Source organism: Bradyrhizobium prioriisuperbiae (assembly GCF_032397745.1).
Taxonomy (GTDB): domain Bacteria; phylum Pseudomonadota; class Alphaproteobacteria; order Rhizobiales; family Xanthobacteraceae; genus Bradyrhizobium_A; species Bradyrhizobium_A prioriisuperbiae.
Map to the genome: position 1 here is coordinate 1,948,831 of NZ_CP135921.1, position 57,671 is coordinate 2,006,501.

The window sequence follows — 57,671 nt, forward strand, 5'->3', positions numbered from 1 at the left end:
CGGCGCATCGGGGGATATCGGCAATGGCTGACGACGAACTCTGCTTCATCCCGGCGACGCGCCTCGCCGGGATGATCTCGCTCCGCGAGGTCTCACCGGTCGAGGTCACGACCGCGGTGCTGGCGCGCGCCGAGCGCCTGCAGCCGGTCCTCAACATTTTTGCCATGCTGCTGGCAGATGAAGCCCTCGACCTCGCGCGGGCCTCCGAGGCCGCCGTGATGCGCGGCGATGCGCTGGGACCGCTGCACGGCGTGCCGATCACCATCAAGGACAATGTGGCGATCGGCGGCCTGCCGATGCGCAACGGCTCGCTGGCCTCTGTCGATCTTGTGCCCGACCATGACGCCACCGTCACGGCGCGGGTGAAGGCGGCCGGCGCGATCCTGATCGGAACGACGACGCTGCCGGAATTCGCCCACAAGGTGCTGACCGACAGCCCGCTCTACGGTATCACCCGCAACCCTTACGATCTCACCCGGACACCCGGCGGCTCCAGCGGCGGCGCCAGCGCTGCGCTGGCGACCGGGGTCGCGCCGCTCGCCATCGGCAGCGACGGCGGCGGCTCGATCCGCTGTCCGGCGTCCTGCACCGGTGTCGCCGGACTGAAGGCAACACTGGGGCGGATTCCGAACGAGCAGGTCCCCGACAGTTTCGCCAACTACGCGGCCGTGGGGCCGATGACACGGGTGGTGGAGGATCTGCCGCTGCTGCTCTCGGTGATGTCCGGCCCCCAGATCGACGATCCCTATTCCTACGCCCTCGAAAAATTCGTGCCGAAGCCCGCGAAGGACCCTGTGCGCGGCCTGCGCGTCGCCTGGATCACGCAGTTCGGCAATGTCCGTCCAGAACCGGACGTCGGCGCGCTGACACAAGATGCCGTCGAACTGCTCGCCGCGGCAGGCGCCCATGTGGACGCGGTTTCGACTCCGATCTTCGACAATGTTTTCGACACCTACGTCGTGATCGCCACCACCGCGCATGCTGCGCGGCTGGAGGCGATGGCGGCAAAATGGGGCAATGCGATCACCCCGTCGCTGCGCCAGAGCATCGTGCGGGGATTGGGCTATTCTGCCGCGGAATGGCAGCGTGCAAGCGATCGCCGCAGTGTTCTGTTCCGCGCGGTGCAGCGCCTGTTCGAGCGCTACGATGTGATCGTCACGCCAACGATGAACGCAGCCCCGGTCGGCCTCGACGCCGGTGGCTCGATCGAGAGCGAGATGTATGCGCAATGGGCAGGCTATCTGTATCCGTTCAACCTGACCGGCAATCCCGCGCTGTCGGTCCCCTGCGGCTTCACGGCGGACGGCCTGCCTGTCGGCCTGCAGCTGGTCGGCGCCTATCACGACGAGCAGCGGCTGATCGACGTCGCTGCAACCATCGAGCGCGCCGGAGGCTGGTCGGCACGACGCCCGGCGTGCTGATGCACGTCCGGCCTTCGATTGCCAGCGCAGCCGCCTCGCGGAGGCCATGTCACCCGAGACCGACGCTCCGACATGGTGTATTCGGCGCCTGACGATGGACTTGCCGCCGCCGGCGGTAAAAGTCCATGATCGCGCGGCAAGCCGAGGTTGCCCCATGATGACACTCCGCCAGGTTGAAGTCGTACGCGCCGTGATGGTGACGGGCACGATCGGCGGTGCGGCAAAGCTGCTCAACGTCTCGGCGCCGGGCATCAGCCGGCTGGTGAAATACACCGAGAAATCGCTCGGCATCCGCTTTTTCCAGCGCCAGAACGGCCGCTATTTTCCGACCCCCGAAGCTCAAAGCATTTTCGAGCAGATCAACGGCGTCTACAAAAAGGTCGACGATCTCTCCGGCATGATCTCGGCGATGGGCCGCGGCGGCCTCTCCGAACTGCGGATCGGCTCGGTGCCGAGCATCTCGCAGGTGATGGTGCCGCGCGCCATCGAGCGGGTGCGGCGGCGTTATCCTGATTTGCACATGGACATCAACATCCTCAAGATCGAGGAGGCGATCGACTATCTGCTGCTCGGCAAAGGCGAGTGCGTGGCGATGAGCTATCGCCTGCCGCACTCCGGGCTCGACTTCCTGCCGCTGGCGTCGGGTGAACTGTTTTGCATCGTGCCGGAGGGACACGAGCTCGCTGGCCGCAAGGAGATCACGGCGGCGGAGATGATCCGTTATCCGCTGATCGGCATCGATCCCAACGATCCCTACGGCCGCATCATGGCGGAGATGTTTGCCCGCAACAAACTCAGCTACGACATCACCATCCGCGCGCGATTCGGCACCACGGTGTGCGCGCTGGTGAAGGCGGGGCTCGGCATTGCCGTGATCGACCAGTTCACCGTGGCGCATGGCGGCGTGCCGGGCATCGAGCTGCTGCGGATTACCGAACCGACCCGGTTCGACACTTACATCGCGGTGAAGCGCGGCGTGCCGCTGTCGCTGCATGCGGAGGCCTTCATCGAATTCCTGCGCGCCGAGATGCGCGCGGTCGAGCCGGCGCGGCAAAGCCCGCCGCCGGAGCGGGCTCGCCCCAGATCGGCGGGCCGCAAAAAGTAACATGATGTTATGTTTGGTGGATAAATGGGTAATTGTGTTATTTCAGGGATTGACTATCGTCGATCTGCCGCAAGCCCGCGGGACATTATAAGACGCGTGCTGCTGCCGATCATTTCCAACCGCGGACGTCCTCGTGCCGAACGATTATCACCTTGCGGACCAGTGTTTCCTGACCGGGCTGATCGGCGCGCCGATCGCCCATTCCGCATCGCCCGCGATGCATGAACGGGCGGCGCAGGCGCTGGGCGCGCGGTGCCATTATCACCTGATCGAGGTGGCCGGCGCCGACCGGGACAAGCTGCGCGCCCTGCTCGACAGCGTCCGGCTGCTCGGCTTCGCCGGCGTGAACATCACCTTCCCCTACAAGGAAGCCGTGGTGGAGCTGCTCGACGAACTCTCTCCCAGTGCGGCTGCGATGCAGGCCGTCAATACGGTGGTGGTCCGCGATGGCCGCCTGATCGGCCACAACACCGACACCACCGGCTTTGCGCGTGCGGCGGGCGATCTCGTCGAGGCGTCGAAACGCGGCCCGGTGGCGCTGGTCGGCGCCGGCGGGGTCGGCAAGGCGATCGCGTTTGCGCTGGCGCATCTCGGCGTCGCAACAATCCGGGTGTTCGACACCGATGTGGCCAAGACCCGCGCGATTGCGGCCGCGCTCGGATCGCGCGCAACCATCGTGGCCGCTGATGACGTCGAAGCCGCGCTGCGCGGCGCCGTCGGCCTCGTCAACGCGACGCCGATCGGCATGCTGCCGAACCGCGGCACGCCGGTGTCCGAACACTTGCTGCACGACGGCCTGTGGGTGGCGGATGCCGTCTATTCGCCGCTGTGGACGCCGCTGCTCACTGCGGCCAAAGCGCGCGGCGCACGGGTGATGACCGGGCGCGAGCTTGCGATCTATCAGGCCGCGGATGCTTTCGAACTGTTTACCGGATTGACGCCGTCGACTGACGTGATGGGAAAAGCCTTTGATGCCGTGATGGCAAAACGATATGCAGCGACGAACGCTGCATGAAGGTTGGTTCATAAGAACCGCCAGAGGGACTGAAACGTAAAGGGAGATGACCGTGAAACCGATTATTCTTGCGGGCGCAATGCTCGCTGCGCTCTGCGCGACCGCGCAGGCGCAAACCATCAAGCTCGCCAATGTCGCCGAATTATCCGGCGGCGGCGCGACGGTGGGAACCAACTGGAAGAACGGCATCGATCTCGCGATCGAAGAGGTCAATGCCAAGGGTGGCATTCTCGGCCGCAAGATCGAAGTCACCCACGCGGATTCTCAATCCAACCCGGGCGTCGCCCGCGCCCAGGTGCAGAAAGCGCTCGACGGCGAGCCTTATGTGCTGCTCGGGCCCGGCTATTCCGGATCGGTGAAGGTCACCGCGCCGCTGGCGGCGGAAGCCGGCATCGCCCAGATCATGGGCGGCGAAGCGGCCGAGCTGACCCAGGCCGGCAACAAGTTTCTATTCCGCACCTCGTTCGGCCAGCAGTCCTCGATGCCCAAGGTCGCCAAATACATGGCCGAGGAGTTGAAGGCGAAATCGGTTGCGGTCGTTTGGGTCAACAATGACTTCGGCAAGGGTGGTCGCGACGTCATCCTGAAGGAATTCGCCAAGCGCAATGTCAAGGTGGTGGCGGATCTCTCGACCGAAGCCGGCCAGGCCGACTTCGCCGCCGACGTCTCCAAGGTCAAGGCCGCGGCGCCCGACGCCGTCTTTGTCTATGTCAACGAGGAAGAGAGCGCGCGCATCCTGAAAGAGCTGAAGCGCCAGGGTGTCACCGTGCCGCTGATGGGCGAAACCACGCTGATCGGCCAGAAGGTGGTCGAACTCGCCGGCGATGCCGCCAACGGTGCGCGCGGCCATGTCGGCCTGACCACCGATGCGCCGGTCGATCTGGTGAAGGCGTTCCGGGAAAGGTTCGTCAAGAAGTACAACTATGTGCCCGACCACAACGGCCTGAAGGGCTACCTCTCGATCTACATGATCAAGGCCGCGACGGAGAAGATGGGCAAGGTCGATTCCAAGGGCGTCGCCGACGCGCTGCATGGCCTCACCATCTCGGCCGCCAAGGAGCCGGGCATCCTGATGGACGTCACCTTCGACCAGAATGGCGACATCGATCGCCAGGGCTTCCTAGTGGAGATCGTCAACGGCAAGCAGGTGGTGAAGGAAGTGCTGCCGAAGCTGAACTAATCGCGGCGTTGTAGCCCGGGTGAGCGCAAGCGACACCCGGGATTCCACACACCGCCGTTCCCGGATGTCGCTTCGCTCATCCGGGCTACGAAGATGAAGATCGTTGAGGCAAAGTCAGGTTAGCCGTCATCCTGAGGTGCGAGCCTTGCGGCGCACTTGGCCGCTGGGCGAGCCTCGAAGGATGCACGGCCAAGATACTTGAGGAATTGGCTGTCGCCCTTCGAGGGCCGCGCTACGCACGGCCACCTCAGGGTGACGGGCTGATTCACAACGTCGAGAGGGACGATGTCCAATCTGCTTGACCTTCTGATTGCGGGACTGGCGACCGGCGCGATTTATGCGCTGGTGGCGGTCGGCTTTACCTTGCTGTGGCAGACGTCGCAGACCATTAATTTCGCCCAGGGCGAATTCGTGATGCTGCCGGCGTTCCTGATGCTGGCCGCCATGCACGTCGGCGCGCCGTTCTGGCTCGCGATCCTGCTCGGCATCCTGCTGTCGCTGATCCTGCTGGGCCTTGGCTTCAAATTGTTGCTGGTGGATCCGATGCTGCGCCACGGCGTGCTGCCGCTGGCGATCGCCACCATGGCGCTGGCGATCGGGCTGAAAGAAGCCGTGAAGCAATTCTTCAGCGCCGAGGCCTCGCCGTTTCCCTCGATCATTCCCGCCGGTGATATCTCCATCCTCGGCCGCACGGTGTCGCTGCAGAGCATCGGCGTGCTGGTGCTGGCAATCGCGGTGGTGGTGGCGCTGACCACCCTGCTCAACCGCAGTTCGATCGGCCACCAGATGCAGGCAGCGGCGCAGAACCCGACCGTGGCGCGCATCATCGGCGTCCCTGTGGAGCGGATGATCCTGCTGACCTTCCTGATCAACGCGTTTCTTGTCGCCATCGCGTCGCTGCTGATCACGCCGATTTACCTGGCGAAATTCTCCAGCGGCGAAGTGCTGGGCCAGGCCGCCTTCATCGCCGCCATTGTCGGCGGCTTCAACCAGGTGCGCGGCGCCATCGCCGGCGGCCTCCTGATCGGCGTGGTCGACAATCTGGCGGCCGCCTATGTCTCCACCCAGTACCGCGCGGCGGTGCCGATGATCCTGCTGATCGCCATCATCCTGTTCCGGCCGCAGGGCCTGATGGGACGCGCCGAGGAGCGCACCGTATGACCCGCTCCAGGATTCTTTCGCTCGCGCTGGGCATCGCCGTTGTCATCGCGCTGATTGTCATTCCCCAAGGCTTCAATCGCTACGGCCTGTTTATCCTGAGCCAGTGGGCGGTGATGAGCATCGCCGCGATGGGGCTCAACCTGACGCTGGGTTATGCCGGACAGGTGTCGCTGGCGCAGGGCGCTTTTGTCGGCATCGGCGCCTACGCCGCCGCGATCATGACCACCCAAGGGTATCCGCTGATCGGCGCCCTGCCGGTGGCGATCATCCTGTGCTTCGCGGTCGGCTGGATCCTGGGTTATCCGGCGCTGCGGGTGCAGCATCATTACCTCGCCTTCGTGACACTCGCGTTTTCGACCCTGGCCTTCCTGGTGTTCCGCAACGAGGACTGGCTGACCAAAGGCATCTACGGCATCAGCAACATCCCCCGGCCTCATGTCTTCGGCTTCGCCACCAACCGCCCGCTGCCGTTCTATTATGTCTGCCTGGGATCACTGGGCATCGTCACCTTCATGGTGTGGTGGCTGATCCGTTCGCCCTGGGGCCGCGCCTTCGTGGCGCTGCGTGAAAATCCGGTGCGGGCGCTGTCCCTGGGCATCGACACCCGTCGTTACACCCTGATGGCATTCGCGATCGGTTCCGCACTCGGCGGTATCGCCGGCACGCTGTATGCACCGCTGACGCAATATGTCGACCCTGTGCCGTTCAATCTGTCGCTGTCGCTCGACCTCCTGATGATGGTGATTGTCGGCGGCTCCGGCTTCTTTTTCGGCCCGTTCCTTGGCGCGATGATTGCAGTGCTGCTGCCGGAATGGATGCGTGACTTCACCGGAGGCTATTACCTGATGTTCTATGCGGCCGCGGTGATCCTGTTGCTGATCTACTCGCCCAGCGGCATCCTTGGCATCCTCGATCGTTTCCTCACCGAACGCCGCACCAAGACCGCATCCGCGATGCGCGCAGTAGCCAAAGCCAAACTGGAGACCGCGCCATGAGTCCGGTTTTGCAGGTCAGCAATATCAAGAAGAATTTCGGCGGCATCACCGCGGTCGACGGTGTGTCCTTCGAGGTCAATGAGGGCGAGATTCTCGGCCTGATCGGCCCCAATGGCTGCGGCAAGTCGACCCTGTTCAATTGCATCCTCGGCCAGTTGCTGCCGAGCGCCGGCGAAGTGAAAATCGATGGCCGCACCACCACCGGCATGCGGCCGTCGGAGCTCAACCGGCTCGGTGTCAGCCGCACCTTCCAGCTGCTGCAGGTGTTTCCAAAACTGTCGGTGCGCGAGAACCTGATCCTCGCCGGCCAGGAGCACCAGGGCAACATGGCCTCGCGGCTGTTCGGGCCGTCCGACGCCGGCCTCGGCGCCGCCGCCGACCAGATGATTTCCTTCTTCAAGCTGGAGCATCTCGCCACCGAACCCGCGGGCGGACTCTCCTATGGGCAGCAGAAGCTGCTCGACGCCGCCATGGCCTTCATGGGCGGCCCGCGGCTGGTGTTGCTGGATGAGCCGGCCGGCGGCGTCAATCTCTCGATGCTCGCTGACCTGAAAGAACGCCTCAGCGCCATCAATCGCGAGAAACGCGCCACCTTCGTGGTGATCGAGCACAACATGGAGTTCGTGATGTCGCTGTGCTCGCGCGTGGTGGTGATGGCGGAAGGCAAGGTGCTGGCGCAGGGCAAGCCCGCCGAGGTGCGGTCCAACCAGGCCGTCATCGATGCCTATCTGGGACATTAGGAGTTTCCCATGAGCGATATCATCCTGGACGTGCAGGGCCTGGTCGGCGGCTACGGCAAGATGACGATTCTCAATGGCACCAGTTTCACCGTGCCGAAGGGCTCGATCACCACCGTGATCGGCCCCAACGGCGCCGGCAAGTCGACGGTGTTCAAGGCGATTTTCGGCCTGCTCAAGCTGCGCGAAGGACGCGTCGTTTTCAAAGGCCGCGATGTCACCCGTTTCACCCAGCGCCAGTTGCTGGAAACCGGCATCTGCTATGTGCCGCAGGGTCGCAACATTTTCCCCGAGCTGTCGGTGCGGCACAATATCGAGCTCGGCGCCGTGGCCGCGGGGCGCTCCATCACCGACATGCCCCAGCGGATCGAGCGGGCACTGGATCGCTTTCCGAACCTGCGCAAGAAAGCCACCCAGCAGGCCTCCACGCTGTCCGGCGGCGAACAGAAGCAGCTCGAGATCGTTCGCGGCCTGCTGCTTGATCCGCAACTGGTGCTGATCGACGAACCGTCGATCGGGCTCTCGCCGCTGATGGTGCAGGAGACCTTCGGCATCCTCAGGGAGTTGCGCGACAAGGGTGTCTCCATCCTGATGATCGAGCAGAATGCACGCTCGGCGCTGGAGATCTCCGATTTCGGCATCGTGCTTGAGCTGGGACAGACCCGCATCGTCGATACCGCGCAAAAGATCCTGCACGATCCGCGGATCGGGCAATTGTTCCTTGGCGGCGCGCTGGAGCCAGCCGCGGCATGAGCAAGCGCATCGGCATCGCCGGCGCCGGGCTGATCGGCAAGAAACACATCGAGCTGGTGCAGGCCAGTGCCGACTGCCGGCTTGCCGGCATTGCCGATCCCTCGCCGCAAGCGAAGGAAGTCGCCGAGGCCAACAACGTGACTTGGTATGCCGATCATCGTGCCCTGCTCGACACCGAAAAGCCCGACGGCCTGATCATCGCCTCGCCCAATGCACTGCATGTCGCCATGGCCATGGACTGCATCGATCGCGGCGTGCCGGCGCTGATCGAAAAACCGGTGGCGGATCAGGTCGACGCTGGACGCCGGCTGCTGGCGGCGGTCGAGCGCACGGGAATTCCCATGCTGGTGGGTCATCACCGCCGGCACAATCCGCGCATCAAGGCGGTGCGTGATGCCGTGGCCGAGGGACGTCTGGGCACGCTCACCGCCGTGGTCGGGCTGTGGCTGCTGAAAAAGCCTGACGGCTATTTCGACGTCGGCTGGCGCAAGGAGGCCGGCGGGGGCCCGATCCTGATCAACTTGGTGCACGACATCGACAACCTCAGATTTATCTGCGGCGAGATTGTCGAGGTGCAGGCCCAGACGTCCAACGCGGTGCGCGGCTTCGCGGTGGAAGACACCGCCGCGCTGCTGCTGCGGTTCGCGAACGGCGCGCTCGGCACCGTCACATTGTCCGACGCGACGCCAGCGCCCTGGAGCTGGGAGTTGAGCTCCGGAGAAAATCCCACCTATCCCAAAAACGATCAGCCCTGCTACCTGCTGGCCGGCACCAGGGGATCGCTGGCGGTGCCGGATCTCGATGTCTGGTCTTATCCCGGCAAGGACGGATGGTATGAACGGCTGCAAGCTGCTCCCCTGCCCACCCCGGACACCGATCCGCTGGTCGAACAGCTGCGCCATTTCCTTGCCGTGATCGACCGCCGCGAGACACCGCTGGTGTCGGTGGCGGACGCACTGGGCACCCTCGCCGTGGTCGAAGCAGTCAAGGAAGCGGCCCGCAGCGGCGGACGCGTTTCACCTCAATTCAACCTGGAGCCTGCGGCATGACCAAACGCTCGATCGCAACTGTTTCGCTCAGCGGCGCCCTTGACGAAAAGCTGCGCGCCATTGCCGCCGCCGGCTTCGACATGGTCGAGATCTTCGAAAACGATTTCCTGTCGTTCAACGGCGGCCCGCGCGATGTCGGGGCGATGTGCCGCGACCTCGGCCTTGCGATCTGCGCCTTCCAGCCGCTGCGTGATTTCGAAGGCATGCCGGAGCCGCAGCGCTCGCGCAACTTCACCCGGGTGGAGCGCAAGTTCGACCTGATGCAGGAGCTCGGCACGGACCTTTTGATGATCTGCAGCAACGTGTCGCCGGCGTCGCTCGGCGGCATCGATCGCGCCGCAGACGATTTCCGCGAACTCGGCGAGCATGCCGCCAAACGCGGCCTGCGTGTCGGGTTCGAGGCGCTGGCGTGGGGACGCCATATCAACGACTACCGCGATGCCTGGGAGGTGGTGCGCCGCGCCGATCACGCCTCGATTGGGCTCGTGCTCGACAGCTTCCATGCGCTGGCGCCGGGGCTGCCGGTCGGCGCGATCCGCTCGATCCCCAAGGACAAGATCTTCCTGGTGCAGCTGGCGGATGCCCCCAAGCTCGACCTCGATGTGCTGTCCTGGAGCCGGCATTTCCGCTGCTTCCCGGGGCAGGGCGACCTGCCGTTCACGAGCTTCATGGATGCGGTCAAGACCACCGGCTACGGCGGGCCGCTGTCGCTGGAGATCTTCAACGACCAATTCCGCGCCGGCTCCGCGGCGCGGGTGGCCGTCGATGGCCTGCGCTCGCTGATCCTGCTGGACGACCAGACCGCTGCGATATCAAAGCCGCCGGTCGCATCCAAACTTCCGCCAAGGGACAAGAGCCGCGGCGCAGGCTTTATCGAATTCGCGGTCAGCGAGGAGAAATCCGACGACCTCACCGCACTGTTTCACCAGCTTGGTTTCCAGCAGACCGGCCAGCATCGCAGCAAGGCGGTGCAGCGCTGGTCGCAGGGCACGATCGAGCTGGTGGTAAACTGCGAAGCGCACGGCTTTGCGCACTCGCATTATGTCACTCATGGCGCAGGGGTCTGTGCCATCGCCATCGAGGTCGACGACGTCGCCGCCACCATGGCGCGGGCGGAGGCACTGCACACCAGGACCTTCTACCAGCCGGTCGGGCCGGGCGAACTGGAGATCCCGGCGATCCATGGCGTCGGCGGCAGCCTGTTGTATTTCCTCAAGCCCGACGACCACAACTGGGATCGCGATTTCACGCCCGTCGCCACCGAGCGCAGCAGCGATCACCTCAGCAACATCGATCACATCTCGCAATCGATGCCGTATGAAGACATGCTGTCGTGGCTGCTGTTCTACACCGGCATGCTCGACCTGCAGCGCGCGCCGCAGGTGGACGTGGCCGATCCCGGCGGCCTGGTGCAGAGCCAGGCGATCAGCAATGCGGACGGCAGCCTGCGGCTGATCATCAACGGCGCCGCCGCCAACCGGACGCTGTCGGCGCGCTTCCTGTCGGAATTCTTCGGCTCCGGCGTGCAGCATATCGCGTTCGCCTGCGACGACATCTTCAAGACAGTCGCCGACATGCGCGCCCGTGGCGCAAGTTTCCTCGACATCCCCGACAATTATTACGACGACATCGAAAGCAAGTACGATCTCGACGCCGGCACCATGGCGGAGCTGCGCGCCAACGAAATCCTCTACGATCGCGACGGCGACGGTGAGTTCTTCCAGATCTACACCCACGCCTTCGACAATCGCTTTTTCTTCGAGATCGTCGAGCGGCGAAACTACCAGGGCTTCGGCGCCGCCAACGCCGCCATCCGCCTCGCGGCGCAGGCGCGCGAGGCGCCGCCGATCGGGATGCCGCGGATTTAAGTTTGGCCCGTCATTCCGGGACGTCGCGGAGCGGCGGACCCGGAAATTTGTCTAGGCGCGCTTCGGCGCCGCGTCTTTCTTCGGCTGCAGCAGCGCGATCAGAAACTTGCGGCCCGGCATTTCGACGTGGCGATAGCACAGCCACGACAGCAGCCATATCGTCGCCAGTGCAACGGCGACACAGGTGGCATAAGCCAGCGGCGTGGCGCCGAAATGTCGTGCGGTGCGTACCGCGAAACTCACGAACAGCTGGTGCATCAAATAGATCGAGTAGGAGATCGCGCCGAGGTGATAGACCAGCGGATTGCCGTACAAGAGCTGCGCCAGCCGGCCGTCGCGGGACAGCAGCGCGACAAAGGGAATGAACAGCAGATAGATCGGCAGATCATGATGAAACAGGACGCCAACCACCACGATTGCAATCGTCAGGCCCGCGACCAGCAGATCTTGCGCCATCATCGATAGACCGTCGAGAAGGTGTGAGAAGCGAAAGATCGCCAGCCCCAGCGCAAAGCCGGCAACCGCCCGCAGCAGCGGCAGAAACGAATTGCCGCTGGTGACATCAAGGGGACCTGCGGAGCCCAGCCCGCTCATGGCGATGACAACAACGGCACCGAGCGCCGCGGCCGTTGCGAGCAAACTGACGACCAGACCGCGCTGAAACATCACAACCAGCAACACCGGCAGCACAAGATAGGATCCGAGCTCGGAGCTCGCGGCCCAGGACACGCCGATCAGCGGATAAACATGCAGGCCCCATCCGGTCAGCATCAGCACATTTCCGACCGCATCATAGGCATCGAAGCTCGACAGCATGTCACGATCGAGCCCCAGCGCCAGCTTGAGCAGATAGAGTGCCGCGATGACCCAATAGGCCGGGTAGAGCCGGGCGACCCGCTTGACCATGAAGTCGTAGAAATTGCGCAACCCGTCACTGCGAAAGGCGTCGCGGTAGATGTACGCCATCACGAAGCCGCTGAGCATGAAGAACAGGTCCACGGCGAGATAGCCGTGCGGCACGCGATAATACGGCGCCGTACCCGGCCCCAGCAGCGGCACATTGCCGAAATGATAGAGCACGATAAGGACCGCCGCGATGCCGCGGACACCGGTCAGTGATCTGATATCTGCGGGCATGTCGAACTCCACCCCGATGACGCATTCGCCAATCCTGCGGGTCGCGGCATGACGTCATCGTCACATAGACAAAACGGCGCATTCCGTCGACACCGGCAACGGCGACATAACGCATCCGTGTGACATGGGAAATCGGCTGAGTTGCCCAACGGGCGGGCCGCGGCTTGGGGCCTGGGCCTAACCCTTGCCCTTGATGCGGAAGATCACCGGGACGGTGAAGCTCAGGCCCTCGTCGGCGATCAGTGGCGGCGGCGGCGGCAGCGGATCCGACCGCTTCAGCATCGACAGGGCGGCAGCATCGAACGCCGGATCGCCCGAACTCTCGACAATGCTCGACGACAGCAGATGGCCGGTGCGATCGATGGAGAACGACAGCACGATTTTGGCGGCCTTCTGCGGGCGATCGGTCGGATAACGCTTGTGCCGATCGAGATGCGCGGAGAGATCCTTCTGCCATGAGGTGCGTACGCGGATCGCCTTGTCCGACACCGGGAGATTGTCGGAGGTCGGCATGGCGGTCGCTTCCGAGGCGATCGACTCGGTCGACGCCGTCTGCTGGACCGTCGGCTTGTCCGGGATCTCTTCCTGCGGCTTGTTGGTGGCGTCCGGCGCGACCACCCGGTCGGGATCGTCGGTTTCGGTCGGCGTATCCTTCGGAAGTTCGGTCTGCTTCAGCTCGGCCTTCTGCTCGACCTGGGCCGGCGAGGCGGCGGAGGCCTCGGAGTCCGGCCCGGGCGGCAACTCGCTCTGCTCCCCGCGGGGCGCCGTCGGTTCAAGCCCGATTTCGATTCCCTGCACGCTGTCCGGATCATCAGCATCGTCGGCCTGCATGCTCGCAACAGCAAAGGCGACGCCTCCGACGTGAAGCGCCAGCGCAACGATCGCCGCGAACGCCCAAAGGCTGCGGGATGGTCTGGAGGTTGCGTCCGGATCGGTCATCGCGGCCTTCGCCGGTTCAAGGCTTCGGTGCGGCGGGCGCAGCAGCTGCCGGTTGCGGCACGCCGTCGGGCACGCCTTCGAGCGCAACCAGCGCCACCTTCAGATAGCCACCGGTGCGCAAGATTTCGAGCACGTCCATCATGTCGCCGTAAGGCACTGCGCGATCGGCGCGCAGGAAGATGCGGCGGTCCTTGCTGGCATCGGGCACGGCATCAAGGGTGCGCACCAGATCGACACGCCTCACCGGGTTCTCGCCGATCGCCACCGCGAGGTCGGACTTGATGGTGACATAGGTCGGCTTGTCCGGCTTCTTCTGCGGCTGGGCCGTGGATGACGGCAAATCGATCGGCAGGTCGACAGTGGACAGCGGCGCCGCCACCATGAAGATGATGAGCAGGACCAGGATGACGTCGATGAACGGCGTGACGTTGATCTCGTGGGTTTCCCCGAAATCGTCGCCGTCGTCGACGTCGTTGAAGGTAACGCCCATCGCCGCTCTCCGTTACTCGGCCGCGCGGGCCGACGCGCCGCCATGGGCGCGGTCGAGATCGCGCGACAGCAGGCGGCCAGCGGCACCCGAGGCGCGGCTGACCAGTTCGAGATAGCCTTTGGTGACGCGGGCGAAGTGATTGTAGATGATCACCGCGGGGATGGCGGCGACCAGGCCGATGGCGGTGGCGAGCAGCGCTTCGGCGATGCCGGGCGCGACCACCGCGAGATTGGTGGTCTGCGACTTCGAGATGCCGATAAAGCTGTTCATGATGCCCCAGACGGTGCCGAACAGTCCAACGAACGGCGAGGTCGCGCCGATGGTGGCGAGCAGGCCCATGCCGAGCCGCATGCGGCGGGCCTCGGCGCGGGTGATTTCGCCGAAGCTGGACGCGGCGCGTTCCTTGATGCCGCTGTCGCTGGAGATGCCGGCCGACAGCCGCGCCTCGCGCAGTGCCGTGGCAAGGAAGGTGGACAGGATGCCGGTCTTCGATCCCAGCGCCACACGCGCCTCGGCGATCGAGCGGGCTTCGGAGATCGCGTCCAGCGCGCCCAGCAGGCGGCGTTGCGCGATGAAGAGTTCGACGAACTTGCCGATGAAGATGGTCCAGGTGATCAGCGAGGCGAACGCGAGGCCGATCATCACCGCCTTGACGATGATATCCGCCGACATGAACATCGACCACGGCGACAGCTCATGCGGCACCTGCAGCGCCGTTGATTTCAGCGGGCGGCTATCGGTGGTGCCGATCGCCGTCTCGGACGGCGCCTGCGGAGCGGGTGTTGCGATCGGCGGTACGATCTGGGTCGGGGCTGCAGTGACGGGTGAGGCAGTGGTTTGTGGCGGTGGCGACGTCTGCTGAGCGTGGATCAGGGTGACCGGGGTTGCGCTGAGCGCAAAAGCGATGGCGAAAGTGGCCCAGGTTCGGAAGGAGTTGCTGCTCATACGTCGGCCCAATAGCGGATCAGATTGTGGTAGATGCCGGTCAGTTTGACCGTTTCGGGATCGTCGCGCCCGAGTCGTTCGACCAGAGCCTGGATCGCGGTATCGAGGTCAAAGATCAGGCTGCGGGCGTGGGCATCGCGTACCATGCTCTGCACCCAGAAGAAAGACGCGGTCCGGGTGCCGCGGATGACCGGCGTCACCATATGTAGACTTGAAGCCGGGTAAAGTACCAGATGTCCGGCCGGAAGCTTGATTTCGTGGGAACCGTAGAAGTCTTCTATTGTGAGTTCACCGCCGTCATAGTCCTCCGGCTCCGATAAAAACAACGTGACCGACAGGTCCGTGCGGATGCGCAGGCCGGTGAGGCGGTCGCCGCGCACGGCATTGTCGACATGGATGCCGAAGTGATGCCCGTCCGCCGACGCATAACGGTTGAACAGCGGCGGGAAGATGTGCAGCGGGATCGCCGCCGCAATGAACAGCGGGTTGGCGGTCAGCGCGCTCAAGACCCGTTGCCCGAGCCTGCGCGCCACCTCGCTGTCGGGCGGCAATTGCTGGTTCTTCTTGACCAGCGCCGACTGCGCACCGGCGGTGGAACGGCCGTCTTCCCACTCGGCGGCATCCATGATGCGACGGAAGTCGGCGACCTCGGCCTTGCTCAGCACCTCGGGGACACAAACCAACATTCGCGATTCCAATGCTTACGCCCGGCCCCGGCACAACGCCGGAACCGGGCTCGGAATTAAGCTCACATCACGCGCGGAACGACATTGCCGCGCGAGGCTTTAGAACTTCGCGTTCAACACCAGTCCGGCCACGCGGCCCGGCGCCACGAACACGAACGGCGTCGCGCTCTGATAGAAGCCGTCGTAGTAGAGCTTGTTGAAGATGTTGTTGACGAAGATCTTCGCCGTCAGGTTGGCCGTGACCTTCTTCTCGATGAAGGTATCGAACCGCCAGTAGCTCGGCAGTGCCGTGCCCTGGTTCGCCGCCAGCAGCGTGCCGCCATAGATCTTGGAGCGGTAGGTCGCCTGGCCGCCCAGTTCCCAACCATCGTCGAACTTGTACTTGGTCAGCACGTTGAAGGACTCATGGGCGATGTTGGCAAGCTGCAAACCGACATTGCTGGCAAAGGGCGAGCCGGCCGGCGTTCCCACGTGCGACGCCGTAACCTTCGACCTCATCAGCACGAGCCCGCCGTAGATGCTCCATCGATCGGTGATCTTGCCGGCTGCTTCGAGGTCGATGCCCTGGATGCGATAGGCCGCTCCCGCGGTGATCGGCACAACGCCGTTAACCGCGGCACCTGCTTCGCGGGCATTGGTCTTTTCGGTCTGGAACAATGCACCGGTCAACAGCAGGCGGCGGTCGAACAGCTCCCACTTGGTGCCGACCTCGGCAGCCTTGTTGCGTTCGGGGCCCAAAACCTGGGTCGCGAGCTGATTCGGATTGAGACTGACGCCGCCATAGTTGGTGGATGTTCCATCCAGCTCCGCGCCGAACGGATTGGCCGAGGTCGCGTAAGCTGCATAAACACTGGCGATGGGCAGAGGCTTGATCACGATGCCGGCGTTGTAGTTCACCAGGCCAAAGTCGACAGGGCCGATACCTGCCGTATTGTTGTGCGCGCTGATGTCGTAGTCGTCATAGCGAACGCCACCGTTGAGAATGACAAAGTCCCGATAGTTGGCGGTCTCGATCGCATAGACACTCTTGGTGTTGACGTTGATGATCGACGGGTTACCCAACACCGATGGCGAATTCCCGAACGCTTGAAAATTGTAGGACGGATTGAGGATGGACTGGCCGGGAAGGCTGCCATTCCCGGCAAATGGGGTCCCGTCCGTCGCGACTGTCTCCGAATTAAGCCCGGTGTAGGTATCGATCGACACTCGCTCCCTCGAAAACTCCACACCAGTCACCGCGGTGTGTTTCCACGGGCCGGTATCGAATTTGAAGGTCGCATCGCTCTGATTGGCCAGAACATTGGCCACCTGATAGCGGCTCTGTGGATTGGCCTGGAACGTCCACTGCGGCAGCGAGAGCAGGGTGTTCTTCGGGCTTTCCGGAATCGTCCCGATATAGTTGAGAACTGCCCGCTCGGCGCGGAACGCATTGTGCAGCGTAACATTCTCGTTCATCTTGATTTCACCGGCGACCGTCCCGATGTCCTGGGTGGTCTTCTGGAAATCGCGATTGACGAAACCATAATAGGTGTTACGCGGCACGCCGAATTCGGTCACGGGTCCGTTGCCAAGCGCATCGTGCCGATACGGCACGCCGAAATCCGGCAGCGCGCTAAGATCCGTGTGGACGTAGCTTCCGGTGACCTTGACGTTGTCGGTGGGTGTCCACTTCACGGCGCCAAACGTGCCCCAGCGATCATCGGTGGTCAGCGAACGACCGGCAACGCCGGCATCCTGGAACAGGCCGCCGAGACGCACCGCCAGGGTCGGGTTGATCGCCTGGTTGACATCGAGGGTCAGCCGCTTGCCCGAGTCCGTCGTGAATGAACTCTCAGCGTTATAGAAGTTGCGATCGCTGGCCTGTTTTGTGACGATATTGACCGCGCCGCCCGCGGTGCCGCGGCCGGCATAAGACGACGCCGGGCCGCGCAGGATTTCGACCTGCTCGGTGAAGAAATTTTCGCGGATGCTGACTGCAGGATCGCGAATTCCATCGACAAAAATGTCGTTTCGCGCATCGAAGCCGCGGATGAAGAAGCGGTCGCCGAACGCATTGCCGCCCTCGCCGGTACCGAGCGTGACGCCTGCTGTGGAGCGGGCAATTTCCTTAAAGCTGGTCGCGTTCTTGTCCTCGAGCAATTCCTTGGTGAGAACCGTGATGGTCCGCGGCGTGTTGACGATCGGCTCGCTGAATTTGCTGGAAGCCACACGATTCGCCTTGTAGGGCGATGCCGCATCCGCATACGGATTTGCATCGGGCGGCGTCAGACCACCGGCATTGGGAAACGGCACCGGCGCCTGGGCGGTCTGCTGCCGGCGCGCAGCGCGGCGCAATGCGGTGCGGGCGCGTTGCTGATCCGGCGACGGCTTGATGGACGGCCGCAGCCGCGCGACCGGGGCATCGACGGTGACCGGCGGCAGCGGAGCCTGCTGGGCTTCGGCGCCGCTGATCGACGCCACCGCAATCAATCCGGCGACGGCCGAGATTTTCCCCGCCGGATTGGCGTCGGAGCCTTCGCAAGGTCCCCTGACAATGACTGCCGATCGCAATGACCGCGGCGCCTTGATCCCGTTCATGACAATTGCCCCCAACACCCTAACGCGATCGCCCCTCGGGGTGCGACCAAATGGCTCAGAGGTGTCAGTAGCAGTGCGGCGTCCTGTCGCAACCTGAATTGGCCGAAATTGCGGCCTTGAAATATTTGAATCGCTCTAGATCAAAATGGTTCTAAACTAGACTTATTCTAAATTGAAAAAATCCCGCACACTGAGATAGTTATCCGAGACGTCAGGCTTCTCGAAAATTGCAAACGATGGCCTGCCCCTCAATCCGGCTGCGCGGCGCTCGGCGGCTTCATCAGCGAGAAAAGTTCGTCGACGGTCTGCTGCGCCACCTGGCGCACCCGGTCGGTGTTCTCCATGCCCGCGATGTTGATCCCGTGCACCACGGCGCGGATCTCATCGCGGAAGCCGGTGAGAAAGCGCAGGGGATCCGGCGAGTCGTTGGCGACCCGCGCGATCAGGCCGGTGATCAGGATCTGGCAGGCGATCATGCGGCCGTTGAGTTCTTCCATGGCGGGCTCCGGAGTTCGGGCTGAGACGTCCCGCTGGTTAGCGCCGTTGCGCAGGCCGTGACAAGGCCGACACGCCCACCATACCGACCGCCGCGCGTCACGCCTGGTCCTGGCCGTCGTCCTGCGCCATCAGCGCGGCGTTGCCACCGGCCGCAGCGGTGTTGATGGTGACGGTCTGCTCGATGGCGAAGCGCGGCAGGTAATGCGGACCGCCCGCCTTCGGCCCGGTGCCGGACAAACCATGGCCGCCGAACGGCTGCACCCCCACCACGGCCCCGATCATGTTGCGATTGACATAGACATTGCCGACCGCGAGCCGCTCCACCACCGTCGCCACGGTCTCGTCGATGCGCGAATGGATACCGAGCGTCAGTCCATATCCGCTGCGGGCCACCGCTTCGATCACCCGGCCGAGATCGGCGGCGCGATAACGCACCACATGCAGGATCGGTCCGAACACTTCGTCCTGCAGCTGCCCGACATCGGCCAGTTCGAACACATGGGGCGCGACGAACAGGCCGCCCTTCGGCGCGGTGCCGGCATAATGCACCCGCGCCTGGGTTTTCATCCGTGCCACATGGGCTTCGAGGCGTTGTTTGGCCTCGGCATCGATCACCGGGCCGATGTGAATGGAGGGATCGCGCGGATCCCCGATTGCAAGCTCCCGCGCGGCGCCGACGATCATGTCGATCATCCGGTCGGCGACATCCTCCTGCAGCAGCAGCAATCGCAACGCCGAGCAGCGCTGGCCGGCGGAGCGGAACGCGGACGTGATGACATCGTCGGCGACCTGCTCGGGCAGCGCGGTGGCATCGACAATCATCGTATTGATGCCGCCGGTCTCGGCGATCAGCGGCACGATCGGGCCGTCCTTCGCCGCCAGCGCCCGGTTGATGGCACGCGCCACCTCGGTCGAGCCGGTGAACACCACACCCGCGACATCGCGGTGCGCCACCAGCGCCGCGCCGATGGCGCCGTCTCCGATCACGAGATGCAAGGCCGCGGCCGGCACGCCGGCCGCATGCAGCAGCCGTACGGCTTCCGCTGAAATCAGCGGCGTCTGCTCGGCCGGCTTGGCCACCACCGCGTTGCCCGCCATCAAGGCGGCCGCAACCTGTCCCAGAAAAATCGCAAGCGGGAAATTCCAGGGCGAGATGGCGACGATGACGCCGCGGCCACGCAGCCGCAGCACATTGCTTTCACCGGTGGGCCCTGGCAGCGGCTGGACACCGGCGAACAGCCGGGCACCTTCGACGGCATAATAACGACAGAAATCGACCGCTTCGCGGACCTCCGACAGCGCGTCATCGAGGGTCTTGCCGCCCTCCCGCTGCAACAGCGCCATCAGATGATCGCGGCGCTGCTCCAGCAGATCCGCCGCACCCATCAGAGCGGCCGCACGCACCGAAGCCGGCGTGGCGCTCCATTTTGTGAATCCAGAACGCGCGGCGGCCATCGCCCGATCGGCGACGTCGGACGTGGCCTCGACGACATATCCAACCACAGTGGCCCCATCGATCGGGCTCATGGTTGCACGGGTCGTGCCCGCAACTGTCTTGCCGTCGATCAGCGACGATGCCGTCACCGGCGCAAGATCGCCGGCCATTCCGGCCACCATCGCATCGAGCACCTTGCGATCGCCGAACTCCAGGCCCTGTGAATTGATCCGCTGCGGCTGGAACAGATCGCGCGGCAGCGGCAGTTTCGGATGGCGGGCATGGTCGGGAGCAGCGACGATGTCCGCCGGCCGTCGCAGCAGTGTCGTCACCGGCACGGACGCATCGGCCGCGACCGCGACGAACGATGTGTTGGCGCCGTTTTCCAAAAGCCGCCGCACCAGATAGGCCAGCAGTTCGCGATGGCTGCCGACCGGCGCATAGGTCCGGCACGCCAGTTCCGGACGATCCGACAACAGGCGCGCATAAAGCGCGTCACCCATGCCGTGCAGGCGCTGGAATTCGTACCCCTCGGCGCCATCGGCCAGCTCGAGCACCGTCGCCACCGTCAACGCGTTGTGGGTGGCGAACTGCGGAAACAGCCGGGGACGCAGCGCCAGCAGCTTGCGCGCGCAGGCGATGTAATTGAGGTCGGTCATCGCCTTGCGGGTGAACACCGGATAATCGTCCAGCCCGCGCTCCTGCGCGCGCTTCACCTCGGTGTCCCAATAGGCGCCCTTGACCAGACGCACCATCAGACGGCGATTGAGGGTGCGCGCCAGCGCATCGACATGATCGATCACCGCCTCCGCACGCTTCTGATAGGCCTGGATGGCAAGACCAAATCCATCCCAGCCTGCGAGCGAGGGCTCAGCAAGAGTCGCTGCAATGACATCCAGCGACAGCTCAAGCCGGTCGGCTTCTTCAGCGTCGATGGTGAGATTGAGATCGAACGACTTCGCCTGCCGCGCCAGTGTGATCACCAGCGGCACCAGTTCGCGCATCACCCGCGGCCGGCTGATCGCCTCATAACGCGGATGCAAAGCCGACAATTTGACTGAAATGCCCGGGCGATCGGGCAAGACATTGCGGCCCGCGGCCCGGCCGATGGCGTCGACGGCTCCGGCATAGGCTTCAAAATAACGTGACGCATCCGCCGCGGTGCGTGCGCCCTCGCCCAGCATGTCGAAGGAATAACGCGCGGCGTGGCCGTGCTGCGGGCCGGCGTGGGCCAGCGCGGCCTCGATGGTTTCGCCCAGCACGAAGTGATTGCCCATCAGCCGCATCGCCTGGCGCGTGGCGATCCGCACCGCCGGAAGCCCGATGCGTTTGGCAAGCTTGCCGATGGTGCCCAGCGGTGTTTCGCTGGGCGCGATCAGCTTCGACGACAGCCCCAGCGCCCAGGCCGAGGCATTGACCAGCAACGCCTGCGACTTGACGTCGTGGCGCGCGAAATCGCCCTGGCCCAGCTTGTCCTCGATGAATCTGTCTGATGTCGCGCTATCCGGCACCCGCAGCAGCGCCTCCGCCAGCACCATCAGCGCCACGCCCTCCTTGGTGGAAAGGGCGAACTCCCGCAACATCTCCTCGACGCCGCCAAAGCCGCTGGCCTCGGCCCGGATCGCGGCGACCAGCCGCGCGGCCGTGGCGTCGATGGCCGCTTCACGCTCCGGCGCAAGGCGGGCGTCCTTCAGCAGCCGCGCCGCGATGTCGCGGTCGTCCGGCATGTCAGCAAATCCGGTCCAGCGAGGAGCATCCTGCATCATGGCGGTTTCCGCGACTCACCCAGCACGTAGTCTGGCGCAGCTGGTTTTTCGATGGAACAGGCGATATTTTTTTGATACCGCCCGCATAGTGCCGGCCATCCCCGCGTGCTAGACGGCTCTGCCGGAGCCTAGAACAACAAGATCAACGCACTGATGGACGACACCCCTTCCGCCCCGGTTACCGCAGCCATGTCGCGGCAATCGACCCAGGTTGCCCTGCTGGTCGCCAGCGCCTTCTTCATGGAGATGCTTGACGGCACCGTGATCGTGACGGCGCTGCCGGAAATGGCGCGTTCGTTCGGCGTCAATCCGGTCGACCTGACGCTTGGCATGACCGCCTACATGCTGACACTGGCGGTGTTCATTCCGCTCAGCGGCTGGTTCGCGGACCGGTTCGGCACCCGCAAGGTGTTCGTGGCGGCACTGCTGATCTTCACCGCAGCATCGGTGCTGTGCGGCCTCGCGGAAGGGGTCTGGACCTTCACCCTGGCCCGCATCGCGCAGGGTTTTGGCGGCTCGATGATGGTGCCGGTCGGACGGCTGGCGGTGCTGCGCACCACGCCAAAACAGCACCTGATCCGCGCCATCGCCTTCATCACCTGGCCCGGCCTGATCGCCCCGATCATCGGCCCGGCGGTGGGCGGATTCCTCACCACCTATGCGAGCTGGCGCTGGATTTTCTTCCTCAATATCCCGCTCGGGATGGCCGCGATGGCACTGGCGTGGCGCCTGATCCCCGACGGTGACGAACGGCACGAGCGTCCGCTCGATCACACCGGCTTCGTGATCAGCGCGATCGCCTGCCTCACCTTCGCCTATGGCCTCAATCTGTTCGGCAATGTGGAGGTGCCGACGGTCCTGGCCACCGGGCTTGTGGTGGTTGGCATCGGCTTCGGTGTCGCCACGTACATCCATTCCAGCCGCCATCCGACACCACTGCTCGATCTCTCCGCGCTGAAAATCCAGACCTACGCGTTGAGCGTGGCCGGCGGCTCGCTGTCGCGCGCCGTGATCAGCACGGCGCCGTTCCTGCTGCCGCTGATGTTCCAGATCGGCTTTGGACTGGACGCTTTTGAAGCCGGGCTATTGGTGCTCGCCGTGTTTGTCGGCAATCTCGGCATCAAGCCGCTGACCACGCCGATCATCCGCCGCTTCGGCTTCAAGCCGGTGCTGCTGGGCAACGGCGTTTTATTCGCGGCCACCCTGGTGGGCTGTGCCTTCCTGACGCCGGGGACACCACGCCCGGTGCTGCTGCTGTTGCTGGTGATCAGCGGCGCCAGCCGTTCCATGCAGTTCACCTCGATCGCCACCATCGCCTTTGCCGACGTGCCGCAGGACAAGATGAGCGGCGCCAACACCTTCTTCAGCCTGATGTTCCAGCTCAGCCTGGGCATGAGCGTGGCGATCGGCGCGGTCTGCCTCAAGCTCGCGTCACTGATCCTGGGCCATCCGTCCGGTTCGCTGACCCTGGCCGATTTCAAGGTGGCGTTTCTGCTCACCGCCGCATTGGTGATCATCAGCCTTTATGACAGCGTGCGGCTGCCGGCCAACGCCGGCGCTTCGGTGAGCCGGAAGACTTAGCCGAGTTCAGCATCGTAGCCCGCATGAGCGCAGCGACATACGGGACGGTCTCCCGGGTATCGCTTCGCTCACCCGGGCTAAGGCGACAAAAAATCCGCCGGAGATCGCTCTCCGGCGGTTTGTTCTCATCACCTCAACCGCGGCTTACGCCTTCATCGCGCCCTTCACGGCGTCCGCCGTGATCGGCAGCGAGCGCACCCGCGCGCCGACCGCGTTGAAGATCGCGTTCGCCAGTGCCGGCGCGACCACGGTCACCGCGGGTTCGCCGACGCCGGTGGCCTTCTCGCCATTGGCGATGACGCTGACGGCAACCTCCGGCAGCTGGCTCATCCGCAACGGCGTGTAGCTGTCGAAGTTGGTCTGCTCGATCGCACCGTCCTTCAACGTCGCCTTCTCGTACATCGCCAGCGACAGGCCCCACAATGCCGCGCCCTCGACCTGGGCGCGGATGTTGTCGGGATGCACTTGCGTGCCGACATCGGTGGCCACGGTGAGTTTCCTCACCTTGACCTCGCCCGACGGCGCCACCGCCACGTGGGCGACGCAAGCGGTCCAGCTCGCGGTTGCCCGTTCCTGCGACGACACGCAGGCGACACCCATGCCTTCGCCCTTGGGCAACTGCTTGGTGCCATAGCCGGCGAGCCCCATGGCCGCGAGCAGGGTGTTGCGCAGACGCTGCGCGCCACCGTCGTTCTTGCCCTTGCCGTCCAGCAGCGCAATGCGGAACTGTGCCGGATCCTTGCCGGCCGCGTGCGCAAGTTCGTCGATCATGCTTTCGACCGCCCAGAACGTCCAGCCGGGAGCCACCGACCGCAACTGGCCGGAGGGCGTGGCGTTCTGCGCCATCTCGTTGAGAATGGCGCGGACGTTGTGGTTGGGCACGGAGTAGAAGAAGTCCGCCCCGTTCACGGTGAACGCATCGAGCGCCCCCTTCTTGTCGACCGAGGGCGACAGGAAATCCGGGATGCCCCAGCGCTTGGTCGGCCAGGCGCTGACCACGTCGTGGTTCAGCGCCACCAGCTTGCCATCATTGTCGAGGCCGGCCTTGATTTTCTGGTAGGTCAGCGGTCGCGAGAAATCCATCGTCATGTCGTCTTCGCGCGAATAGATGACCTTGACCGGCTTGCCGACGGCCTTGGCCGCCTGCACCGCCGGCACCATCATGTCGGCATCGAGCCGCCGGCCGAAGCCGCCGCCCAGCCACATCTGATGCAGCACCACGAATTTGGGATCCACCCCGGCGGCCCCCGCCGCGATGGCGCCGGAGCGCGTCGCGAACTGGTTGCCGGAATAGATGTGCCAGATGTCGCCCTTCTGTTCGGCGGTGGCGTTCATCGGCTCCATCGGCGCATGAATGTTGATGTTGGTGGTGTATTCCGCCTCCATCACCTTCGCCGCCGAACCGAGCGCCGCCGCGGTGTCGCCGTCCTTGACGAAAAACAGCCCGGTCTCGTCCATGCGTTGCAACCGCTGGGCTTCCTCCAGCAGCGCCGCGCTTGAGATCATCCTGTTTGGGCCGTTGTCATACGTCACCTTCAGCGCTTCCGCCGCCTTGCGGGCGTTGGCGTAGGTGCTGGCCACCGCCACCACCCAGCCGGAGGTGGTTCCGGTCTTGTCGTCGAGGGTGACGGCCTTGATGAAGCCCGGCACTTTTTTCGCCGCGCTGTCGTCCACCGATTTCACCGTGGCGCCGAAGCGCACCGGCGGCATCACGATCTTGCCGTACACCATGCCGGGCAGGAAGGTATCGATGCCGTACTTCGCTGTGCCGTTGGTCTTCGACGGAATGTCGAGCTGCGGCACCGACACCCCGATCATTGTGTATTGATCGGGCGTCTTCAGCGTGATGGCCTTGAGCTGATCCGGCGTGAAGGTTTTCGTCACCTTCCCGCTCTTTACGACTTCGGCGAAGGTCATCGCCTTTTTCGACTTGCCGTGGGCGATGACGGAATCGCGCACCGTCACTTCCTCGACCGGCACCTTCATCAGCCCGGCCGCGGCTTCCGCCAGTGCCATCCGCCCGGCTGCGCCGGCCCGGCTCATGGCGTCGAAGTTCATCATGGTGCTCCAGCTGCCGCCGGTGATCTGGGCGCCGAGCACGGGATCGTTGAACTTCGGATCGTTGGAGGCGAGTTGGACCCGCATGTCCTTCCAGTTGGCACCGAGTTCCTCGGCCACGATCTGCGCCATGGTGGAGGCGATGTGCTGGCCCATGTCGGCCTTGCCGCAGGTCACGGTGACCAGACCATCGGGCGCGATGGCGTACCAGACACTCGGCTCGAAATTGGCGGAAGCGGCAAACGCCGCGCTGTCGCCGACAATGCCGGGAACGCCGGCATACCCGAGCACAAGACCGGCGGTGCCGGCACCGACCAGGAACGAACGACGGCTGAGATCGACCGATGTCTGCGCGGAAACTTTCTTGATGTGCGTATTCATGTGTTCCTCCGATCGTTGCCCGCGTTCGACGCGGTGCGCATGTCGGATGCGGCACGCATGATGGCTTTCTGAATCCGGGAATAGGTCATGCAGCGGCAGAGATTGCCGTCCATGTGGGCGATGACCTCATCCTTGGTCGGGTTGGTGTTCTTCGACAGCAGCGAGGCCGCCTGCATGATCTGCCCGGACTGGCAGTAACCGCATTGCGGCACCTGCTCGGCGATCCAGGCCTTCTGCAGCGGATGATCGCCCTTGGCGCTCAGTCCTTCGATGGTGGTGATCTTCTTGCCGACGGCTTCGCTGAGCGCGGTCTGGCAAGAGCGAACGGCTTCACCGTTCACATGCACCGTGCATGCGCCGCAAAGTCCCGCGCCGCAGCCGAACTTCGTGCCGGTCATCTGCAATTGCTCGCGGATGATCCAGAGCAGCGGCGTATCGTTGGCCGCCTCGACGGACATATTCCGTCCATTGATGTTGAGAGTGGGCATTTATCTTCCCCTTCCGGTGCATGACGTCGCTTACGGCGACACTTCATTCTGAATTCTGAAAACCCGCGGCACCCACCGGGAGGTGCCGGACGGCTGAGCATGATCCGGTTCGGTTGCGCTGGCAACGCAAATTAGAATCGTTAAAAACGAAAACAGAAACGCGACACCCGGTTGCCGGACGTGTTTGTGCGGCGCGAAAAACATCGGCGTATGGCTGCGGTTTCCCCGAAGAAACCGCAGCCGCCATCTTTCAGGCCTCAACTCTTGCTGCGCAGGATGCTGATCCGCGTCTCGTCGACAAAATTCTTCTCATCCTGATCGGAGCGGCGAAACAGGTTGCGCTCGACCACCAGCGCACGACCGCTGATGGTCTTGGTGCAACGCTCCTTGAGGTAGACGCCACCGACCGACTGCTCGCCGCCTTGCGGCTGACTTTCGACGCAGGACCAGCCATCGTCGCCATAACGCGACTTGGCCTGCAGCCCGAGCAGAAACGCCTTCTTGCGGATATAGAGCCGCGCCTTGGGATCGGTCTCGATCCTGAGGCCCGCGACTTGGCCGGCCTCGTCGACCAGCAGCGTCAGGACCGCTGGATGTCCCGCCACCATGGTGCCTTCGCGGCTGGTGAGGGGATCGTAACCGAAACGAATGGCGCGCAGGGCCGCAGCGTCCGCCGGGCAGTCCTTCCAACTCGCCCAGCCATCCAGCGCAAGCTTGGGATCATCGGCGCAAGCGAAGTCGACATAGCCTTCCTTTGGAAGGTCGGCCGCGCGCATGCCGATGCGGATATCGCGCAGATCGTTGCCACGGAATTCGTCGGCACGCGCGGCCGGTGTCGCCGGCGTCACCGCCTGCGACAGCAGCAGCGCGACCGCCATCACGCCCGCAAATCGGGACAATCGAGATGATATCGTCATTGGCTTTTCTCCGGGCCGGCCGGCGCGGCCGCCTTCTGCATCTCAGACCTGTAGACGTCGCACACCCGCGAGGTGTTGCCGAAGAAGCTCGTGCACTCGGCAAAGGTCGGCTCGCCGGCCCCCTTCACGTGAGCGATCACATAATCGGCGACCGCCTCGATATCGTTGGGCCGCAGGAACGTGCCGCCTTCCGGCGGCATCTGGGCTCCGGCGTCCTGGCGGGTCATGTCGAAGCATTTCACGGTGTCATAGGCGCCGCGGACGAAAAACGGCATGCCGGTGCCGGGGCGGCCACAGCTCACCGTCTCGACGATCTGCTCCTTGGTCAGTTCGGTCTTGCGCAGCGACAGCGCATCGCCGCCATACCCGCCGCCGCCATTGCCATGCCATTTGTGGCAGCCCATGCAGTTGGCGCGCTTGAACACCGCTTTGCCGGCGTCGGTGGGATCGGCAGCAACAGCCGATTGCGCACGGGCAGCGCCTACCATCGAAATTTGCATCGACATTGGCATCGAAAAAGCCAAAACGGCACAGGCGAGCAGCGCACCGGCCACAGAGGAAACCCTGGAGATCATCATCACGTCTCGTGTTGTTGGAAAACCAGAGGGCCCGGTCGTTGCCGGGCCCTCTTTGCTGACTGGTTCTAGAGCGCGAACACGTAGAGCATCGATCCCGGCTGAATGCGCTTCAGCTCAGGTGTGGAATCGATGAACCACTTGTCCCAGGCACCGCCCAGGCCGACCAGGATCGCGACATACTGCTTGCCATCCACCATGAAGGTCATCGGAGGTGCATTGACGCCGCCGCCGGTGTTGAACTCCCACAGTTTCTGCAGCGACTTGGCGTCGAGCGCCATCACTTCGCCGGACGGCTCGCCGCTGAAGACGAGGTCCGGCGTCGCCAGGATGCCGCCAAGCATCGGGAATGGCGTCTCCAGCTTGCCGGCCACCTTGCCCGTGGTGACGTCGATGGCGGTGACGCTGCCGGTGATCTTGAATGGCTGGCTCGGGCCGCCGCCGGTCCAGAATTCACGCGGCTTCAGCTTATCCTTCTCAGCCACCTCGACCTTGATCCGGTTGCAGCTCTCGATCACCGGGATGTACCAGAGCTTCAGATCCGGATTGTAGGCGGTGGGCGGCCAGTTCTTGCCGCCCATGTTGCCCGGACAGATGTCGGTTTCCAGGTTGCTGCGACTTGGCGTGACGGCTGTATTATAAGTCTGCACCGGCTTTTTCGGATCGTATTCGACCGGCTTGCCGGTTTCCGCATCGAGCCCCTTGGTCCAGGTCACCTTCTTCACGAACGGAAGTCCCCAGACGAACTTGCCGGAGTTGCGATCGACCGCATAAGCGAAGCCGTTGCGATTGGCATGCAACGCCAGCTTCTGCGAGCCGTTGGCCACGGGCACGTCGACCAGCACGTTCTCCGACACGCTGTCATAGTCGTAGGGATCGTTTGGCGTGTGCTGGTAGTGCCATTTGATCTTGCCGGTCGCGGCGTCGAGACCGAGCGAACTGTCGGTGTAGAGATTGTCGCCGGGACGGTATTCATTATCCCAGTCCGGCCCCGGATTGCCGACGCCCCAGACGATGGTGTCGGTGGCGGGATCGTAGCTGCCGGTCACCCAGGTGGAACCGCCGCCGCTGGCCTGGGCGTTCTTGTCGTCCTTCCAGGTTTCGCTGCCCGGCTCGCCCTTGGCGGGAATGGTGTGGGTACGCCAGACTTCCTTCTGGCTCGACAGATCGGTGGCGGCAATCCAGCCGCGGATGCCGTATTCGGCGCCGGCCACGCCGGTGATCGCCATGTTCTTGACGATCAGCGGCGCCCCGGTGATGACCTCGCCCTTGTCCGGATCGGCGACCTGACGCTGCCAGGCAACCTGCCCGGTCTCCTTGTTGGTTGCGATCAGCCGGCCATCGAGGGTGTGCGAGATGACGAGATTGCCCCATAGCGCAACGCCGCGATTGTCGACACCGCAGCAGGCCACGGCACCGGCCCAGTCGTGATCGGTCTTGGGATCCATCTTCCAGAGCAGCACGCCTTTGCCGCCATGGGTATCGATCTTGTAGACCGAACCCCAGCCGTCGGTGACATAGAGAAAACCGTTCTCCGCGATCGGCGTGCCTTCGAGACCGCCATGGGTCCAGATGCCACCGCCTTCGACACCGCCCAGATGCATGGTCCAGGCGACCTTCAGATTCTTGACGTTGTCGCGGTTGATGTCCTTGAGGGTGGAGAACCGCCGGGCCGCGAAGTCCTTGTGATGGTGCAGCCAGTTGCCGGGCTCTTTCTCGACATTGAGCAGCCGCTCCGGTGTGACCTCGTCGGCGGCACGGGCGGGCAGGGTTACAAGCACACCGGCGGCGGCGAACGTGGCCGCAAGCAGATGCACCCGGGCAATGGTGGCGTAGCCTGATAAGCGTTTCATCGGGGAGTGACCTCCTGTTGGCGTCTTCATGTTTGTTTCGCGCGCCGGCATATCCGGACGCACGGGTGAGAAGCCTTGTTCAGCGAGTTCAGCAGTCAGCGGGCCTACCCGCCCGCCGCCCTCGTCAGGGCGATCGCGTGACGTGAACCTCCGTTTCCTTGGTTCCTGCCTTTTGAAACACGACGGAACAGGTGAACGTCACGCCGTCGGCGAGCTTCTGCCGCGTCTGCAGCAGCATGATGTGATGGCCGTCGCGCTTGAGTTCGGTGGTCTGGCCGGCCGGAATCGGGATCGACTTGACCGCGCGCATCGCGGGCGCGCCCTCGCCGCGGTCGACGGTGTGCTTTTCGCTGAAGTTGGCGATCGGGCAACGCACCCGCAGGATCGCATCGGCTTCCGCCGTTTCGTTCCTGATGGTCATCAGAAACGGCAGATCGACGCCGACTTGGTCCGACACCGGCACCCGGGCGTTGCTGACCTGCAGATCCTCGGCCGCAGCGACAGCCGGGACCAATCCCAGGCCGAGGGCGAACAAGCTGGACTTGATGAAAATTCCGGCGAGCGAGCGACGCCGCAACATCGTCCGAGGCTTGCGAACGATACGTATCGTCCGGCCCATCGACGTCTACCTCCTGCATCGAATTTTTTTGATTTCGATCTTTGCAAGTGAAAGCATTGCAATGGCAAAACTGCAGTGTGTCAAGCAATGCAAACGCGCAACTGCATCGATGAAGCGAGATCACCGTTCATCGCGCGCAAATTCATCGTTCATCGAGCGGCGCTGCAACGCGGTAATTCTCTCTCAAGAAATTACGCAGCATCCGTTGCTGGCATACCATGCGCGCGTTGAGACAATAATGTTCTCATCGCTGCCGACGTCGTTCATCGGCGTGCTAATGTCACACGCGATCAGAACAAGGATAATCAAATGCCGACGATCACCCGCGATGGCGTCAAGCTGTATTACGAAGTACACGGCGATGGCCCGCCGCTGCTGCTGACGCATGGTTATTCGGCAACGTCGGCGATGTGGCGCGGACAGATCGCAGCGCTTGCGCGCCATCACACGCTGATTCTGTGGGACATGCGCGGCCACGGACAATCGGATTATCCGGACGATCAGGCAGCCTACGGCGAAGCGGAGACGGTCGCTGACATGGCGGCGCTGCTCGATGAACTCGGCGTCGCGAAGGCCGTGATCGGCGGACTGTCGCTCGGCGGCTACATGTCGCTTGGTTTTTATCACGCGCACCCGGATCGCGTCCGCGCGCTGCTGATCATCGACACTGGCCCCGGCTTCAAGAAGGACGACGCGCGCGAGGCCTGGAACGCGCGGGCGCGCGACACCGGTGCGCGGTTTGAGCGCGAGGGACTGGACGTGCTGAAGTCGGCCAGCCGCGAACGATCGCAAGCGGAGCACCGCAACGCGACGGGCCTGGCGCTGGCGGCGCGCGGAATGCTGGCGCAGCGCGACGCCCATGTGATCGAATCGTTGCCGCGGATCGCGGTGCCGTCGCTGGTGATTGTCGGCGCCGACGACACCCCGTTCCTTGCCGCATCCGATTACATGGCGGCAAAAATTCCGGGCGCCCGCAAGGTGGTGATCCCGAATGCCGGCCACGCCGCCAACATCGACCAGCCGCAAGCGTTCAACGATGCGGTGACGGCATTCCTGGCTGAACTACCCGCCGCGTGACCGCGAGGGAATGGTCATCGCGGCAATGCCGATGATCACACAGGCGAGCCCCGCCCAGGCGGTGGCCGACGGCGTCTCGCCGAGCACAACCACACTCAAGGCGACACCGATCGGCACCCGCAAATAGGCCTGCGCCGTGGTTCCGACCGGGCCGAGGGTCTGGATCAGGCGGAAATAGATCACGAAGGCGAACGCGGTCGAGAACACCGCAAGCCCGACCAGCGCCAGCAGCGATGCCGTCGACGGCTGCAAGGTCCAGGGCTGTTCGAAGATCACGCTGATCGGCAACAAGATGACCGCGCCGCAGATCATGGAGCCCGCCGCCGGCACCATGGGATCGAGGCCGTTGAAATTCCGTCCGAAGATCGCGGCCGCCCCATAACTGACCGCAGCCGCCACCAGCGCCAGCTGCGCCACCAATTGCTGCCCCAGTCCCGCAAGCGCATTGACGCCGACCACCAGGCAGATGCCGGCAAGCCCGGCCACCACGCCAAACAGCTGGCGCGGCGTCGGCGGGTCGTGCCGCAGGAACACCAGCGCCAGCAGGAAGGTGAAAATCGGAGCATTGGAATTCAGGATGGTGGCTAGCCCGGCATCGACATGGCTCTCCGCCCACGCGATCAGGGTGAAGGGAACCACGCTGTTGAAGCAGGCCTGCACCAGGAAGCGGCGCCAAAGCGCCGGATCGCGCGGCAGGGCAATGCCGCGCACCGCCATAATCGCCAGCAGCACGGCGCCGGCGATCAGGGTGCGTGCCGCGATCAGCGTCACCGGCGGAATCGTCGCCACCCCGATCTTGATGAAGGTGTAGGACGCGCCCCACAGCGTCGCCAGCAGCAGCAGCAGCGTGAGATTGGCGGCATAGCGGGACTTGGCGGGGTCGGCGACGGCGAGGGTCATAGTTGGAGATTCTGCCTTTTGATTGGACGTTCGGGACCTTGGCCGAAGCAGCAAGCCGATGCTTCGGTCGCGGTCGAAGTTTGTCGGAACAATCGATCACCCGATCTGAACGAGATCGTTCAAGCCGAAGCGGTACACACCCTGCGCAGACCAGCACACCGCCATGTCCGCCCAACAACTGACCCGGCGAACCTCGAGCGACGCGCCCGTCTCGGTGACCAATTGAATATGGCGGTGGGTCAGGCCGGCGAGCTCGATCACCGTTGCAAGACCGGTTTGCTTGTAACCACCGATCAACGCCACATGCCGTTCACCGACAAGCAATCCGCGGGCTCCTTGGACCGGAGCCTTGACCATCACCTGATGGAACGACTGACCGTCGACATAGCCGAGAAAGAAATTCGAGTAGGCACAGATCCAGGCGCGATCCTGGCGATCGAGAGTCAGGGCGTAGCAGTCATCGACGTCCGGACCGGCAGAACCCAGGTGCTCCGCCAACCCAAACTCAAGCCTGCCGTCCTGAGAAAACCGCGCGAGTCCGTTCGACGGAATCGGATCACCGCTGAAAACGCCTTCATCGAAATAACCTGCCCAAAACCGTCCCTGCCCATCCAGAAGGAACTGGTTGATGCCGTCGCCTGCGGCGAAACTTGTTTGAAACGCCCCTGAACAATCAAGAACGAGGACATTTTTTTCGCCGGGCTCCGCTCTGGCATACGCCATGGCCGCCCCGCCATCCGGCAGAAGCTGCGCATGCGTCATTCTCGCCAAAGCCGGATTCGAATCAGCCGGCACGATCGATTGAAAATGCTCATCAACAAGCCTGCGTGGTTCATCTGCGATCAGCACGCAGCGACCACCGACATTGAGATAGCAGGCATACACGCCGTCAGCATCCCTCCAGCGCGCCACCGAGACCGTCGCCGTCGGCTCAATCATGTGATTTGCGTCCCCTACCCACCCCGCAGCAGGTTGCCATACTGCTCCGGCACCTCGATCTCGAAGCCGAGGATCGCGGCCGACAGCGCCTTGCCGTAATTGTCCAGGCTGAGGCTGCGCGAGACGCCGCCGCCCAGCGCGCCTTCGGCAACGAAGTTCAGCGCCGCGAGATTGTCGGCCTCGTAACGTGTCACCGCTCCCTTGATGGCGCCGCGGTAGAATTCCTTGAAGCGTTCCGCGGTGAGCTGCTGCTTCAGCAGCGGATAGAATTCGTCGTGATAGGCCATCACGGCGATGTTCGAGGTGTTGCCCTTGTCGCCGGACCGGACGTGGGCGACGCGTTCGAGTTTGACCCGCATGACTCAGCTCTCGTACCAGACGATGGAATGGGGCACGCGCTCGCGCGGCACCAGCGTCGACCACACCCCGATGATTTCGCGGGTGCGCTCCTGATGCGGCACGCGTTTGCCGGTCATGCCGACACCGGATACCGCCATGCCGTCGATCTCACGGCCGACTTTTGCAGCCTCCTCCCGGGACTTGGTTCGCGCTGCGACTCTCACCGCGATTTCATACGGCTCCGGCCCGTCCACTGGGCTCGCGTCGCCATGGATCGCGTTGACACCAAGGAAATCGATGCGCAGATCATCGGCCACGAGGTTCACGATGCGGAACCGCTCTTCAAGAATGCGTTTGGCAAGTTGCGCCCGGCGCAACGCGCCGGGGCCGGCATAGAAGAACATGTCCTCGCCGATGAAACCCTCCATGCAACCCATCGAGACTTTCAGGGTCGGCGTGCGCGACTTGCCGCCGATCCGGCTGACCCGCAGCCGATCCGGGGCGACCTGTTCCAGCACCGCGGTGGTGAAATCGACCACCACATCCGGGGTGATGTAATTCGCGGGATCGTGCACTTCATAAAGCATCTGCTCGGTCACGGTCATGCGGTTGACCGCACCGCCGGTGCCGGCGACTTTGGTAATCACGGCGCTGCCGTCGGGCTCGACTTCGGCGATCGGGAACGCCAGATCCCAGGGCGCAGGTACATCCTTGAAGCCGGGGTCGGCGAAATAGCCGCCGGTCACCTGCGCACCGCATTCCAGCAGATGACCAAGGCCGCTGCCCTGCCCGAGCCGGACATGATCCGATGCGGCCCAGCCGAACTCAAACATCAGCGGCGCCAGAAACAAGGAGGGATCGGCAACGCGGCCGGTGACAACGATGTCGGCGCCCGCTTTCAGTGCCTCCACGATTGGCTCCGCACCAAGATAAGCTTCCGCGGAAATCAGATCGCCGGCGATGCTCGAAACCGGAGCGCCGTTCTCCAGAATAGTTCCGTCGAGATGGCGCGCCAGTTCGGTGATCAGGCTGCCGGACACCGCGGCGACCTTTTTGCCTTTGGCGCCATGTTCACGCAGATGTTCGACAATCCGCAGCGCGGCGCCGTCCGGATTGATCCAGCCCTGGTTGGTAATGATCCTGGTGTCGCGCTTCAAACATCCCGGCAGCACCGCGCGCATGCGGTCGTCCAGATAGGTGTCGTAGCCGGGAAACGACGGATCCCTGCGCTTGCGCACCTGGGCGGCGGAGACGGTCGCTTCCGCCATGGTTTCGAAACAGAGATAGTCGAGGTTGCCGTGCTCGGCATTCTGCCGGGCCGGCTCGATCCGGTCGCCCCACCAGGCGGAGCCCGCGCCTATTCGCAATGTTGGCAAAAGTTCACCTTTCTCCGCGCGCTTTCGACTTGTGTTGCGCCGCAATCCGAAGAACAATTTGGGTCATGAAGCTAGTTCCGTTCCCTGTCCTTGTCGCCCTCGCCATTGCGCATGCGGCCCTGACGCCTGCGCGCGCCGAAACGCCGCCGCGGGCCCCGTTCACCACCACGCTGTCGAACAACACCCCGCTCGCCTTCGGCATGAGTCCCGACGATGTCTCGGCCGCGCTGGGATCGCCGCTCGGCTATGTCAGGGGACGGCCGGGCGATGAGGTGCTGGTCGCGACCCGAACCAATGGCGGCAGCGGCTTTTTTCCGCGCACCGATAAATTGTTCCTCCAGTTCCGCCATGGACGGCTTGCCGGCTGGAAAGGCGACTGGGGCCGGAACTGGATGTGGGAATAGCCGTCCGATCGGCGGCCCTTCGACATCACGATCGACTTTCAAAGTCGCCTCACCCAAGTCCTTTCAACAACCATTGGATGAACCATGGGACAAAATATCAAACTGACCGCCTCCGACGGCTTCCAGCTCGGCGCCTATCGCGCCGACCCCACCACGACGCCCAAAGCGGCCGTGGTGGTGGTCCAGGAAATTTTTGGGGTGAACTCGCACATCCGCAATGTCTGTGACCGCTTCGCGGTGCAGGGCTATACCGCAATCGCCCCGGCGATCTTCGATCGCATCGAGCCGAACTTCCAGTCCGGCTACTCGCCGGATGAAGTCACGGTCGCCCGCAAGTTCGTCGCAAGCCCCGACTGGGACGCCTTCCTGCGCGACACCCAGGCCGCGATCGATGCCGTGAAGAGTGTCGGCCCGGTCGGCGTGATCGGGTTCTGTCTTGGCGGTAGCGTGGCGTTCCTGGCGGCGACGCGATTAGGCGGCCTGACCTCGGCAATCGGTTATTATGGCGGCGCCGTCACCCGCTTCTCGGACGAGACGCCCAAGGTTCCGACCCTGTTGCACTATGGCGAAAAAGACAGCGGCATCCCGCTCAGCGATGTCGAGATCGTGCGTGCGAAACGGCCTGACGTGGACATTTTCGTCTACGACAACGCCCAGCACGGCTTCAATTGCGACGAGCGCGCGAGTTACGACAAGGCGAGCGCCGATATCGCGCGCGAGCGCAGCCTCGGGTTCTTCGCCAAGCATCTGGTGCGGTAGCCGGGTCTCAGAACCAGCGTTCGCTGACCACGACCGTGTCGCCGGGCCTCAACAAGGTGCCGAGCGGCACGGTGGCGCGCACGGCACTTCCGCGTTCCGTGCGGGTGAGATCGACAGAACCTTTTTGCGCGCGTGGCGAGAAGCCGCCGGCGATCGCCACCGCGCTCTCGACCGTCATGTTCGGCACGTAGGGATACTGTCCGGGTGCTGCGACCTCCCCGAGAATAAAGAAGGGGCGATAAGCCTCGACCTCGGCGGCAACATAGGGCTCGCGGATATAGCCGCCGCGCAACTTGACGGTGATGGCCTGGGCGAGTTCGGCCGGCGTCAGGCCGCGGGCGCGCACCGCGCCGATCAGCGGCATGGTGATCGCGCCGCCGGCATCGACCCCATAGGAATTGGTGAGGCCTTCCTGGCCATAAACCACGATGCGCAACCGATCTCCGGCATCGAGGCGATAGGCCGGATCGGAGGCATGGGCGACCAGTGTCACGGATCCGGTGACAACCGGTCCGCCATAGGCGAGCGCGTCGAGATCACCGCGCACGGACGGCGGCGCGCCGGCACCGACGACGGCGACTGGTGGAGGCAGCGTCATGCAACCCGACAGCGCGAGCGCAGTGAGTGCAATGGCACAACAAATTTGAAACGCGCGCCAAAAACGCACCGGACCTATCCCATCCAAGAGATAGATCCGGTGTGCACCGATTATGGTTAATAAACGGTATCTTCAGTACCGCCGATCAGACGTTCCCGCACCATTCGCCGCATCCAAAGGTTCGTGTCAGAGGGGGCTGCGAAGTCTCACGAACTTTGGATGCGGGGCACCAGTCTGTTTTGGCGCGATCAGGCGCTGACCCCGACGCCGATCGGGCAGCTCACGCCGGTTCCACCGAGACCGCAATAACCGGCGGGATTCTTCGCCAGATATTGCTGGTGGTAGCCCTCGGCAAAGTAGAAGTCGCCCGCAGGGGCGATCTCGGTGGTGATCTTGTCCAGCCCCTTCGCGGCCAGTGCCTTGTCATAGGCGACCTTCGAGGCCAGCGCGGCCTTGGCCTGGGCCTCGCCGAAGGTGTAGATCGCCGAGCGATATTGCGTGCCGATGTCGTTGCCCTGGCGCATGCCCTGGGTCGGATCGTGATTTTCCCAGAATGTCTTCAGCAGCTTTTCGTAAGAGATCTTTTTGGGATCGAACACCACCAGCACCACTTCGGTGTGGCCGGTGCGCCCCGAGCAAGTCTCTTCATAAGTCGGGTTGGGCGTGATGCCGCCGGCATAACCGACCGCCGTCACATAGACCCCGTCGCCCAGCTCCCAGAACTTGCGCTCCGCGCCCCAGAAACAGCCCAAGGCGAACACCGCCTGCTCCAGGCCTTCGGGATACGGCGCCTGCAGCTTGTGGCCGTTGATGAAATGAGTGGTGGCCGTCGGGATCGGCGTCGCGCGGCCCGGCAGAGCGGTCGCGGCAGTCGGCAGTTCCGGGGATTTGCGCATGAACAGCATGGATCACCTCCTGAATGGGATGGATGACATATAAGTATGTGTCTACGCAGAAAACAGCGGCGCGTTACGAAAGCGGGCCTGACGCAGCCACCTTGAAGGTCGTCCGATCAATCGCGGCCGTAACCGATCAGCCGCCGCTTGGGACGGAACACCAGCATCAGCAAAATGCCGACGACGCCAAGCACCGCCCAGGTCGGCTGATCGAGCACGAACTTGCCGGCGCCATTCCAGAGCCAGGGCGACACGCCTTCGATCATGACACGGACCGCCTGCTGGCTACCCTGATTGACGTCGTTCCAGAATTCGCCGAGCCGGGTCAGCCGCACGGTCTGGTCGGCGATCGAACGCGCGCCGTCATAAACCAGGAAAATGAAGCCGCCGGCCAAGAGCAAAAGCCCGACCAGACGGAAAAAACCGCGGATCATTCGTCACCCTGTCCCGTATCGCCCGAAAGCCTTTTGACCCAAGCATGATCTCCGCGCAAACGCTTCACGTCTGTCGCGAGGGGAAACCGATACCCTCTATTCCGGATCATGTTTGATGTCCCCGCCCGGCAATACCGGGAGCATGGTGCGAATTCAACCTCGGCCGCCGCCGGTTCCGGCGGCACGCTGCGGGGCCGGAGCCGGGAAAATCCCTGGTTTTGACTGGATTTAGGGGCCGTAAGGTGGCGATTTCGGCCGAAAATGACCCCACCAGCCCCCTCGCCAGCGTTGACGGTGGGACCCCACGCCATTATAAGACGGCCAACTGGCGGCGGGTCCATCCTGCCGCCGCTGTTCTTTGAGCGGCTCCGCAAATCCGATATCGACCGGATCCGGGTATTTCAGGAACACACGAAATTCATTCAGGCGTCGGACGCAAGACCGCGGACGACATTAACCAGCCCGGCTCGGGATCGAGTCGTCGCTGCAGGATCTTGAGACCATGGCCAATACGACTTCCGCCAAGAAGGCGGCCCGCAAGATTGCCCGCCGCACCATCGTCAACAAGTCGCGCCGGACCCAGATGCGCAACTCGGTTCGTCTCGTCGAAGCGGCGATCGAAAAGGGTGACCGCGATGCAGCACTCGTCGCGCTCAAGAGCGCCGAACCGGAACTGATGAAGGCAGCGCAGCGCAACATCGTTCACAAGAACAACGCGAGCCGCAAGGTGTCGCGCCTCGCACACCAGATCGCGAAGCTCGCCAAGTAAGTTTGCGAGCAAGCTTCGAGGCAGATCTTCGAAGCGTCTCTTCGAGATAAATTTTCGAGAGACCGTCGCCTCAAAACGAAGTTGTCACGAAGCCCGGCATTGCCGGGCTTTTTCTTTTGCCCGCGTCGATAGCAAAAGAAAAAATCATCGCGCGCAAGTGTAACCCCGCAAGCGCAGCATCAACCGGGTGCAGCACCAATCAAGTCATTGTCGCTGACGCGATCGAGAATCGGCTAGCACTGTTTTTCAGATTTGCAAGTGACACACCGTTTTCATGATGCCTTGCGCGACGAGGGCTACCCTCATGAAATGCTCAAAAATATACGCGTTTCAATAATCACTTATCGGCAATGGCGCGCAGGTACTTTCAAAACCAAGATGCGCCGAGATGGTTGGTGAATTATTTATGAACTTTTTTTTTGCTCACCTGCCGAATGTGACAGCACACGCTCTCATCGATTCCCCGCGCTGAATCAAAACGTTGTGCACAGGGTTGAAACACATCCCGTCGCGTTCGAGGTCCGCGAGCCGTTCGTCGTCACTCAAGCGGAGAATCATTTGATTGCAGCAATTGTGGCGTCGTGTATTTCTTAGATCGTTCGCGGCACCCGCGGCTCTGCAGATCAGAGCGATCTGAGACCCACGGGAGACGCGCAAATCAGTGATGGTGCGCGCGTTAGCGAAGTTTCCCAAGCAATGGCCGGCTCGCTCATAGCAATATGAGAACGGTATTGTGCGCTCAAATTTCTCGAATGTCCTGGACCTTCGTCCGGCATTCACAAGAAGGAATGGGGCGCAGCAATCCGAGAGCCGTCAGCGGACGGAGATGGGACTGAATGTATGAGGGCTTTCAGTACGCGGCGTAAATCCGGGTTGGCGAGCAGTTCCAAGCTGCTCACACGACTGGGTTTTTAAAAGACTTGAACTTAACCATCGACGTACAACTTGCCGCGACATGCGCGCGGCGAGCGGGGGGTTATTGACGATGACACAGCGAACAACCATGGCCATCCAACGCGCATCGCGCTCGATCGACAGCTCCTGCAACCTCTCCTCTTGCACCTGCTCTTCTGACGCTGTCCGGATCCGCCTGGTTGTGAACACGCTCACCCCCGCCTTCGGCCCTATTTCCAGTACCAGCTGATCCTGCAGGACAGCCTTCTTCCGTTTCCTAGCAACGCCTGCCGGCGGCATCCTGGATGCCGAACGAAGAGGTGTGACTGAACGGATCGCAAGGCTTGGCCCCGGGGTCGACTTGCCGCGGCAACGCGGCGTGCCTTTCCGTCGGCGAAAGCCGCCACGCAACTCAATCAGAAAAGTCTCGAGTCAATGACAAGCATGGAACACGATCGTTGGGCAAAGGTGCAGGGCCGGCTGCGTTCGAGCGTCGGAGAAGACGTCTACAGCAGCTGGTTCGCCCGCATGGACCTGGAAAGCGTCCAGGGAGAGAGCGTTCACATGTCGGTGCCGACCCGCTTTCTCAAGAGCTGGATCCAGGCCCACTATGCGGATCGCGTGCTGTCATGCTGGCAGGCAGAAGTGCCGGAGGTGCATCGGATCGATCTGACGGTGCGCTCGGCGATGCGCTGCGCCGCGCCGGTCAAGGAAGTCAAACCGCCGGTCGACCAGCGCCGCCCCGAGCGCAGCAACACTCACGCCACGCCCGAACTGCGCACCACGGCGCTGGCACCGGTGTCCGCGGGCCATGACGCGCTCGGCGGCTCACCGCTCGATCCGCGCCTCACGTTTGAGAGTTTCGTGATGGGCCGCTCCAACACGTTGGCGCATGCCGCCGCGCGCCAGGTCGCGGAAGGACGCCGCGGCGATCCCGTGATGTTCAACCCGCTCTACATTCATGCCGGCGTCGGCCTGGGCAAAACCCATCTGCTGCAGGCGGTAACCTGGGCCGGCAATGCCGGCGGCGAACGCAAGGTGCTTTATCTCACCGCCGAGAAATTCATGTACGGCTTCGTCGCCGCGTTGAAGACCCAGACCGCGCTCGCTTTCAAGGAAGCGCTGCGCGGCATCGACGTGCTGGTGATCGACGACATGCAGTTCCTGCAGGGCAAGTCGACCCAGGCGGAGTTCTGCCACACCCTCAATGCGCTGATCGACGCCGGCCGCCAGGTGGTGATCGCAGCGGACCGCCCGCCGTCCGATCTCGAGACGCTCGATGATCGCGTGCGTTCCCGCCTTGCCGGTGGTCTTGTGGTGGAGATGGGATCGCTCGGCGAAGAGCTGCGGCTGGAGATTCTCAAAACCCGCGTCGCCGCCGCCCGGACCCATCACGCTGGCTTCGACGTGCCGCTACCGGTGCTGGAGTATCTGGCCAAGACCATCACCCACAACGGCCGCGACCTCGAAGGCGCGGTGAACCGGTTGCTCGCCCACAGCAAGCTCAACGCCCAGCCGGTGACCCTGGAGATGGCCGAACGCGAAGTTCGCGATCTGGTGCGTCCGCAGGAACCGAAGCGGGTCAAGATCGAGGACATCCAGCGCGTGGTGGCGAGGCAGTATAATGTCAGCCGCTCGGACCTTCTGTCCTCGCGCCGGACGGCCAATGTGGTGCGGCCGCGCCAGGTGGCGATGTATCTGGCCAAGACGCTGACACTGCGCTCGCTGCCGGAAATCGGCCGCCGCTTCGGAGGCCGCGACCACACCACGGTGCTGCATGCCGTGCGCAAGATCGAGGCACTGGTGTCGAAGGACACCTCGCTGGCCGACGAGGTCGAGCTGCTGAAGCGCCAGCTGCAGGACTGACGCAGAGGACAGACTTGGCGACTGACGCAGCGGACTAACCGTTCCGGATTCGGCCGGCCCCAGGGCCCGGCCGGACGAACGGGCCGGATGTGACGGAAAACACCGGGGAAACCCCGGCGGACGACGGTCGCCCACTTGCGTTGAAGCGCCGTCCACGGCACCTTGCGGTCCCCCGCAAGCCCTTAAGCCGCCTGCGGGTATCCACTCGCCGGACCGGCTCCACCGAGCCGCTCGGCACTTCCAATGCCTGAATGGGCAAAGCCCGAATGGAATCGGACGGATATTGCGATGAAGGTCACCGTCGAGCGTGCGCAACTCCTGAAATCACTTGGCCACGTCCACCGCGTGGTCGAACGCCGCAACACCATTCCGATATTGGGCAACGTGCTGGTCCGGGCGGAAAACGCCAAACTCAGCCTGAAGGCCACCGACCTCGATCTCGAGGTCACCGAAACTCTGCCGGCGGAAGTGTCGGGCGCGGGCTCCACCACGGTTCCCGCCCACATGTTCTATGACATCGTGCGCAAGCTGCCGGATGGTTCGCAGATCGTGCTGGAAGCCGATGGCGACCGCTCCGTGCTGGCGATCCGCGCCGGGCGTTCGCGCTTCACGCTGCAGACCCTGCCGGAAAGCGATTTCCCGGATCTCGCCGCCGGCGAGATGTCCCACGCGTTCAAGCTGACCGCCAGCGACGTCAAACGGCTGATCGACCGCACTCAATTCGCGATCTCGACGGAAGAGACCCGCTACTATCTGAACGGCATCTACCTGCACAGCGCCGGCACCGCCAAGGCCGCGACGCTCCGCGGCGTCGCCACCGACGGCCACCGCCTGGCCCAGGTCGATCTGGTGCTGCCGAACGGCGCCGACGGCATGCCCGGCGTGATCGTGCCCCGCAAGACGGTCGGCGAAGTACAGCGGCTGATCGAAGACAATGACGCCGAAATCCTGATCGAGCTGTCGACCGGCAAGATCCGCCTGACGCTGGGCAATGTGGTGCTGACCTCGAAACTGATCGACGGCACCTTCCCCGACTACGGCCGGGTGATCCCGCAGAACAACGACAAGGAACTGGTGGTCGACAAGAAGGACTTCGAAGCCGCGGTCGACCGCGTCTCGACCATCTCCAGCGAACGCGGCCGCGCGGTGAAGCTCGCGCTCTCCGCTGGCAAGCTGGTGCTGAGCGTGACCAATCCGGATTCCGGTAGCGCCACCGAGGAACTCGAAGTCGAGTACGCCTCCGACCCGCTCGATATCGGCTTCAACTCGCGTTACCTGCTCGACATCGCCGCCCAGATCGAGGGCGAGGTCGCGGTGCTCAAGCTCGCCGACCCGGGATCGCCGACCCTGATGCAGGACAAGGATTCCAAGGGCGCGCTCTACGTTCTGATGCCGATGCGGGTGTGAGGTTTTTTTAGCCAAGCGCGCGACATGCAGCTATAGCGTCACATCGTTCGGTCTGAACAGAATCTAACCGTCATCCTGAGGTGGCCGTGCGCAGCGCGGCCCTCGAAGGACGACAGCCCGGGCCGTGCATCCTTCGAGGCTCGCCCTGTGGTGCGAGTGCACCACAAGGCTCGCACCTCAGGATGACGGGTCGGGAGGGGCGACAGCCAAAACAGCCCATGACCGCCTGCCACGTCCGCCGCCTCAGCCTGACCCAGTTCCGCAGTTATCGCGCGGCGAGCGTGACCACGCGCGGCGACCTGGTGGTGCTGGCGGGGCCGAACGGCGCCGGCAAGACCAATTGCTTGGAGGCGATCTCGTTTCTGTCTCCGGGACGCGGCCTGCGCCGCGCCACTCTCGAAGACGTCGCCGACAACCAGGGCAATGGCGCCTGGGCGGTGTCGGCGGAAGTTGAGGGCGCGCTCGGCCTTGCCACGCTGGGCACCGGGATCGAGGCGCCTGCTCCGGACGGCTCATCCACACCGCGACGCTGCCGCATCGACCGCGAACCGGTCGGCTCGGCCGCGGCCTTCGGCGACCATCTGCGCATGGTGTGGCTGACGCCGGCGATGGACGGATTGTTCATGGGCGCGGCCTCCGAGCGGCGTCGCTTTTTTGACCGGCTGGTGCTCGCGGTCGACAGCGGCCATACGGGGCGGGTGTCGGCGCTGGAACGATCGCTGCGCTCGCGCAACCGCCTGCTGGAGGAGCGCAATTACGACAGTCATTGGCTGGATGCGATCGAGCGGGAAACCGCCGAGCTCGCGGTCGCGGTCGCCGCCCTGCGCGGCGAAACGCTGACCCGGCTTGCGGCGATGCTGCGGACGCGGGGTGCGGTGTCGGCCTTCCCGTCGGCGCAGATCGCGCTCGACGGCTGGATCGAAAACGCACTGCGCGATGAGCCGGCCACGGCGGTCGAAGACCACTATCGCAAGCAGTTGCGCGACAACCGCGCCCGCGATGCCGCCGCCGGCCGCACGCTCGACGGCCCGCATCTGACCGACCTGCAGGTGGTCTACGCGCCCAAACAGATGCCGGCGAAGGACGCGTCCACCGGCGAGCAGAAGGCGCTGCTGATCGGCCTGGTGCTGGCGCACGCCACGCTGGTGTCGGAGATGACCGGCATCACGCCGCTGCTGCTGCTCGACGAGGTGGCGGCGCATCTTGATCCGCAGCGGCGCGCCGCGCTGTTCAAGGAGCTCTCCGATCTCGGCGCGCAGGTCTGGATGACCGGCGCCGACCCTTCGCAGTTTGTCGATGTCGGCCCCAGCGCCGACGTTTTTAATGTAGACGCCGGGCAGATCACGCGCCGTGAGGGAGCCTGAACGGCGGCATTCTTTCAGCCTCGAAACATTGCGTTAAAAACGGCTGAATCGACGCTTTTGCGAAGCCTTTCACGGGGCCTTTTCCGGCCTTGAAAAAGCGCTAAAAAATACCATTTATTCAAAGGCTTGAAGGACCCTGTTTAGTCCTGTACGCCCCCTTGAATTCATGGCATAAATGACGCTCTCAGCACGCATCTTGGCGAACTGATTCGCGGTCCCTCGAAGGCATCCATATGACCGAACCTGCTCGGCAACCCATCGCCGAACCTGCTCCTTCGTCCGCGCCCGAATACGGCGCCGAATCCATCAAGGTCCTGAAAGGTCTCGACGCCGTCCGCAAGCGTCCGGGCATGTACATCGGCGACACCGATGATGGCTCCGGCCTGCACCACATGGTGTATGAGGTCGTCGACAACGCGATCGACGAAGCGCTGGCGGGGCACGCCACGCAGGTTCGCGTCAGCCTGAATCCGGACGGATCGGTGACTGTCTACGACGACGGCCGCGGCATTCCCACCGACATTCACAAGGGCGAAGGCGTCTCCGCGGCCGAGGTCATCATGACCCAGCTGCACGCCGGCGGAAAGTTCGACAACGAAGGCAGCGGTGCCTACAAGGTCTCCGGCGGCCTGCACGGCGTCGGCGTATCCGTGGTCAATGCGCTGTCCACCAAGCTGCAGCTGCGCATCTGGCGCGCCGGCAAGGAACACTATGTCGAGTTCGCCCATGGCGACGTGGTGGCGCCGCTGGTGGTGGTCGGCGATGCCAACGGCAAGCGCGGCACCGAGGTGACGTTCTACCCGAGTCCCGAAACCTTCACCATGATCGAGTTCGACTTCGCCACGCTGGAACACCGGCTGCGCGAACTCGCTTTCCTCAATTCCGGCGTCTCCATCCTGCTGTCCGACATGCGCCACGCGGTCGAGAAGCGCGAGGAGATGCGTTACGACGGCGGCATCGAGGCGTTCGTCAAATACCTCGATCGCAACAAGAGCGCGATCATGCCCTCCCCGATCGTGATCCGCTCCGAGCACAACGGCATCGGTGTGGAAGCGGCACTGTGGTGGAACGACAGCTACCACGAGAACGTGCTCTGCTTCACCAACAACATCCCGCAGCGCGACGGGGGCACCCATTTGGCCGGCTTCCGCGGCGCGCTGACGCGCCAGATCACCGGCTACGCCGACACCAGCGGCATCTCCAAGAAGGAGAAATTCACCCTGACCGGCGACGATTGCCGCGAAGGCTTGACCGCCGTGCTGTCGGTGAAGGTGCCCGATCCGAAATTCTCGTCGCAGACCAAGGACAAGCTGGTCTCCTCCGAGGTCAAGCCGGTGGTCGAGAGCGTGGTCAATGAGATGCTGGCCGCATGGCTCGAGGAGCATCCCTCCGAGGCCAAGGGCGTGGTCGGCAAGGTGATCCAGGCTGCCGCCGCCCGCGAAGCCGCCCGCAAGGCGCGCGAACTCACGCGCAAGAATCCGCTCGGCGTGACGTCGCTGCCGGGCAAGCTCGCGGATTGCCAGGAGCGCGATCCGGCCAAGTCCGAACTGTTCATCGTCGAGGGCGATTCCGCAGGCGGTTCCGCCAAGCAGGGCCGCAACCGCGAATTCCAGGCGGTGCTGCCGCTGCGCGGCAAGATCCTCAATGTGGAGCGCGCCCGCTTTGACAAGATGCTGGGATCGGAGCAGGTCGGCACGCTGATCACCGCGCTCGGCACCGGCATCGGCCGCGAGGATTTCGACGTCGGCAAGCTGCGTTATCACAAGATCATCATCATGACGGACGCCGACGTCGACGGCGCACATATCCGCACGCTGTTGCTGACGTTCTTCTTCCGCCAGATGCCGCTCCTGATCGAGGGCGGCCATCTCTACATCGCGCAGCCGCCGCTCTACAAAGTCAACCGCGGCAAGTCCGAGCAGTATCTGAAGAACGAGGACGCGCTGGAAGAGTATCTGATCGACACCGGCCTCGACGACAGCGTGCTCAAGCTTTCGACCGGCGAGGAGCGCGCCGGCCAGGACCTGCTCGCTCTGGTGAAAGATGCGCGCGCGATCCGCAGCACGCTGCACGGCCTGCACAGCCGCTATAATCGCAGTGTGGTGGAACAGGCGGCGATCGCCGGCGTGCTGAACCCGGGCGTGACCCACGATCTCGCCACCGCAAATGCCGCCGCCGACTATATCGCCAAGCGTCTCGATGCGCTGGCCGACGAGGTCGAGCGTGGCTGGATCGGCAGTTATGTCGAAGGCGAGGGCTTCCATTTCGAGCGCACCGTGCGCGGCGTCAAGGACGTGGCCGTGATCGACTCAGCGCTGCTGGGCTCGGCGGATGCCCGCAAGCTCGACGAGTATGCTGCAACCCTGCAGGAGGCCTATCCGCGCCCCGGCCTGCTGCGCCGCAAGGACACTGAAACGGCGATCCACGGTCCGGTCAGTCTGTTTGAGGCGATAACCGACGCCGGCCGCAAAGGCGTGTCGCTGCAGCGCTACAAAGGCCTCGGCGAGATGAACCCGGAACAGTTGTGGGAAACCACCCTCGATACCAATGTGCGCTCGCTGCTGCAGGTGAAGGTCAAAGAAGTCGACGAAGCCGACGACATCTTCACCAAGCTGATGGGCGACGTGGTGGAACCGCGCCGCGATTTCATCCAGGACAACGCGCTGGCGGCGAGCGTGGACGTGTAGCTTTGGACATATCTGAAAGAAAGCATTTCATTGCGGAATGAAAGCAATTAGGCAGTCAGAGAAAGCAATTAGCACGTGAAGCTAAGCGCCGTTGCCGGCGCGGGACTTTGATGCTGGCAGCCGAGGGGCAAGAACTTCGCTCCAGTGCGAAGCCAGCGGAGCGCTGCCGAATCGATGGCAGCCCGGTGTGGCACCTAACCAGCATCTCGCAATCTTACTGGCGCCATCGCCAGTGCGCCTAGCCAGCCCTCCGGTCGGTCGGGGACGGATGCTACCTGACAATGTCGCGGTCTGCCGAAGTCTCCCCGACTAGACCGCAGTCCCGGCACTGTGCCCTCTCCCCCCATACACACGGCGCCCACCCAAGCTGGAGCGGGCATCCGGCTTCGTTCGGCCGATTGGAGAAATGACTCCGGCACGACCGGCCCGTCCTGCTTGCTGAGGATGTGATCGCAAATCACCAAAAGCTGGGATAAATGGTCGGGGCAGGGTGAGTCTCGCCACCCCGAATGACGAGTGTACCCCAAAATCGAGCCGGAGGACGCATGGCGTGGAAATACCCCGACATCGTGGTCGTGGTCCCAGGTCTGATCGGTACCGCGCTCTTGAAGGACGGGAGGCCGCTATGGGGAACTTCTCCTGGCGCATTGTGGGGCATCGTCGGGGGAAAGGCGCTAAAGGAGCTCTCCCTAACCGGGGCCGACAACGAAGACGAAGATCTCGGCGATGGGATCGTCGCGACGGCGCTGATTGACAATATCGAGGTTGTTCCAGGCCTTTGGAAGCAGTTCGGGTACTCGCGCCTAACCGCCAGTCTATCCAAGGGCGTCGGTCTGATCCCCGGGGAGAACTATTTCACTTTTCCGTACGACTGGCGTCGAAACAACCGGGTTTCGGCTCGCAAGCTTGCCGCCGTGGTGCCCCGATGGCTGGAAAACTGGCGCCGCAACAGCGGCAATGCGGGCGCGAAGGTGGTCTTTGTAGTGCATTCTATGGGCGGGCTAGTAGCTCGGTACTACGTCGAGTGCCTTGAGGGCTGGAAGACAACCAGGACGATCCTGAGCTTCGGTACGCCGTATAAGGGATCCGGTAACGCGCTTGGGTTCCTATGCAACGGGTTCACCTGGAAGATTGGCCCGATGAAGGCTTTCGACGGAACGGAAGCTTTGAGAACCTTCGACTCCGTTTACCAACTACTGCCGACCTATCCATTCGTAAAGGAGCCGGGCCCGGCGACGCTAAAACGTGTCGTCGAACTCGAACTGCCAAATCTAGATGCAGCACGGGCGAAGCGCGCACATTCGTTTCATGAAGAGATCCGGATCGCTCAGGAGCGTAACGCGCAGTCCGCTGAATACCATCAGGCGGGTCCCCGCGTACGCCCCGTGATCGGGACCGAGCAACCGACCGTGCAATCCGCGGCTTGGGACGGCAACAGCTTGACGCCGCTGATGGTGCGCGACGACGAGGATCATTCCGGAGACGGGACTGTGCCGCGCGTATCCGCACTCCCTCTGGAATTAGATTTTTCGAGCGCCACATACATTCCGAATACGCATTCAGCGCTACAGAGCGACGAAGCCGCGTTTGGACATATGCGGGGCGTGCTCACCGAGGCCGATGTGGATCCAAGAACCTATCGAGCCTCTTTGGGAGAAAGTTTCTCGCTTTACGTTGAAGACGCGTACCGCTCCGGGCAACCTGTTCACATCGAAGCGATGGCCAGCGACTATCTTCAGGCGATCGACGGAGTTGTCGAGCGCATTGATGAGCCGGCTGTGCAGACGAACATGAAACTGAGGCTGGCCGGCGATCACTATCGTGTGGATATGTCGCTCGAGCCGGGCGCATATCGCGTACGGTTGTTTGCTGACCGATTCCACACTGTGGAAGACGTTTTCCTTGTCGTCGCTGACTGATCATTGGAAGCCGAAACAATGGTTGTATCTCCAATATGGGCATGGTGGATGGCGCGCCACAAACCGATCCGCGCTAGAGAATTTCTTCGGAGCGACCAGACCACCGATTCGGATGACGAATGGCGCTACGCGGTCGAGAAACTCCACCGGCTTCAAGATCTAGTTTTCGAGATTATGGTGGAGCGCGCCGACGAGTTGATCGTGATCTCCGGCAATGTCGCATCTGAACAGGTCAAGCGTCTTATCGCGGAAATCCTGACCGACTATGACCCTAAGGCACAGCTGTCGAACGAGCTCGAGGTCACGGCACCATTCAGGTCGGCCGAGGACGACGACTTCACCATCGAGATGAAGGGCGGGCTAACGCTTGATGCCATCACGCCCGCTCCGATAATCTCCGTCGAGCGGTATCCGTCTTTCTCGAGCAACGAAAAGCCTGCAGTCGGGCGAAAGTTTCAGTTCGAAGTGGACTTGTCTACAATTCAGGGAGGTCGCGAGGCGATAAAGTTCGACCTCCCGTCGGATTGGCAGATGGTTGCTATTGACGTCGATGTGTATTCCGCTCAGCTCGTTATGGAAGAAAAAATGAAGAGGCGAAAGGTCGCCTTATTCGAAGATGGTCGCTCACTACCCGCTCGCTTCCAAGGCGAGGTGGTTGGCGTGACCGAGGAAGGCACAGTCGACGTGCTGGTAAAGTTCACTTGCGAGGGACGGGCCAGCGGGATGGCGCGGGTGTCATTTAAAGTCGAAGAAGGAAATGAAACCGAAGTCGCCGGATCGAGCCCGGCGCAGCTTGGCGTAGCCGCTATGAATGCCCAAGTTAGAGCCACTCCTCCTGACATGACGATCAGTATCTACAAAGCAGGTCCGCCGACGTCGTGGATCTGGATGGTCGATGCTCCGCACACTCAGAATCTCGGCGCGGCGCAGCGCCACGGAACTATCGATATGCCGGATCCGGAAGCATTCGCCACCGAACTCCTGAAACAGTGTCCAACGCTGACGAAGCCGCGTCATGCTAGTAGGCTTCGTGGCATCGGCGAGCAGATCTGGGCTCGCGCTCCTGAGATGTTTCGACTCCTGTACAAGGATATGCGTGAAAAGTTCGGGCCAAGGTTCTCTATCCAGATTATGACGGAGGAGCCTCACGTCCCGTGGGAGATGATGTTCCCTGACGGCCAGTCGGGCATTCAAAATCCTGACCATCTGTTTATGACTCACCCCATCTGCCGATGGAGCGCCACGTACGCACGAGACATGCGACCTCAAATAGAGTCCGGGTCGATTGCCAGCTTCGTACCTAATTATCCCGGCGGACAGGCGTTGCCTGCGGCGATCGCCGAGGGCCGATGGCTCGTCTCGTCCCTCGGCGCGAGAGCCATGGATCCCACCTGGGATAGCTTCACCAAATTCTGGACGACCGATCTTCCGAAGGAACGGGTGGCCGTTCTTCATTTCGCGGGCCACGGCGAGAATAAACCAGATCCCCGCATCCGGATGCTGGATGCATACGTATCCAGAGACGATGTCAACGGCGCCGTGAAATTGGGCAGCCGCGATGGAACGTTCGTGGTGCTCAACGCCTGCGAAGTGGGGACTGCCGATATGCGGCTGGGTCTGGCTTCAGGCTGGACCGAGAGACTAATCAAGCATTCTTTCGGAGGTGTGCTGGCGCCGCTGTGGAAGGTCGAGGACGACTGCGCATCGGAGGCTGTCAGGACTTATCTCGGGAAGTTCTGCCGTGGAATGCCCATGGGCATGGCCTTGCTGCAGGCCAGGAAGGCGCAGCGCGATCAGTCCGCCACACCCTACGCCTACATTTGCCACGGCGACGTCAACGCTACGATGCGTTGATGGCTCCCTAGACGAGGGCCTGGATCCTCTCGGCCAGTAGCTGGGGTGGCACCAGCCTCGCCGTCTCGGCGAAGAGGTCGTAACCCTTCGATGTCGGAGTTTCGACGGAAACGATCAGCGAGAAGCGCGCAGGCTTTTTGTAATTGAGCGTGCTCGCCATGTCGCCCCACCACCCGCGGACAGGGACAACGGAAATCCCATCGCGCTCGGCCAGTTGATAAGCTTTGCCTTCCCATTCGTCCTGAAGGATCGTCCCCATCGAACGCTGCGCGCCCAACCAGCCGTCATTGCTGCCGGCGCCCGACATGGATTCTTCCGCCAAGCTATTCATGCGACGTTGGGCTCTCGCGTCGTCTTCACCGAACCGCTTCACGTCGAACTTCAATCGGTAGGAGTGATATCGATCCATCCTGTCGCGGGTGACCGCGTGCGGATCTGGCTCGATAAAGTAGGACAGTGTGCAACGCATCCGAACGTCAACGCCGTTCAAACCCTTCAGTGTCGTTTTGGGCCACGGAAGTTTGAAATACTTCATCTCCCTAAGTCGGATCTCTTTTTCCTTGCCGTCCTTCAGCTTCCGTTCGTAGGGGTACAATTCGTCTTCGATGACCAAGGTCAGCGCGTTCGACGCGCTGTTGAACAGTCTGCTCTCGTCCGGGACGCCCCAACCGAACCTGTCAATGATCGAGCTCCAGCCTTTGTTGCCATTTTCGGCTTCGAAGCTCTTGGCCTGCTCAATCATGGCCAGCGTCCATCGGGCGGAATGGACCATCATTCCGCGTATCGTTTCCATTCGATACTTCGGGTATCGGGCTGCGAGTCGTGCTGCGAGCCCGGCCGCCAACGCTGTGGCCGCGCTCGTTTGCCCGGAAACATCGAGAGGCTGTTCCGGAACGTCGCGCGATGTGGTCAGGACGAAGTGCTTCGGCGAAGGACGACAGAAGACACCATCCTCGTCGACGATTAGATTGCCACCCTCCATCACGATGTCGGGTTTGCTCGGATGGGGTTTGTGCCATGAACTGGCGGTCCGTGATAACGGCATCAGATCTCCGGGAAGCGCGACGAGATCCCCGTCGCCTTTCCCTCTCTTGAGGCTGACCGCGCCTACGGCGAGCGCATTAGCTGCCTGGGCCGGAGATTGGATACCGAAACGGACGTTGCGGCTCTCATAGTCCGCGTATTGATATGGTCGGTTTCGCGAATGAGGCGCATTACCGACCGCCGCACAGAACAAACGAGTGGTGTCCCCGTCGTTATACGCGAGCTTATCCAGCACGGCGGAAGTGCTGGTGGGGCGACCGTCCTCGGACTCTCCGACTGCGGTCTGGGCCAGACAGAAAACGCGGCGCGCGGACTTTTTCTCGACAAGATCAATGGCGCGCTGCAGCGCATCGCGAGCAGGTACCGTCGCGGGCTGAGTTGGCGACGTCACTACGATCGACTCTAAGTTCGCCTCGAGAACGATCGGTCCCGGTTTCAGTATCGCAGCTTCGAGATCGCCATATAGCGCCAAGCCGGCCATCTTGGTGCCGTGGCCGGAGTGATCGTCGATCCCCCACTTCCCCTCCACCGTTCTGCAGTCGGCAGCGGCGAGCGATCCTCTGAGCAGGGGATTGTTGCGATTCACTCCAGTGTCGAGGATGGTAACCTTCGGGGCGGCCGGAGGCGCGCGTTCAATGCGGCGCGAAATCGCGTCGAGCGCGATTATGCGCTCGTCATCGGGCATGTTGAAGAAACCGGAAGCGAACGAAGACGCGCCTCGAAGTTCTATGACCGCGGCACTCTGCCGCACCAGCCGCTGTAACTCGAGAGGGGTTGCCACGACGCCGTGGATGACCGTCTCGATGAACTCCGTCGGCCTTCCGAAGAGCTCGACGCCCAGCTTCTTCGCCGCACTGAGAAAGTATGGCTGGAGCTGCAACTGCGTCCACACTTCCCATCGAGCCTTCTTGAGGCGGCTCGTCGGAAATTCCTCGACGTCGTCGGTCCAAAGATCGCGGAGAGTGGTCTCCCGGATGGTGGCGCCGCTCTCGAACAACCCAAAATTTTCGGGGCGGTTGACCTTGCGGGTGGTGTTAGAATCGGGATCTTTTTGGGGCTTTTGGCCGTATTCGGAGTATTCGTCGAGGTTCGACTTCAACCCCGCCAATCTGGTCTTGGTGACGAAGAACGTTGCCTGGTCTGGACCACCGTTACTGTCGTCTTCCGATTCCGCCGCGTCCGATCGCCGGACGTTCAGGATCTTCAGTCCCACTTTCGAGGAAGGCCTGCCCCTCCCGACCTTCAGTTCGACGTCCGGACGCCCCAATACGGTAAGCGGCATCCCTCTATGCTGGGCAGGAATTCCGGTATCGGCCTGTTCGCCAACGTAGTCCGCAAACTTTTCGGTCGCGATGTCGAGCTCAAGGCGGAGGCGGCGGCCATGGGCGGCACGATCATTTACCGGCTTGATGTCTTTTTCAGAACCGCCGCCGACCGCCCTGAAGCTCTTGGGCGCCGTTCCCAGTCCCCGAAGATGGATGTGCCGATAGCGCTTGTTGTCGTCAGCCATTTCCGCCCGGTCCAAACGGGCGTACGCCGATTCGCCCCTTAATTCGGCTGTATATTAGCCCGATCCTGCAACGCGCGAAACATTAGTTCCGTCGTCAGCACGCCTTGGTTGTCGAGAACCGCCTCGCGCGCCGCGTCTTCCGCGGCGGCGACAAGGTCCGCCTGGCTGAGCTTCGGGGCGACCTGATCAATCTTCGGCCAGTCCATCCGGGAAATGTCGAAAGCGAGCAGGTTATTGGCTATCACCCGTCGGGCCTCATCGATGCCCGGCTTCGCGTACACGAACGCGGAATGAAAGCGCCTGAAAAGGGCTGCGTCTAACAGCGACCGATGATTGGTCGCGGCAATGATGACGCTCCTGGATTGATCATCCTCTAAAAACTGCAGGAACGAATTCAACATGCGGCGCGCCTCGCCGATGTCGTTCTCCATGCTGCGGCTGGCCGCAAGCGCGTCGACTTCGTCAAAAAAATACACTGCGCGCGTAGCGTTCATGGCGTCGAAAATCAGTCGGAGCTTCGCTGCTGTCTCCCCCATATATTTCGTGATCACGCTGTCCAACATGATCGTAAACAGCGGCAGATTCAGCTCTTTCGCAAGAGCGGCTGCGGTCATGCCTTTGCCAGTCCCCGGAGGTCCAGAGAACAGAAACTTCCGGCTTGGCTTCAGTCCACGCTCCTCGAGTGCCCCGGCCGATTGATGCTCACGAACCAACCTCTCGATCCTACGGCGCAGATCGTCCGCCAGGACAACGTCCGACAGTTTTGTTTCCGGATACGACGCTCTGACTAGGTTGGCGAGCTCTCCTCGCGGAGTGACCAGCGGGATTGCTGCTGCAGCCTCGTTTCGCGCGGCATGATCCTTCGCCCGCGTAACGATGTCTCTGATCTCGCCTGCGACCTTGTTCTTCCCAGACTTATGGGCGTCGCTGGCGATGTGTTCCGCGATGGAAAAGAACTGCTGACTATCGCCGGCGGCGTGGCTCCGGATCATTGCTATGATCTGCTTGGAATTCGTCACGATTTCACCCCTCCAGCGCGCCGCACCAGGGCCTCCTTCAATATTCGCTCTGCCCTTGGAATTAGGTTAACGAATTTATGCAATAAACGCAAATCTTTTGCGGAAATCCCATCCACTGACAGGCCAGCAAGCCCGACAGAACCTCCCTCCGCATCCAACAGCCCGCAGATGCGCCCTCGCAAATCCGCCGAGAAACTGTCTGTTTCTAGCGATCTAGTGAGAGTGGAGGTAGCAACCCCCAACTGCTCAGCAACAGACGAATGGGTAAGCCCTGAGTCCTGGCGCCACCTGCGAAGGCACGCCGCTAACTCAGGATCCACACTACGCTTGGGTCGCCCAGCCATTTTGCATTTATTGCATAAAATACCCGACTGATCAACTCAGCGGGAAGGCGATTCGTTCCAAATGCGGCTGGAAGCGCCCTCGGCGCCGCGCAAACGCATCGAAACAGCACCGTATGTTCTTATTTTGTTCTATTATCGCAGAGATCCACTTCACCGCCAGTGCGGCGCCCGGCAATTGGTCGCTCTCATAAAACGAAACCACGCCGCTAGTGCGCTTGCAGCGACCAAAAGGCTGTGGTGGCGCTAGTGGCATTACACGTGGCAAATCGGGCGGCGCCAAGCCTCCGACACAGCAGCCGCAGAAGCAAGGCCCGCAGGTCGAGGGCATTGAATTGGCTAATCGGCCGTCGAACAACGGCCGGCGCTGAATCGCAGGCCACACCAATGCTATCTTCGGCCAACGCAGTTCGATCGAACTAACTCGCCAATCACGCGGCCACCGCGTGGTTTTTTTTGCAAACGAAGAACTGACTTTCGCGAACCGGAATGTAATTTGAGAGAGAGACGATGATACGAAAACTATTTCTGGTATTTCTTCAGGCTGCGGCAGCGGTTTCACCTGCTTTTGCCGGAATGCCAAACCCTCATGTCGAGCGATGGGCAGATCATCGACATATCGTCATAGGGTCCGATCTCGAGCCTCAGCACTATGCAACTGCGGAGATTTCTGCGCCGGACAGCAACAGCGTGATCACCGTCGTGATCACATGCGAAAACGGCGCAAGGGGATCCAGTTGGACCGGGTATTTTACGCTTCTCTTCCGTCAAGGAGAAAATGTGCTCGCTTCTACCGTAGAGCACTGCCAACTTAGCAGGGGTAGGTCCGAATATAGTCATAAAAAGTACAGCAGGATCGTAACAATCGATCTTTCGAAGATCATCTGTCGGGTCGATAACGTTCAAACGAGCATCACGGCTGCGCCTCTCGCAATCAAACCGCTACCGAACGACGAGCCTTTGTGCTCCGCCAGTGCAAGTCTGAACACCACGAGTCCGCAGTTCAATTCGGCGGATCGCGCCAGGCACCGCGCGTCTCACTCGCGGCGAGAGTCTCCATCATCGTGAGCGCGACCGGATGCTGGCACCAACCTGGAATTTCCTAGCACTTTCTTGCGAAACCGAGGCAGGAATGTTCGCAAAAGAGCTCCGATTTGGATCAAGACCGCCACGAGAGCAAAGCCTTGCAGAGCGAGCGGCTGAACAATAGGAAAGAACGTGACGGTAGTCCCATTCGTGTCTCCTCCGTAGTGATAGGCGTTGTCCCGATAGCCACCAGTCGCCGGAGGCCTCGGCTTCACCGTGGAATAGAGTCCTGCATCCGGATGCAGGCAAAGCGGAGTATCGCGCGGGATACAGCCCTTCAGCTCGTCCGCTCTAAATCCGAATTGCTCGGGGTAAATGTAAACCTTTCCTCGGTTGTAGAGCACATCAACGAAACGCGCTTCGATCACCAGAGGAATAAGCATGAAAAAAAGCAAGGTAAGCAAAGCAGATACCTTCGCCGCAAATGTCCCACGCTCGACAGGAATGGCGAGGAATCGAGGCACTCTCGACGTCCAATCATGAAGCTTGAAATCCTTTGCATGCATAAACCAGAGACAACTTACGGCCGTAGCAAGAACAGCGTAAACGTGCAGACCCAAGAATGGTGATAGGATATCTGGCTGACCTTCTATCGTACGGCGGTTAGCCAAGAAGAGATAGAACATGGATGCGAGCAGAACCGACGATAACGCAGTCCAAATGATATCGAACGAACGCGGCAATCGTCTCGTTTCTGTCGGAAGCTCCGGCCAAGCCTCCAGTAACCTCGCAGCCGGAATCATATATGCGATATCTTCGACAGCATTATTGTAGGCTGTCACCATTCCGATGGCGGCGTCGTGGAAGATATTCCATACGGCAGCGCCGCTGAATCCTCCTTTGATCAGATCCGCGTGCGCCGCGAATTTTGGAGTAACATCCCTCTTGATGTTCCTTACGTGCCGGCTCAGTTGGGCTTGCGAGCCCATCGTCGGACCGACGAAGTTGGTGCTAACGTAGTTGTGGCCAGCCTGTCCTCCCAGCGTTCCGAACACTGAGAGCTCGTCGCCGTCGAGCCGCGACCAGATCAAGCCAAAAACGGCGATACCCGCGCTGCTCGGCGCATCCACGTCAAGTTGAAGCACCGCCACGTCTGAAGCGGTTGAGTGGCCCACCTCGCACCACACAATAACGCGGGCCGGCACGATCGCCCCCGGGCCCGAGGATAGGGGAAAGACCACATTCACGGATCGAGTGGGTTTTTTGGTGTTGGTCTTTGCTTCTCCCAGAGCGACGTTTACAACGTGAGCACAGGTGATCACATGCCGTGGTGAGACGAGAGCACCCATACCCGCGTGTCTTGAGTTTTTGATCGACCCGCCCAAAGGATCTCGTTGATCCAACCGCGATGCGTCTTCGTTGACGAGAATCTTGGCGACACCGGCATCCTTACCAACTCTCATGTTTACTCCTCAGGAAAGGTATCGCGCAGACATCGTCGCTGGTCGAAGTCCATCGTCACTTTTGTGGCGCCTGCACAAGGCCCAGGCCGACGTGCCTGCGGTGACCGGGCAGTGAGACCGCGTTTGCCTCAAGCTTACGCCGAACGTCGTTCCCCCAATGGTCTGGCCTTTCCCCATTTGGAAAAAGATTCTGCAACCATAGGGCAGCGACACCGGCGACATGAGGAGTCGCCATGCTGGTGCCGCTCATCGCTATCAACCCTCCATTTCGCTTAGCGGAAAGCACCGATTGTCCGGGTGCCACGAGCAGACAACCGGTGTTCGAAAAGGAAGAAATGGTAAAGCCTGACTTCTCGCCCTTGATCGACGAGATCGCTCCAACCGAGATGAATCCTTTGGCGGCTGCCGGTGGGGCTATTGCGACGGTGAAACGGGGATCAATTTCCCTTTGGCTTTCATTACCCGATGCCGCAATTAGAATTGCCCCACACCCTTTACGCGCCAGGGGGTCGAAATATGAATGAAGCTCGTCGAAGAAGAGCAGCGTTGATCGGTAC

Annotated in this window: 47 protein-coding genes (1 of these 47 running past the window's edge); 21 read left to right on the plus strand and 26 right to left on the minus strand. The window is 62.6% G+C overall.

The annotated features are described in order from the left end of the window. Positions 1-23: 23 nt before the first annotated feature. The 10 genes from RS897_RS09160 to RS897_RS09205 all read left to right on the plus strand — a co-directional run bounded on the left by RS897_RS09160 (position 24) and on the right by RS897_RS09205 (position 11,284). Positions 24-1,421 carry an amidase gene (locus RS897_RS09160; protein ID WP_315836249.1) on the plus strand — a complete coding sequence of 466 codons (1,398 nt, stop codon included), beginning with the start codon at positions 24-26 and terminating at the stop codon, positions 1,419-1,421. A gap of 154 nt (positions 1,422-1,575) precedes the next feature. Beyond that, entirely contained in the window at positions 1,576-2,526 is a 951-nt protein-coding gene (locus tag RS897_RS09165) for a LysR family transcriptional regulator (RefSeq protein ID WP_315836250.1), read from the plus strand. A 133-nt stretch (positions 2,527-2,659) separates the two neighbouring features. Further along, the gene (locus RS897_RS09170; RefSeq protein ID WP_315836251.1) at positions 2,660-3,541 is read left to right on the plus strand and encodes a shikimate dehydrogenase; all 882 of its coding nucleotides are present in this window, start codon (positions 2,660-2,662) and stop codon (positions 3,539-3,541) included. Positions 3,542-3,593: 52 nt separating this feature from the next. Further along, positions 3,594-4,721, plus strand: a complete 1,128-nt coding sequence (locus RS897_RS09175; protein WP_315836252.1) for an ABC transporter substrate-binding protein — start codon at positions 3,594-3,596, stop codon at positions 4,719-4,721. 285 nt (positions 4,722-5,006) lie between these two features. Next, positions 5,007-5,882 carry a branched-chain amino acid ABC transporter permease gene (locus RS897_RS09180; RefSeq protein WP_315836253.1) on the plus strand — a complete coding sequence of 292 codons (876 nt, stop codon included), beginning with the start codon at positions 5,007-5,009 and terminating at the stop codon, positions 5,880-5,882. Continuing rightward, entirely contained in the window at positions 5,879-6,877 is a 999-nt protein-coding gene (locus RS897_RS09185; protein WP_315836254.1) for a branched-chain amino acid ABC transporter permease, read from the plus strand. Before RS897_RS09180 ends, RS897_RS09185 begins: the two co-directional genes overlap by 4 nt. Continuing rightward, positions 6,874-7,617 (plus strand): ABC transporter ATP-binding protein, encoded by a 744-nt coding sequence (locus RS897_RS09190; RefSeq protein ID WP_315836255.1) that lies wholly within the window; start codon positions 6,874-6,876, stop codon positions 7,615-7,617. The genes RS897_RS09185 and RS897_RS09190 overlap by 4 nt, the downstream gene beginning before the upstream one ends. A 9-nt stretch (positions 7,618-7,626) precedes the next feature. Next, positions 7,627-8,367 carry an ABC transporter ATP-binding protein gene (locus tag RS897_RS09195; RefSeq protein WP_315836256.1) on the plus strand — a complete coding sequence of 247 codons (741 nt, stop codon included), beginning with the start codon at positions 7,627-7,629 and terminating at the stop codon, positions 8,365-8,367. Further along, entirely contained in the window at positions 8,364-9,416 is a 1,053-nt protein-coding gene (locus RS897_RS09200; protein WP_315836257.1) for a Gfo/Idh/MocA family protein, read from the plus strand. Before RS897_RS09195 ends, RS897_RS09200 begins: the two co-directional genes overlap by 4 nt. Next, a complete protein-coding gene (locus RS897_RS09205) occupies positions 9,413-11,284 on the plus strand; it encodes a bifunctional sugar phosphate isomerase/epimerase/4-hydroxyphenylpyruvate dioxygenase family protein (protein WP_315836258.1) in 1,872 nt (623 codons plus the stop codon). Before RS897_RS09200 ends, RS897_RS09205 begins: the two co-directional genes overlap by 4 nt. Before the next feature lie 51 nt (positions 11,285-11,335). Here RS897_RS09205 and RS897_RS09210 read toward each other — a convergent pair whose 3' ends face one another. The 8 genes from RS897_RS09210 to putA form a co-directional block, all read right to left on the minus strand. Further along, entirely contained in the window at positions 11,336-12,421 is a 1,086-nt protein-coding gene (locus RS897_RS09210) for an acyltransferase family protein (protein ID WP_315836259.1), read from the minus strand. A 177-nt stretch (positions 12,422-12,598) separates the two neighbouring features. Further along, positions 12,599-13,360: an energy transducer TonB family protein gene (locus RS897_RS09215; protein WP_315836260.1), complete on the minus strand. Its 762-nt coding sequence runs from the start codon at positions 13,358-13,360 to the stop codon at positions 12,599-12,601. A gap of 16 nt (positions 13,361-13,376) precedes the next feature. Continuing rightward, the gene (exbD, locus tag RS897_RS09220) at positions 13,377-13,850 is read right to left on the minus strand and encodes a TonB system transport protein ExbD (protein ID WP_315836261.1); all 474 of its coding nucleotides are present in this window, start codon (positions 13,848-13,850) and stop codon (positions 13,377-13,379) included. Between the two features lie 12 nt (positions 13,851-13,862). Continuing rightward, on the minus strand, positions 13,863-14,795 hold the full coding sequence (gene exbB / locus RS897_RS09225; RefSeq protein ID WP_315836262.1) for a tonB-system energizer ExbB: 933 nt from the start codon (positions 14,793-14,795) through the stop codon (positions 13,863-13,865). Beyond that, complete coding sequence (locus RS897_RS09230) at positions 14,792-15,481, minus strand: Fe2+-dependent dioxygenase (protein WP_315836263.1); 690 nt, start codon at positions 15,479-15,481, stop codon at positions 14,792-14,794. The genes exbB and RS897_RS09230 overlap by 4 nt, the downstream gene beginning before the upstream one ends. Positions 15,482-15,580: 99 nt before the next feature. Continuing rightward, positions 15,581-18,058, minus strand: coding sequence for a TonB-dependent receptor (locus RS897_RS09235; protein WP_315836264.1), 2,478 nt, complete (start codon positions 18,056-18,058; stop codon positions 15,581-15,583). A 248-nt stretch (positions 18,059-18,306) separates the two neighbouring features. Beyond that, the gene (locus RS897_RS09240) at positions 18,307-18,555 is read right to left on the minus strand and encodes a hypothetical protein (protein ID WP_315836265.1); all 249 of its coding nucleotides are present in this window, start codon (positions 18,553-18,555) and stop codon (positions 18,307-18,309) included. A gap of 97 nt (positions 18,556-18,652) precedes the next feature. Next, on the minus strand, positions 18,653-21,754 hold the full coding sequence (gene putA, locus RS897_RS09245; RefSeq protein ID WP_315838569.1) for a bifunctional proline dehydrogenase/L-glutamate gamma-semialdehyde dehydrogenase PutA: 3,102 nt from the start codon (positions 21,752-21,754) through the stop codon (positions 18,653-18,655). Positions 21,755-21,910: 156 nt separating this feature from the next. Between putA and RS897_RS09250 the strand changes: the two genes are divergently transcribed. Further along, positions 21,911-23,338, plus strand: a complete 1,428-nt coding sequence (locus RS897_RS09250) for an MFS transporter (RefSeq protein WP_315836266.1) — start codon at positions 21,911-21,913, stop codon at positions 23,336-23,338. 144 nt (positions 23,339-23,482) lie between these two features. On the opposite strand, the gene RS897_RS09255 is transcribed toward RS897_RS09250, so the two are convergent. The 6 genes from RS897_RS09255 to RS897_RS09280 all read right to left on the minus strand — a co-directional run bounded on the left by RS897_RS09255 (position 23,483) and on the right by RS897_RS09280 (position 30,229). After that, positions 23,483-25,777 (minus strand): xanthine dehydrogenase family protein molybdopterin-binding subunit, encoded by a 2,295-nt coding sequence (locus tag RS897_RS09255; RefSeq protein ID WP_315836267.1) that lies wholly within the window; start codon positions 25,775-25,777, stop codon positions 23,483-23,485. Beyond that, positions 25,774-26,265: a (2Fe-2S)-binding protein gene (locus RS897_RS09260; protein WP_315836268.1), complete on the minus strand. Its 492-nt coding sequence runs from the start codon at positions 26,263-26,265 to the stop codon at positions 25,774-25,776. The genes RS897_RS09255 and RS897_RS09260 overlap by 4 nt, the downstream gene beginning before the upstream one ends. A gap of 257 nt (positions 26,266-26,522) precedes the next feature. Beyond that, positions 26,523-27,182: a hypothetical protein gene (locus RS897_RS09265; RefSeq protein ID WP_315836269.1), complete on the minus strand. Its 660-nt coding sequence runs from the start codon at positions 27,180-27,182 to the stop codon at positions 26,523-26,525. Further along, on the minus strand, positions 27,179-27,670 hold the full coding sequence (locus tag RS897_RS09270; protein ID WP_315836270.1) for a c-type cytochrome: 492 nt from the start codon (positions 27,668-27,670) through the stop codon (positions 27,179-27,181). Before RS897_RS09270 ends, RS897_RS09265 begins: the two co-directional genes overlap by 4 nt. Before the next feature lie 155 nt (positions 27,671-27,825). Then, a complete protein-coding gene (locus RS897_RS09275) occupies positions 27,826-29,610 on the minus strand; it encodes a PQQ-dependent dehydrogenase, methanol/ethanol family (RefSeq protein WP_315836271.1) in 1,785 nt (594 codons plus the stop codon). 124 nt (positions 29,611-29,734) lie between these two features. Continuing rightward, a complete protein-coding gene (locus tag RS897_RS09280; RefSeq protein WP_315836272.1) occupies positions 29,735-30,229 on the minus strand; it encodes a copper chaperone PCu(A)C in 495 nt (164 codons plus the stop codon). Positions 30,230-30,538: 309 nt separating this feature from the next. Here RS897_RS09280 and RS897_RS09285 point away from each other — a divergent pair, with 309 nt between their 5' ends. Then, a complete protein-coding gene (locus RS897_RS09285; protein ID WP_315836273.1) occupies positions 30,539-31,306 on the plus strand; it encodes an alpha/beta fold hydrolase in 768 nt (255 codons plus the stop codon). Here the strand turns inward: RS897_RS09285 and RS897_RS09290 are convergent. From RS897_RS09290 to RS897_RS09305, 4 genes are all read right to left on the minus strand, one after another. After that, positions 31,292-32,206: a DMT family transporter gene (locus tag RS897_RS09290; RefSeq protein WP_315836274.1), complete on the minus strand. Its 915-nt coding sequence runs from the start codon at positions 32,204-32,206 to the stop codon at positions 31,292-31,294. The genes RS897_RS09285 and RS897_RS09290 overlap by 15 nt on opposite strands. 96 nt (positions 32,207-32,302) lie before the next feature. Then, a complete protein-coding gene (locus RS897_RS09295; RefSeq protein WP_315836275.1) occupies positions 32,303-33,145 on the minus strand; it encodes a hypothetical protein in 843 nt (280 codons plus the stop codon). Positions 33,146-33,159: 14 nt separating this feature from the next. Further along, positions 33,160-33,504, minus strand: coding sequence for an AtuA-related protein (locus RS897_RS09300; RefSeq protein WP_315836276.1), 345 nt, complete (start codon positions 33,502-33,504; stop codon positions 33,160-33,162). A 3-nt stretch (positions 33,505-33,507) separates the two neighbouring features. Continuing rightward, positions 33,508-34,860, minus strand: coding sequence for an acyclic terpene utilization AtuA family protein (locus tag RS897_RS09305; protein ID WP_315836277.1), 1,353 nt, complete (start codon positions 34,858-34,860; stop codon positions 33,508-33,510). Between the two features lie 65 nt (positions 34,861-34,925). Between RS897_RS09305 and RS897_RS09310 the strand changes: the two genes are divergently transcribed. Together RS897_RS09310 and RS897_RS09315 are read left to right on the plus strand one after the other, a co-directional pair. Next, the gene (locus RS897_RS09310; protein ID WP_315836278.1) at positions 34,926-35,264 is read left to right on the plus strand and encodes a hypothetical protein; all 339 of its coding nucleotides are present in this window, start codon (positions 34,926-34,928) and stop codon (positions 35,262-35,264) included. An 84-nt stretch (positions 35,265-35,348) separates the two neighbouring features. Continuing rightward, positions 35,349-36,023: a dienelactone hydrolase family protein gene (locus RS897_RS09315; protein WP_315836279.1), complete on the plus strand. Its 675-nt coding sequence runs from the start codon at positions 35,349-35,351 to the stop codon at positions 36,021-36,023. A gap of 7 nt (positions 36,024-36,030) precedes the next feature. Here RS897_RS09315 and RS897_RS09320 read toward each other — a convergent pair whose 3' ends face one another. The 3 genes from RS897_RS09320 to RS897_RS09330 all read right to left on the minus strand — a co-directional run bounded on the left by RS897_RS09320 (position 36,031) and on the right by RS897_RS09330 (position 37,951). After that, entirely contained in the window at positions 36,031-36,621 is a 591-nt protein-coding gene (locus RS897_RS09320) for a polysaccharide biosynthesis/export family protein (RefSeq protein WP_315836280.1), read from the minus strand. A 248-nt stretch (positions 36,622-36,869) separates the two neighbouring features. Next, the gene (msrA, locus tag RS897_RS09325) at positions 36,870-37,526 is read right to left on the minus strand and encodes a peptide-methionine (S)-S-oxide reductase MsrA (RefSeq protein WP_315836281.1); all 657 of its coding nucleotides are present in this window, start codon (positions 37,524-37,526) and stop codon (positions 36,870-36,872) included. Between the two features lie 107 nt (positions 37,527-37,633). After that, the gene (locus RS897_RS09330) at positions 37,634-37,951 is read right to left on the minus strand and encodes a hypothetical protein (protein ID WP_315836282.1); all 318 of its coding nucleotides are present in this window, start codon (positions 37,949-37,951) and stop codon (positions 37,634-37,636) included. Between the two features lie 502 nt (positions 37,952-38,453). Between RS897_RS09330 and rpsT the strand changes: the two genes are divergently transcribed. The 7 genes from rpsT (at position 38,454) to RS897_RS09365 (ending at position 50,711) form a co-directional block, all read left to right on the plus strand. Continuing rightward, positions 38,454-38,720 carry a 30S ribosomal protein S20 gene (rpsT, locus tag RS897_RS09335; RefSeq protein WP_315836283.1) on the plus strand — a complete coding sequence of 89 codons (267 nt, stop codon included), beginning with the start codon at positions 38,454-38,456 and terminating at the stop codon, positions 38,718-38,720. A 1,329-nt stretch (positions 38,721-40,049) separates the two neighbouring features. Further along, entirely contained in the window at positions 40,050-41,480 is a 1,431-nt protein-coding gene (gene dnaA, locus RS897_RS09340; RefSeq protein ID WP_315836284.1) for a chromosomal replication initiator protein DnaA, read from the plus strand. Between the two features lie 288 nt (positions 41,481-41,768). Continuing rightward, the gene (gene dnaN / locus RS897_RS09345) at positions 41,769-42,887 is read left to right on the plus strand and encodes a DNA polymerase III subunit beta (protein WP_315836285.1); all 1,119 of its coding nucleotides are present in this window, start codon (positions 41,769-41,771) and stop codon (positions 42,885-42,887) included. Between the two features lie 218 nt (positions 42,888-43,105). After that, complete coding sequence (gene recF, locus RS897_RS09350; protein WP_315836286.1) at positions 43,106-44,251, plus strand: DNA replication/repair protein RecF; 1,146 nt, start codon at positions 43,106-43,108, stop codon at positions 44,249-44,251. Positions 44,252-44,484: 233 nt separating this feature from the next. Continuing rightward, entirely contained in the window at positions 44,485-46,938 is a 2,454-nt protein-coding gene (gyrB, locus tag RS897_RS09355; protein WP_315836287.1) for a DNA topoisomerase (ATP-hydrolyzing) subunit B, read from the plus strand. 545 nt (positions 46,939-47,483) lie between these two features. Continuing rightward, on the plus strand, positions 47,484-48,857 hold the full coding sequence (locus tag RS897_RS09360) for an esterase/lipase family protein (protein ID WP_315836288.1): 1,374 nt from the start codon (positions 47,484-47,486) through the stop codon (positions 48,855-48,857). Between the two features lie 48 nt (positions 48,858-48,905). Beyond that, positions 48,906-50,711, plus strand: coding sequence for a CHAT domain-containing protein (locus tag RS897_RS09365; protein ID WP_315836289.1), 1,806 nt, complete (start codon positions 48,906-48,908; stop codon positions 50,709-50,711). A 7-nt stretch (positions 50,712-50,718) separates the two neighbouring features. Here RS897_RS09365 and RS897_RS09370 read toward each other — a convergent pair whose 3' ends face one another. The 5 genes from RS897_RS09370 to RS897_RS09385 form a co-directional block, all read right to left on the minus strand. Then, entirely contained in the window at positions 50,719-53,265 is a 2,547-nt protein-coding gene (locus RS897_RS09370) for a S8 family peptidase (protein WP_315836290.1), read from the minus strand. Between the two features lie 38 nt (positions 53,266-53,303). After that, the gene (locus tag RS897_RS09375; protein ID WP_315836291.1) at positions 53,304-54,284 is read right to left on the minus strand and encodes an AAA family ATPase; all 981 of its coding nucleotides are present in this window, start codon (positions 54,282-54,284) and stop codon (positions 53,304-53,306) included. Beyond that, the gene (locus RS897_RS42265) at positions 54,281-54,628 is read right to left on the minus strand and encodes a helix-turn-helix domain-containing protein (RefSeq protein ID WP_407654458.1); all 348 of its coding nucleotides are present in this window, start codon (positions 54,626-54,628) and stop codon (positions 54,281-54,283) included. The genes RS897_RS09375 and RS897_RS42265 overlap by 4 nt, the downstream gene beginning before the upstream one ends. A 1,034-nt stretch (positions 54,629-55,662) precedes the next feature. Beyond that, positions 55,663-57,114, minus strand: a complete 1,452-nt coding sequence (locus RS897_RS09380) for a trypsin-like serine peptidase (protein ID WP_315836292.1) — start codon at positions 57,112-57,114, stop codon at positions 55,663-55,665. 55 nt (positions 57,115-57,169) lie between these two features. Beyond that, positions 57,170-57,671 carry the final stretch of a S8 family serine peptidase gene (locus RS897_RS09385; protein WP_315836293.1) on the minus strand. Its footprint extends 710 nt past the window's final position, so only the last 502 of its 1,212 coding nucleotides appear in the window; its start codon lies beyond the right edge, outside the window — the gene reads right to left on this strand; its stop codon occupies positions 57,170-57,172.

Bases quoted from the DNA above. Each gene is read 5' to 3' on its own strand.
- dnaA (WP_315836284.1), top strand. From the start codon at position 40,050: ATGACAAGCATGGAACACGATCGTTGGGCAAAGGTGCAGGGCCGGCTG.
- RS897_RS09230 (WP_315836263.1), bottom strand. From the start codon at position 15,481: ATGTTGGTTTGTGTCCCCGAGGTGCTGAGCAAGGCCGAGGTCGCCGAC.
- RS897_RS09380 (WP_315836292.1), bottom strand. From the start codon at position 57,114: ATGAGAGTTGGTAAGGATGCCGGTGTCGCCAAGATTCTCGTCAACGAA.
- RS897_RS09270 (WP_315836270.1), bottom strand. From the start codon at position 27,670: ATGGTAGGCGCTGCCCGTGCGCAATCGGCTGTTGCTGCCGATCCCACC.
- RS897_RS09205 (WP_315836258.1), top strand. From the start codon at position 9,413: ATGACCAAACGCTCGATCGCAACTGTTTCGCTCAGCGGCGCCCTTGAC.
- RS897_RS09185 (WP_315836254.1), top strand. From the start codon at position 5,879: ATGACCCGCTCCAGGATTCTTTCGCTCGCGCTGGGCATCGCCGTTGTC.
- RS897_RS09280 (WP_315836272.1), bottom strand. From the start codon at position 30,229: ATGGGCCGGACGATACGTATCGTTCGCAAGCCTCGGACGATGTTGCGG.
- RS897_RS09250 (WP_315836266.1), top strand. From the start codon at position 21,911: ATGGACGACACCCCTTCCGCCCCGGTTACCGCAGCCATGTCGCGGCAA.
- RS897_RS09360 (WP_315836288.1), top strand. From the start codon at position 47,484: ATGGCGTGGAAATACCCCGACATCGTGGTCGTGGTCCCAGGTCTGATC.
- msrA (WP_315836281.1), bottom strand. From the start codon at position 37,526: ATGCTGTTCATGCGCAAATCCCCGGAACTGCCGACTGCCGCGACCGCT.
- RS897_RS09315 (WP_315836279.1), top strand. From the start codon at position 35,349: ATGGGACAAAATATCAAACTGACCGCCTCCGACGGCTTCCAGCTCGGC.
- RS897_RS09235 (WP_315836264.1), bottom strand. From the start codon at position 18,058: ATGAACGGGATCAAGGCGCCGCGGTCATTGCGATCGGCAGTCATTGTC.
- RS897_RS09255 (WP_315836267.1), bottom strand. From the start codon at position 25,777: ATGAATACGCACATCAAGAAAGTTTCCGCGCAGACATCGGTCGATCTC.
- RS897_RS09265 (WP_315836269.1), bottom strand. From the start codon at position 27,182: ATGACGATATCATCTCGATTGTCCCGATTTGCGGGCGTGATGGCGGTC.
- RS897_RS09240 (WP_315836265.1), bottom strand. From the start codon at position 18,555: ATGGAAGAACTCAACGGCCGCATGATCGCCTGCCAGATCCTGATCACC.
- RS897_RS09295 (WP_315836275.1), bottom strand. From the start codon at position 33,145: ATGATTGAGCCGACGGCGACGGTCTCGGTGGCGCGCTGGAGGGATGCT.
- RS897_RS09190 (WP_315836255.1), top strand. From the start codon at position 6,874: ATGAGTCCGGTTTTGCAGGTCAGCAATATCAAGAAGAATTTCGGCGGC.
- rpsT (WP_315836283.1), top strand. From the start codon at position 38,454: ATGGCCAATACGACTTCCGCCAAGAAGGCGGCCCGCAAGATTGCCCGC.
- RS897_RS09275 (WP_315836271.1), bottom strand. From the start codon at position 29,610: ATGAAACGCTTATCAGGCTACGCCACCATTGCCCGGGTGCATCTGCTT.
- RS897_RS09310 (WP_315836278.1), top strand. From the start codon at position 34,926: ATGAAGCTAGTTCCGTTCCCTGTCCTTGTCGCCCTCGCCATTGCGCAT.
- RS897_RS09365 (WP_315836289.1), top strand. From the start codon at position 48,906: ATGGCGCGCCACAAACCGATCCGCGCTAGAGAATTTCTTCGGAGCGAC.
- RS897_RS09215 (WP_315836260.1), bottom strand. From the start codon at position 13,360: ATGACCGATCCGGACGCAACCTCCAGACCATCCCGCAGCCTTTGGGCG.
- dnaN (WP_315836285.1), top strand. From the start codon at position 41,769: ATGAAGGTCACCGTCGAGCGTGCGCAACTCCTGAAATCACTTGGCCAC.
- gyrB (WP_315836287.1), top strand. From the start codon at position 44,485: ATGACCGAACCTGCTCGGCAACCCATCGCCGAACCTGCTCCTTCGTCC.
- recF (WP_315836286.1), top strand. From the start codon at position 43,106: ATGACCGCCTGCCACGTCCGCCGCCTCAGCCTGACCCAGTTCCGCAGT.
- RS897_RS09320 (WP_315836280.1), bottom strand. From the start codon at position 36,621: ATGACGCTGCCTCCACCAGTCGCCGTCGTCGGTGCCGGCGCGCCGCCG.
- RS897_RS42265 (WP_407654458.1), bottom strand. From the start codon at position 54,628: ATGGCTGGGCGACCCAAGCGTAGTGTGGATCCTGAGTTAGCGGCGTGC.
- RS897_RS09300 (WP_315836276.1), bottom strand. From the start codon at position 33,504: ATGCGGGTCAAACTCGAACGCGTCGCCCACGTCCGGTCCGGCGACAAG.
- RS897_RS09165 (WP_315836250.1), top strand. From the start codon at position 1,576: ATGATGACACTCCGCCAGGTTGAAGTCGTACGCGCCGTGATGGTGACG.
- exbB (WP_315836262.1), bottom strand. From the start codon at position 14,795: ATGAGCAGCAACTCCTTCCGAACCTGGGCCACTTTCGCCATCGCTTTT.
- RS897_RS09180 (WP_315836253.1), top strand. From the start codon at position 5,007: ATGTCCAATCTGCTTGACCTTCTGATTGCGGGACTGGCGACCGGCGCG.
- RS897_RS09370 (WP_315836290.1), bottom strand. From the start codon at position 53,265: ATGGCTGACGACAACAAGCGCTATCGGCACATCCATCTTCGGGGACTG.
- exbD (WP_315836261.1), bottom strand. From the start codon at position 13,850: ATGGGCGTTACCTTCAACGACGTCGACGACGGCGACGATTTCGGGGAA.
- RS897_RS09200 (WP_315836257.1), top strand. From the start codon at position 8,364: ATGAGCAAGCGCATCGGCATCGCCGGCGCCGGGCTGATCGGCAAGAAA.
- RS897_RS09210 (WP_315836259.1), bottom strand. From the start codon at position 12,421: ATGCCCGCAGATATCAGATCACTGACCGGTGTCCGCGGCATCGCGGCG.
- RS897_RS09160 (WP_315836249.1), top strand. From the start codon at position 24: ATGGCTGACGACGAACTCTGCTTCATCCCGGCGACGCGCCTCGCCGGG.
- RS897_RS09330 (WP_315836282.1), bottom strand. From the start codon at position 37,951: ATGATCCGCGGTTTTTTCCGTCTGGTCGGGCTTTTGCTCTTGGCCGGC.
- RS897_RS09290 (WP_315836274.1), bottom strand. From the start codon at position 32,206: ATGACCCTCGCCGTCGCCGACCCCGCCAAGTCCCGCTATGCCGCCAAT.
- RS897_RS09260 (WP_315836268.1), bottom strand. From the start codon at position 26,265: ATGCCCACTCTCAACATCAATGGACGGAATATGTCCGTCGAGGCGGCC.
- RS897_RS09285 (WP_315836273.1), top strand. From the start codon at position 30,539: ATGCCGACGATCACCCGCGATGGCGTCAAGCTGTATTACGAAGTACAC.
- RS897_RS09195 (WP_315836256.1), top strand. From the start codon at position 7,627: ATGAGCGATATCATCCTGGACGTGCAGGGCCTGGTCGGCGGCTACGGC.
- putA (WP_315838569.1), bottom strand. From the start codon at position 21,754: ATGCAGGATGCTCCTCGCTGGACCGGATTTGCTGACATGCCGGACGAC.